Source organism: Alteromonas sp. R7, from assembly GCF_055755235.1.
This window is the reverse complement of record NZ_JBVTQX010000003.1, coordinates 1-57,671: the sequence shown is the minus strand read 5'-3', so window position 1 is coordinate 57,671 and position 57,671 is coordinate 1. Positions and strand designations below refer to the sequence as shown.

Below are 57,671 nucleotides of genomic sequence, written 5' to 3'. Positions count from 1 at the left end.
AGCTAACGGTCTTGTTGAAAAAGACGTTATTTTCCGCAGTAAAGCGGTACTTATTAAGCGCGCTGATGGCGAGCTTAGCGACGAGAAAGAAACACTGGTTAACCGACTAATGCCACGTGTTGATGGCGTATTATTAGCAAAAGAAAGCAAGTACATCATGCTACACGCACCAAAAGCGTATTTAGAGCAAGTGAAAAGCCTACTTCCAGGTGCTGAAAATCCTACGGTTCTACCACTTGCTGGAAATGAAGAACAAGTTGCTATCCACGTTGTTTCTACAGAGACCTTGTTCTGGGAAACCATGGAGAAACTTAAAGCCCTTGGTTGTAGCTCTATTCTTGTAATGCCAATCGAAAAAATGATGGGCTAAAAGGCAGGCAATTATGATTACTTGGTCATCTCTTTCGGTAAATGAGAAAAAACAGGCGCTAGCCCGCCCGGCTATGGCCAATAGCCAACAGTTAAAGCAGACCGTGGGCGACATTATCGCCCGCGTTGAAAAAGAAGGCGATGAGGCAGTACTTGATTACACACGTAAATTTGACTGCCCAGACTTAACTAGCCTTGTACTTTCACAAGAAAACATTGATGCTCTTGCTGCGAAGGTAACGCCAGAGGTAGCAAGTGCTATCGATACTGCGTTCAACAACATAAAAATGTTTCACGAAGCGCAAATGCCTAGTGATATCGCGCTAACCACAACGCCTGGTGTTAAATGCGAGCTGCGCTTCACCGCCCTTGATGCAGTGGGTCTTTATATTCCAGGCGGCAGCGCTCCACTTCCATCAACCGTATTGATGCTAGGCGTACCTGCATTGGTGGCGGGCTGCGAAAATAAGCTACTTTGTACTCCACCAAACAAAGAACAGCTTATCGCGCCTGAAATTGCGTATGCGGCCAGAAAATGCGGCATCGACAAGATCTTCTTGTGTGGTGGTGCCCAAGCAATCGCCGCTATGGCCTTGGGAACAGACAGCGTTCCTCAAGTAGATAAGATTTTTGGCCCGGGTAACAGCTTTGTGACTGAAGCTAAACAGCAAGTAAGCCAACGTGCTGATGGTGCAGCTATTGATATGCCGGCCGGCCCATCAGAAGTGTTGGTACTTGCTGATGAGTTCGCAAATCCTGAGTTTGTAGCGGCCGACCTGCTTTCCCAAGCCGAGCACGGTCCAGACTCGCAGGCTATTTTGGTGTCTAACAGCGCTACACTTATTGAAGAAGCAAAAGCCGCGGTTGAACGTCAATTAGCAACCCTATCTCGCGCTGAGATTGCCCGCCCTGCTATGGAAAATGCGCGTTATATTTTGGCTGATTCCATTGAGCAAGCCATTGAAGCAAGTAACGCCTACGCTGCTGAGCACTTAATTGTACAAATAGAGAATGCCCGTGATTATTTGCCAAAAATTAAATACGCAGGCTCTATATTCCTAGGCCCGTGGTCACCAGAATCTGCAGGTGATTACGCGTCGGGCACTAACCACGTACTGCCAACCTATGGCTATGCTAAGAATTACTCTAGCCTTGGATTATTAGACTTTATGCGTCGCTACACTATTCAAGAACTAAGCGCAGACGGCATGCGTAATTTAGGCCCTGCGATTATGGCACTTGCAGCTGCCGAGGGCTTGGATGCACACGAACAGGCCGTTGCACTTCGCATGCAGGCACTTAAGCAAGGAGACGCCTAATGTCGGCACTTATCGATAACCTAATTAACGAAAATTTAGTGCCGCTAAAGCCGTATGAATCGGCTCGTCGCTTGTTTTCAGGTGGTCAAGACTGGCTTAATGCCAACGAGTCACCTTATGCCAACGAATACAGCGTAGATAGCAGCAACTTTAACCGCTATCCGTCATGTCAGCCCGAAGCGGTAGTCAGTGGTTACGCAAACTACGCCGGGCTAGACAAATCGCAGCTTATTGTTACCCGCGGCGCAGATGAAGGCATTGAACTGCTTATTCGCACCTTCTGCACGCCGGGTAAAGACAGCATTCTGATATGCCCGCCTACCTACGGTATGTATGCAATCAGTGCTGAAACCTGTGATGTGGGCATTAAGAAAGTGCCGCTTAACGACGACTTTAGCCTTAACGTGAATGCTGTATGCGCTGAAGATGACGTTAACGTGATTTTCATCTGTGCGCCCAACAATCCAACCGGTACGCCAGTTGCTCGTGAAGACATTAAAACCGTGCTCAATCACTTTGCCGATAAAGCACTGGTTGTTGTAGATGAAGCGTATATTGAGTTCGATGCCGACAATACGTGGGCAAATGAAATAAACAACTATCCAAACTTGGTGGTACTTCGTACGCTGTCTAAAGCGTTTGCTCTTGCCGGTCTTCGCTGTGGTTTTACACTTGCTCAGGCACCCGTCATCCAAGCACTACTTAAAGTGATAGCGCCCTATCCCATTCCAGAGCCAGTAGCGCAGATTGCTGCACAAGCATTGTCGGCTGAATCGCTAACGTTACTTGAGCTTCAGGTGGCTACTATTAACCGGGAAAAAGAGGCCCTAGCCGAAGCGCTGGAATCTATCGAAGGCTTTGAATTAGTGGGTGATAGACGAGCAAACTTTATCTTATTCCGCTACGCAAAAGCGCAAGCCCTAATGCAGTACTTGGTAAGCCAAGGCATGCTTATTCGCGATCAATCAAAACAGCTTAACTTACAAAACTGTTTACGCGTAAGCATAGGCACTGAAGAGCAAAACCAGCGTTTGATGCAGCTAATTAACGAATTTAAAAATAATGAGGACGCGGCATGAGTCAGCAAGCCATTTTATTTATTGACCGCGACGGTACACTCGTAGAAGAGCCGCCAGTAGATAAGCAATTAGATAGTTTAGAGAAGCTTGTTTTCGAGCCAAACGTTATTCCTGTGCTACTTAAACTAAAGGCAGCTGGGTTTAAACTCGTGATGGTAAGTAACCAAGACGGCTTGGGTACAGACAGTTTCCCGCAAGAAGACTTCGACAAGCCACACAATGCCATGATGGCCATTTTCGAAAGCCAGGGTGTAGTGTTTGACGACGTGCTTATTTGCCCGCACTTCGATGCTGATAACTGCACATGCCGCAAACCAAAGCTTGGCTTAGTAAAAGAATACCTACAGCAAGGCAAAGTGGACTTCACTCGTTCGTTTGTTATTGGTGACAGAATTACCGATGTACAGCTTGCTGAAAACATGGGTATTCGCAGCTTTCAGTACAACCGTGAAAGCTTAAACTGGAACGATATTCAGAAAAGCTTGTTAGCGTCTTCACGTATTGCAGAGGTGGTACGTACCACCTCTGAAACCGACATTCGCGTGCGTGTAGATCTTGATTCGCAGGCTAAGTCGACAATTCAAACCGGCATGGGCTTTTTTGACCACATGCTTGACCAAATTGCGACCCACGGTGGCTTCGAGCTAAATCTTACTACCAATGGCGACTTGCATATTGACGATCACCACAGTGTAGAAGACACTGCGCTTGCCCTTGGTGAAGCGCTTAAAAAGGCACTAGGCGACAAACGCGGTATTGGTCGCTTTGGTTTCGCGTTGCCAATGGATGAATGTCGTGCGGAATGTATTATGGACATATCAAACCGTCCACACCTTAAGTTTGACGCTGAATTTAGCCGCGACCAGGTAGGTGAAATGGCCACCGAAATGGTACCGCACTTCTTCTATTCGCTTGCACAAAGCATGGGGCTATCGTTACACCTTTCCACCAGCGAAGGTAATGCTCACCACCAAGTAGAAAGCCTGTTTAAAGTATTTGGCCGTGCGCTACGTCAAGCCATTACGCGCCAAGGTGATGCACTACCAAGTAGTAAAGGAGCCCTGTAATGTCAGTGGTAAACCCCAGCCAGCGACAAAAAATAGTCATAGTAAATACCGGCTGCGCGAACATTTCATCAGTACGCTTTGCCCTTGAGCGCTTAGGCGTTGAAGTGGACGTATCTGACGATGTAAACGTGATAAAAAACGCTGATAAAGTGTTTTTACCCGGCGTAGGAACAGCGGCAGCAGCGATGGCAAGCATTAAGCAAAAAGCGCTAGTGGAAACCCTGCAGTCGCTTACCCAACCTGTGCTAGGCGTATGTTTAGGCATGCAACTTATGGTTGAAACCAGCGCTGAAGGTGGTTTTCAAGGTACAGGCAACATCGACTGTTTGAACCTAATGCCAGGTCATGTGGCTCGCATGGGATCAAAAGGCGTGCGCTTACCTCATATGGGTTGGAACACAGTCTCTCATAAAGAAGAAAGTTTATTTAAGGGCATCCCACAAGATACCTACTTTTACTTTGTGCACAGTTTTGCCGTTCCTGAATACGAGCACACGCTTGCAAGCTGCACTTATGGTAATACGTTTTCAGCAGCGATAAATAAAGACAACTTTTACGGGGTGCAATTTCACCCAGAACGTTCTGGCGAGGCCGGAGCACAATTACTGACTAACTTTGTGAACCTATAATGATTATTCCAGCGATTGATCTTATTGACGGACGCGTAGTACGCCTTTATCAAGGCGACTACGAGCAGAAAACCCAATACGAACTGGACCCAGTAGACGTGGTTCACGACTATGCCGACCAAGGTGCAACCTGGCTGCACATTGTTGACCTAACAGGCGCTAAAGACACCAGTAAACGTCAGCTTTCACTAATTAAATCTATGGTGGACACCAAGCGCATGCAGTTTCAAGCAGGCGGCGGTATCCGTAGTGAAGAAGAAGTGGCGCAATTACTAGAAACGGGCGTAAGCCGCGTAGTGATTGGTTCTTTGGCGGTAAAACAGCCCGAGCTTGTGAAGTCTTGGGTAGAAAAATACGGCCCAGAGCACATTGTATTGGCCCTTGATATCAATATTAGCGACAGCGGTGAAAAGCTTATTGCTACCCACGGTTGGCAAGAGAATTCTGGCGTAGCCCTTGAAGGCTTGCTTGAAGACTTCGCTACAGTAGGCGCAAAGCATGTGCTGTGTACCGACATTAGCCGCGACGGCACGCTACAAGGTGCGAACACTGAGCTGTATCAAGAAATGGCAGCCCGTTTCCCACACGTTAGCTGGCAAGCGTCTGGCGGTATTGGCAGCATCGCTGATATCGAAGCGCTAAAACCCACAAACGTTGGCGGCGTTATTCTTGGGCGCGCACTACTTGAAGGTAAGTTTACGGTGAAGGAGGCTATTGCATGCTGGCAAAGCGCATAATTCCCTGTTTGGATGTACGCGACGGCAAAGTCGTTAAAGGCGTTCAGTTTAGAAATCATGAAATTATTGGTGATATTGTGCCTCTTGCCGAGCAATACGCAAAAGCGGGGGCCGACGAGTTGGTATTTTACGATATCACAGCAAGTTCTGATGCCCGCGTGGTAGACAAAAGCTGGGTAAGCCGTATTGCACAGGTTATTGATATCCCTTTTTGTGTTGCTGGCGGCATTAAGAGTATTGAAGACGCTGGGCGCATTTTGGAAATGGGTGCAGATAAGATTTCGATTAACTCCCCTGCCCTTAATAATCCAGACCTTATTAACCAGCTGCACGACGTTTATGGACAACAGTGCGTAGTGATTGGTATCGACAGCTTTTATAACGAAGCAACCGACCAATACGAAGTGTACAAATTCACTGGTGATGAAGCGCGAACGCAAAAAAGCCAGTGGCAAACCATCGATTGGATTAAAGAAGTTCAGTCGCGCGGTGCTGGTGAAATTGTACTGAACTGCATGAACCAAGACGGCGTGCGCAAAGGCTACGATGTGAAGCAGCTGAAAGCCGTGCGCGATGTCTGTGAAGTGCCGCTAATTGCGTCGGGTGGTGCAGGTGAAATTGCCCATTTTACGGATGTGTTTCAACAGGCTGACGTAGATGGCGCGCTTGCAGCATCAGTATTTCACAAGGGCATCATCAATATTGATGAGTTGAAAGCAGAGTTGACCAGCAATGGCGTTGCCATGCGTAAGCGTCACGGATTAACGGCGCAAGCAGAAGGAGTAAACCCGTGATCATTACTAACGAAAACAGCAATAAACTGGCTTGGGACAAAATGGACAACCTACTACCCGCCATTGTGCAAGACGCACTGTCTGGCAAGGTATTAATGCAGGGCTACATGGACCAAGACGCATTGGCGAAAACCCTTGAAACGGGCAAAGTGACATTCTTCAGCCGTTCAAAACAGCGTCTTTGGACCAAGGGTGAAACATCTGGTAACACGCTAGATTTAGTGAGCGTTGCTTGTGACTGCGATCAAGATTCACTGTTGGTACTTGTCAACCCTAACGGCCCGACATGCCACACTGGTGTTGAAAGCTGTTGGTTCGACGGCAACACACCAGCCTTTACATTTCTTGCAGACTTAGAGCGAGTGTTGGCAGCCCGCAAAGATGCCGACCCCAAAAGCAGCTATACCGCTAGCCTTTACAACAAAGGCATTAAGCGCATAGCGCAGAAGGTGGGCGAAGAAGGTGTAGAAACCGCATTGGCGGCTACTGTGCACGACAAAGAAGAGCTTAAAAACGAAGCCGCTGACTTGTTGTACCACTTAACGGTACTGCTTCAAGCTAGCGATATGTCGCTAAACGATGCACTTGATGTGTTGCGTGAGCGTCATAAATAGTAATAGCAACAGCGATCTACGCAAAAGTTAACATCAAGGCCTCTAAACGTTCACGTATTAGAGGCCTTTGAACTCCTAAATACATCTCCCAACGCTCCTCAAAAAGCTAAACATCGCTCTAAAATTGTCCACTTTTTTTACAATGAGTTCGTATTCGCAGAAAAAATCTCATACTTTCAATGTGATTACCTGAAGGCATGGATAATGCTTACACTGTGATTGTTTAATTAACAATGTTCACTAACCACATAAGGATATGTAATGAAAAAAGTACTTTCATGCTTTTTGCTTTTAGGAAGCTTCTCGTCTTTTGCAACAGTCATTGAGTACAATGATTTCTCCGACACTACGGGGCTTACGCTAAACGGCAACACGCTGGTAGTAAATAACAACCTGCAGCTAACGAATAATATTGCGTGGCAAGGCGGTTCAGTTTTTACCACAAATGCAATCTCTCTCATCAACGACTCTTCATTTGCGACAAGCTTTTCTTTCAAAATAGACAATAACAGTTTAGGCGGTGATACTGACGGCTTAGGAGCAGACGGTCTTGCTTTTGTAATACAGACACAAAATGCAAACGTGGGCGGTGCTGGTGGTGGTTTAGGATATCAAGGTATAAATAATTCAGTTGCGGTTGAGTTTGATACCTTTAATAACACCAGTTGGGATAATAATAACGGCAACCACGTTGGCATAGGTATTAACGGCAACGTTAATACCTCTAATAACGTCAATGAACCATTCCGATTCAATGAAGGCGATGTTTGGAATGTTCTGATAACTTTCGACGGAATTAGCAAGCTTTTCGATGTTTCTTGGTCCATGGAAACCGATTCAACGAAAGGAGGTAGCATTTCACGAATTTTAGATGTGGCCTCTATTTTAGGTTCAACCGATGCATTCTTGGGATTCACATCCGGAACAGGCTCCTATGCAAGTACTCATGAAATACTTTCGGCCACGTTCACAAATACATCCTCAATACCAACAAACACTCCTGTAAACGCTCCAGCAACCTTTAGCTTAATGATGAGTGCTTTAGCTTTTTTAGTTTTTCGAAGAAAAAAGCAAATTTTGAGGTCTTAACTCTCAAAGTGCAGTAATGTTTCTACTTTCAACAACTCGGTAACTAGCGTACTGATTAAGGCGTTGATTTAAATTACATTCTTATATAAAAATGCCCTTCTCGTTTTCTACACGAAGGGCATTTTTGTATCGCAGAGCTTTGCACTTTATTGAAATTAACACTGCTTAGCCTGTCTAACAATCGAACAAAAAGTGAGCCCTCGGTTAAAGAAACGCGACTAGCGCGGCGTTCCCAATATCCAATCGATCCCTTGGATAGCAACGGTGGGAAACACGCTCGCATGTGACGCACCGCCGATAACATGCAATTGTAGTGTTATGTTTTGATCTGCCTTAGCGTTGATTTTACTTGCCAATGCTTTGCTCCCCGCAACCATATCTTGACCCTCGCCAAACTCAGGCGTTTCTAAGCTTCCCACACCAATGTAAACACGCTTGGGCGATTGAGTTTCAGCCATTTCTAAGGTTAGTAAGTAATCGTCATTAAACCACACTGAAGGGCTAACAAGCACATAGTTAGAAAAGGTTTCAGGAGATTGCATGAGCACGTAGCCGCCAAATAGCCCGCCTAATGAATGCCCAATAAAAGTCCGTCGATTGACGTCTACTCGATATGTAGACTCAATAAATGTTAATACATCTCGTCTAATAAATGACAGATACTCAGCAGCAAGACCGGTTTCCAGTTTCCAACTATTGGCTATGGCAGGAGTGTAGTCCCTTACTCTACTCTCTACGCCTTTTGATTCTAGGGAATAAGACAACCCCACTATGACCGCTTCTTCCATTTGGCCTACGTTTACTGGCATTCGCATAGAGCCTACGATAATAGGAAAACTGTAAGGCGCATCTGTTGTGTATATTACGAGGTAATCCTTGGAAGGAGATGTGTTATAGCTTTTTGGCAACTGTACAAATAACGTATATTTACGTGCAGTTTCCGTATCTTCTATTGTCACCATTTTGCTTCTAGGTAACGAAACAGACGCTTCAGAAATGATAGGTTTAATGATTGATTCAGCAAAAGCACATGAAAATGCACTTCCGACAAGAATTATTGTTGTTAGAAAGCGAAGCACCGTAACCCCTTAGTGGTTTAAACGGCATGTTATAACGCAGCTAATTTCAATTAACCACTGTTTGCACACCAAGGGGCACTTTTTGACTTCTCTATTTCTCGATTTCCCTTACCACTTGGCCATAAGCCAGCAGCGCGAACAGCCCCGTTCCGCCCACAATATTTCCTAGTAATGTTGCACCAATTAGTGAGAGTGTTGCAAGAACGCTTATTTTATTTTGCAGTGCTAACAAGAAAAGTTCTGTTGAGCCGGCTATCACGTGCGTAAAATTTCCTATAGCAATTAAATAAGTAAAAATAACTATCATCAATATTTGAGAATGCTTAACCGATGGCTTCATCCATACAATAGCGGCAATGATAAACCCTGACGTAATGCCGTATGAGAAGGCGTCTGACGGTGATAGCTTGGCATAATGTTCAGAAATAGCGGTCATCCCTTCAACCAGCTCTGGTGGAACAGATTGCAGCGAAAAGCTGAAAAATGCAGCCAAAAAGGTGCCGAACATATTGGCGGTGAAAACGATGAACCACAGGCGCGCAATGCAAAAGCCCATATTGAACGAAGGTTTACTCAACAAGGGTAGAATGACCGAAAGCGTATTTTCGGTAAACAATTGAAGTCGACCAACAATCACCAGCACGAAACCAACCGTATAGCCCAGGTTTTCGATAACAAACTGATTGGGAGAATTTGCAAAGAGGTGATGCAAAATTCCTTCAGCAAGAATTGAAATCGAGATGCCAATGCCTGCCGCCACACCAGACCACCACAATGACATCATAGGACGCTGAAGTTCTTCTAACCCTTCCCTGTGGACAATGGCATACAAAGAAACAGAATTTAAGCTCTGATTATCTCGTACATCTTTTTCTTCAGTATGACTAAGGGCAACGTCTTGCCCCCTATGCCCAGACTCCTTCACTTTTTCTGTCACTCATGTCTCCTGCAACTCTTTGCTTAACTAGGACGTTTGCCTCAATTACATAGTATTTGGTCTACGACACAGCTTTTTGACAGGCATCACCAGACCACCCTATTCGGTTACGTTGATTAGGCACGTTTTTGGTCACAATAATTTTGCCTATTTCAGATATAGCTCTCGTTTAATAAAAAAGCCCGCGTGAACGCTTTTCACACGGGCTTTGGTTTATTGACGAGCCTTATAATGCTCGCAAAACGTCAAATATGAATTAAGGGTTCAGCAAGGTTGGTTTCCCTAATCCAAGCGCATCTAAACGTTCGAACTGGGTATCTTTGTCCCCTACTATCAAATAAATCATTCTATCAGGATGTACATATTTACCGTAAAGGCGCTTTATCTCACCAACGGTTAACGCTTTTACCTCAGCTTCTTGCTGTAAAACGTAATCATTGGGCAAGCCAAAGTCGCTAATTTCGCTAACCATATTCAATTTAGCGCCTAACGTTTCAAACGCCCTAGCGCCAGATTTAAGTGTAAACCCTTTCGTAACGTCTAAATCTTCATCTGAATAGTTTGTGCCAAACGCTGCTAATATATCCATGATAGCTTGCGTTGCTTCTAAGGTAACGTTCGACCTTACGGCGCTTCGTATGGTGAATTCACCCGTATATTGATCGCTAGAAAACGATGAACGAATGCCATAGGTGTAGCCTTTGTTTTCACGTAGTTCCTGCATAAGCTGTGAGGCGAAACCGCCCCCGCCTAAACGATAATTCATCACACTGACTTTATAAGCATCATCATGAGTAACATTCGGGGCGGAATGGCCGAAATAAAGCACTGACTGTTTAGCCCCAGGAACGTCATAGAAAAAGAGTTGGGCGCTTTCTGGCAGCTTGGGCTCTGGTACCTTCGCAAAAGTAACATCTTTTGGTAACCATCGCGCATTAAGTGGCGCTAGGCTTTTTACAACGTCCTGTTGTTTGATGTCTCCCACAACATGGAACTTTGCCAATGACGGTGTGAAGTATTTCTCGTAATACTTCTTAACATCTTCGAGCGTTGTGTCATCTACAGTTTGCTTATCTCCAAGAACCGTTTGAGCAAACGGATGCGCCTCTCCGTAAAGCAGTGTTTTAAACTCAACCGATGCAATGGCATTAGGGTTCGCTTTTATTTGTTCAATCTGGTTGATTGTATCGTCTTTAGCTAATTCAAACTCTTGTTCATCAAAGCGAGGAGAAAGTATCACTTCAGTGACGAGCTGCATTAAGTCACTGTAGTGCTTAGACAATACCGTTCCGCTAATAGTAATGTCAGTTTCAGAAGCACTGGCCTCCAGAGAAGCGCCTAAAAGCTCAATTTCCTGTTCCAGCTGCTCGGGTGTTTTTTCCGCCGTACCTTTAAGCAAGGTTGCGGCAAGTAAATTGGCGGTTCCTGTTTTACCTTCTGAGTCTAGAAGCATGCCACCATCTAGCTTTAACTCAAACGCGACCAATGGCACTTCGTCATTAGCAATACCCGTTATTTTGATGACAGACGACAGTGTATTTTGCCAAACCTTAGGTGGTGTAATTTCTATTGATTCACCATAAGCAGGCTCTTTCGTGCGATCAAACGATGACGGAGTACGTTCGTATTCAGCCGCAACTGACGCATCAAAGCTCTCTTCCGCCCCCGCGACAATTTTCTCCTCCACTACATTAGCTTCAGTAGAGCCGCTTAACACCAACTCTTGCTGTCCCTTAGGTACAAAGCTAGAGGCGACAAACGGTTTATCCTTGATATAGGTGCTATAAACACGCATTACATCTTGTTGTGAAACGCCCAGAATTTTCTGAACATCTTGGCTGATAAATTCAGCCCCGCCCGCAAAGATTTCGTATTGCGCCAATTGAAAACCTTTACCTAAGACGCTTGAAAGTCCTTGATAAAATTCTGTTTCTTGACCTGCTTTTATGCGCGCCAAATCCTTGGAAGAAATCCCGTCTTTCTCAAAGCGGGCGAACGCTTCGTTAACTCCATCTGCAACAGTGTTTAAGTTGACGCCATTAAATGCCATAACCTGCAGCTGTAGCTGTCCAGCGATCTCAGCATCATAGCCATAAAGATAAACATCACTGGTGAGCTTCTTCTCGTCAACAAGCACCTTGTTCAGCGGAGCATTTTTGCCTTGGCTTAAATACTGAGAAAGTACTTGAAGTGGATAATAGTCATCGTGATATTCAGGTACGGTTGGCCACACCATAGTTAAAAGTGGCGCTTGTGCAAAATTATCTATATGGAATCGTTTTTTAGTCTCATTGAGCTTCGCAGGTTGAGGCGGTAATTTATTGATTTGCTCTCCCGCAGGAATTTCATCGAAATACTTTTTAACCCACGCTTTAGTTTGATTTACGTCAATATCACCCGCGATGGTAAGCACCACATTATTAGGTACATACCATTTTTTGAAAAACTCTTTCACGTCAGCAAGCGTTGCGTTTTGCAGATCATCTAACGACCCAATCACTTGCCAACTATAAGGATGCCCTTCAGGGTAAAGGTTTTTATCAATCACATATTGATTGTGACCATAAGGACGATTATCCACACTCTGGCGCTTTTCGTTTTTCACCACCTGCTTTTCTTTGGCGAGCACAGGGTCTGTTACGGTATTGATGAAAAATCCCAACTTATCGGCTTCAGCCCAGATCATTTTTTCTAAAGCATCAATGGGTACAGTTTGGAAGTAATTGGTACTATCACGACTCGTCGAGCCATTTGCACCTGAGCCGCCAATTTTCGCACTGAGTTTATCAAGACCGCCTTTTCCCAAGTTCTCTGATTCGAGAAAAAGTAAGTGTTCAAACAAGTGCGCAAAGCCTGTTCGCCCTTCTTTTTCTCTGGCTGAACCCACATGCGCAGTGAGGGCGACTGCAGCAACGGGATCAGACCTGTCAACGTGCAGTACAACGGTAAGCCCGTTATCCAGAGTAAAACGCTCGTAGTCTACGTTGAACTGTGACGTATTTTGGGAAGCAGTACTATTATCTGCATTAGCGGTTGTTTCGCTGGTTATATCGGAAGCAGTTCGTACATTTTGTGGATCATTGGTGTTATGCGTACACCCTATCGAAACTGCACTTAGTGTTATTACAGCAATTGCAGTGTACATTCTTGTTCGTTTGAATGTTTCAAGCATTATATATGTTCTTTGCCAGTCAAAAATGTAACAAGTACCACAAGTGCACCACCAGTGCCATGACATTCCTTTTTCAGACATTTTTAGCATGCCTAAAAAGGCGGCGTTCATCTTTTACAGAGTGCAATATAAACATATGATTCATATGAGTTTTATTGCTTTTTTTCAACGCTCAATACCCTGTAGCTAGAGCAACCTTAATTAGCTACCGACATAGTTCGTTACATTTTCCACACCTCAATTTTGAACAAATTAGGTAATTTACAATCTACATCTATTACACAAGCCATGTCGTGATAAAACTTTGATCTAACGAGCAATCTACGAAAAGTGAGAACCGAAGCCGTGTTAAATCTAAAACAGAGCGTTAAGAACAACCTGCCTTTCATTTTATTTATGGTTTTGCTTTTCTCGTTTCGAAGCAGTGTTGCTGATTGGTATTATGTCCCTACAGGCTCTATGGAGCCCACCATTCAAGTAGGCGACCGCGTAGTGGTTGATAAATCAGCCTACACGCTAGAACTGCCGTTCACAGACGTTGTTGTCGCGAAAACTGGTAACATCAATCGCGGTGACATTGTAATCATTGACAGTAATGCAGCTGATACCAGACTCATTAAACGTGTGGTTGCCATTGAAGGTGATAAGGTCAAATTAGAAAACAACGTTCTTTTTATCAATGGTGAAAAAGCAACGTTAAGCGTCAAAGGTCACAATCTTTATTCCGAGCAGATTTTAGGTCAAACACGAACCATAGCGCTTAACCCATTACCTAGCCCTGCGAAAAACTTTAATTTGATCACTGTGCCCAGAGATCACGTGCTGGCAATGGGGGATAATAGGAACAATAGCGTTGATTCTCGTTATTATGGCTTCATTCCAATTGAAGAAATTCAGGGCAAAGCCAACTCGGTTGCATTTTCACTAGATCCGGACGATATGTATTTACCGCGAAAAGACAGGCTTTTCACATCACTTCAGTAGGGCTGAACAATCCCCTTACTTGCAAAAAGGCCAAGCTAGACCTTTACTTGCGTTCAATTTTTCGGCAAAAAAAATCTGGTCAGATCTGATAAAGCGGTGATATTCACGTATATAAAGAAAAATGTAGGAGCAATTGCATATACGTAAATTCTTACTAATGAATTACAAATAGCGGCCTTGTTCCTTATCAAATTCCCACTTCCTCAACACCAATTAACTAAGCCGCAACCCTCTATTTTTACGCTGTTTTTAGTTTAACTTCACGGCCGCTTCATCCCGCTTCACATTTAAAAAAGTAATACATGGTTTACACACTTTGTAACCAAGTGTCACATCTTTCGTGTTTTCCCCTATTGCAACTTAAGTATTAGGAGTGCTATTCATAATTTTGCAACATCATCGTGTTGCAAAAACACACAACAAGTAAAATGGAAATAAGGAAATAACAATGAAACAAGGTCGTAAAGTAAGTGCAATTGCAGTGGGATTAGCACTTTCAGGATTAACCTCTCTATCTCCTGCGTATGCACAGCAAGCTGACGAAGAAGCAGCCAACCTTGAACGAATTGCAGTCACCGGTTCTCGTATCAAACGTACAGATATGGAAGGCCCTTCACCTATTCAATCAATAGATGCAACAATGATTGAAGGCATGGGCTATGAAAACCTTCAACAATTACTCGAGCGTATGCCGGCCACAGGTGCGGGTACCTTCTCGACACGTAATAACAGCCAAGATTCAACAGCCAATGGCGCGGCAGCGGTATCCCTCAGAGGTATGGGACCAGATGCAACGCTTGTTCTAATAAACGGACGTCGCGTGGCAATAAGTGCCTTTGCTGAAAGTATCACTAACTCATTTGTTGATATTAACTCTATTCCTGTATCCGCCATCGAACGAATCGATATATTAAAAGATGGCGCTTCTGCGATTTACGGCTCAGACGCTGTTGCTGGTGTAGTAAACGTAGTACTGAAGAAAGACTACGAAGGTCTAGAGATTAATGCAGGTTATGGTGGTACAACAGGCCCAAGCTATGATGAGACCACCGCCAGTATTCTATGGGGCTCTCAAAGCGATAAAAGCAGTGCTACAGTTATCATCGACTATTTCAACAACAGCACGCTTGGCGCTGACGAAATGGGTCGATTCGGAACAGCTAACCAATCACCTTATGGTGGTATGGACTTCCGTTCTTCACGAGGTTACCCAGGTTACTTCTATGTGGATGGTGTTAAAACTATCGACCCTGATTGTCCAGAAGATAGCGCAACGGCGTCTGGCAGCTGTCTGTTCGATTATGGCCCATTTGGTTTAACCATACCGGCTTCTGAGCGCGTAGGCTTTATTGGTCAGTTCGACTATAAAATTGGCGACGAAACCACAGCATTTATGGAAGTTGCAATGCAGCACAATACGTCTGAAGCAGGCGGTGCAGCAACACCTCTAGATGAAGATGCTGGTTTAACCGTTCCGGGTACTCATCCTGATAACCCGTTTGGACAAGACATTGAAATTGGTCGCTACCGCCCTGTTGACGCAGGTGCCCGTCGCTGGGATATCGAATCTGACACCCTTCGTTTAGTCGCTGGCCTTCGTGGCACGTTCAATGATTACGATTGGGAAGCATCTGTACAAAAAGGCCGCAGCCGTTCAGAACAAAGTGGTGATCAGTCACAAGGTTGGGTTCGCGTTGACTGGCTTCAGGAACAAATTAACCTTGGTAACTACAACCCGTTTGGTGGCGTTACTAACCCACAAAGTGTAATTGATGATATTACTACTAGCCTTGTGCGCCGTGGTGAATCTCGAATGACCAGCGTTGACGCTCACATTACCGGTGAAGCATTCAGCTTCGGCGACGATGTTGTCATGATGGCAGCAGGTGTTGAATATCGCGAAGAGCAAGTATCTGACGTTCCTGATGTTCAGTTCCAGCGCGGATTAATCTTCGGTACAGAATCGGTTTCTGCCTCTGCTGAACGCGACCAGTATGCTGCATACTTAGAGCTATCTATACCTTTAGCTGAACAGCTTGAGCTTCAACTAGCTGGCCGCTACGACCACTACAGTGACTTTGGTAGTACAACTAACCCTAAAATAGCATTACGTTGGGCGCCAAGTGATGAAGTAACCGTGCGCGGTTCATGGGCTCAGGGCTTTAGAGCACCGTCTCTTGCACAAGTTGGCCTTGGCCCATCACAGAAAAGTGTTTTCTTCGTAGACAAATATCGCTGTGATGCAACAGGTCAAGATTGTGAATCGTTGGATTACAATATCGAGTTTGCGGGTAACCCTAACTTGGATGCAGAAGAGTCAGAATCTTGGAACGTAGGTGTTATCTACGCACCTATTCAAGAATTAGGCCTGAGCATTGATGTATGGAGTATTACGCAGGATAACAAAATTGATGAGCAGCAATTCGGTTTAGTTTACGACGCGGAATGTAATAACCAAGACAGCACAATCTGTGTTCGCTTAGATCCGCAGCCAGGCGAATCATTAGGTGTAATTCAAAAGATTTTCAACACCTACCAAAACGTATCATCTCAAGAAGCGTCTGGTGTTGATTTCAGCGCTAACTACCGTATGGAGTTGCAAGAGTTCGGTAACGTACGCTTTAACCTTGATTGGTCTTACATGAACGAGTTCGAAAAAGACGGTCTTGAGTACACTGGCGAATATGGCTATCCAGAACACCGTTGGTTATTCGGCACAACCTGGTCTAAAGGTGCGTTCGATGCCAACTTGAACATTAGCTTTGTTGGTGAGTTTGAAGACACGCCTGACATTGATTTCGACGGTGTGTTGGACTTTGAAGAAAATACCTCGAGAACAGTTGATTCTCAAATGTTGGTGGACTTGCAGTTTGGTTACAACTACAGCGATAACCTTCGCCTTGTAATTGGTTCAAACAACCTGCTTGACGAAGAGCCTCCGTTTGCTATTGGTGATGGTGATGGCGACTTATACGGCTATGTAGGCGGCGTGCACAACCCGCGTGGCCGCTTCGTATACTCTAAACTAACTTACCGCTTCTAAAGCCTTTAAAACGAAAAAGCGCTCAACGGCATTGCTTCACAATGGCATGCCTTGAGCGCTTTTTATCTATACGTAGAATTTTTTGCAACGCTTACAATCCGAAATGAATGAGCACCAAATTACCTATTGCTGCACACAGCATAGCAAGGAAAGTCAAGATCATACCCGCGAAGCGCTGCCAGCTAACGCCTGAGTGACGACCTAAGCCATAGGCATGTAATACACGGCCAAATAAAAGTGCGCTCCCCAATGCGTGAACAGCCCACACTTGGCCAGTATTAGCTTCAAAACACGCTATCATAATAAGGGTGATGGGTACGTACTCGCTAAAGTTGCCGTGCGCTCTAGTCAAACGACTTAGATCTTCATGGCCACCATCGCCAATTCCCACTTGATGGCGACGTCTGGCGCCAATGACTAAAAACGACAAATACAGGTAGCAAATACCCAGTAAGCTGGCGTAAAACGCCGTGATTGGCAAAACCATGGTCTACTCCACATGTTCTAATTATATCGCGTTGTATTAATCAGCGCTTAATTCAACATTCATGGTTGTCATTAAACGTTATCCGCTAATAAGTTACAAGCAACAAAAAAGGCCGCCTAAGCGACCTTTTGTTGACGTTGTTGGCAATTAACCTAAACGTTCAGCAAGTTCAGCACTCACTTCTTCAACTGGGCGCGTACCGTCAAGCTTGTGGTACTCACAGTTTCCAGCTTCCGCTTCAGCGCTGTAGTAGTTCACAAGCGGCTTTGTTTGCTCATGGTAAATCGCAAGACGCTTGCGCACTGTTTCTTCTTTATCGTCATCACGAACGATAAGGTCATCGCCTGTTTCATTGTCTTTACCTTCCACCTTTGGTGGGTTGTAAACAACGTGGTAAACGCGACCTGATGCAGGGTGTACACGACGACCACCCATACGTTCTACGATTACATCATCAGGAACGTCAAACTCGATGCAATGATCAACAGTGACACCTGCTTCTTTCATTGCGTCAGCCTGAGGAATAGTGCGAGGGAAACCGTCTAACAAGAAACCGTCTTTACAGTCATCTTGTGCAATACGCTCTTTTACTAGGCCAATGATAATCTCATCAGATACTAGTTTGCCTTCATCCATTACACGCTTTGCTTCAAGGCCTAGCTCTGTACCTGCTTTAATTGCAGCACGAAGCATGTCGCCCGTTGAAATTTGTGGAATGCCATATTTGCCCATTAAAAACTGAGCTTGTGTGCCCTTACCCGCGCCAGGAGCGCCGAGAAGAATGATTCGCATGAGTGCGTTCTCCGCTTATGATTTTTAAACTTTTTACTTCGGGCACTTTACACATTCAACACTGGGGTGACAAGTGTAAGCAGTACCGTAAAGTTAATCTTAAGACTAATGGCGAATATATGTTCAGCTTATAGGCACTTTTGTAAATTTGCGCCTACACCCATTCAGTAACTCATCTTATTTAAGATGAATAAGCTAACTCTTAATATGATTAACTTGAAATTTTAGACCGCCAAAATATAGCACAATAAAATGGCTAAACTTACTTTTGTTAGTCGTAGAAATAAAAAAACGGGCATTACGCCCGTTTTTAAATGTAAACCTAATGGTTTATTGCTTTATTTAGCTAACTTCATTAGAAGCGTGTTCAAGTTCTGAACAAAACTAGATGGGTCTTTCAAGCTACCCTGTTCTGACAATGCAGCTTGATCAAACAATACGCCTACCCACTGATTAAACAGCTCTTCATCTTGGGTATCTGCCAGCAGCTTCACCAAGCTATGCTCAGGGTTAAGTTCAAAGTGATACTTCACGTCTGGCACGGTCTGCCCTGCTGCCTGCATAAGCTTCATCATTTGCGTAGTCATGCCATTGTCATCTGCTACGATGACTGCAGGTGAGTCTGTTAAGCGATGGGTAAATTTAACGTCTACGACCTTATCGCCAAGTGCTGTTTTAGCTCGCTCAAGAACACCTTCAACTTGCTTTTCTGCTTCTTCTTGCGCCTTCTTAGACTCTTCGTCTTCTAAGTCGCCTAAATCTAAGTTTCCTTTCGCAATTGAGACAAACTGCTTCTCGTTAAACTCAGTAAGGTGAGACATTAACCATTCGTCAATGCGCTCGCCCATCAATAGCACTTCAATTCCTTTCTTGCGGAAAATCTCAAGGTGAGGACTAGACTTGGCAGCTTGCAAGCTATCTGCTGTCACATAATAAATCTTATCCTGGCCTTCTTTCATTCGCTCAATATAGTCAGCTAATGATACGGTTTGTGCATCAGACTCACCATGTGTAGAAGAGAAGCGTAGCAAGCCAGCAATTTTCTCGCGGTTACTGAAATCTTCAGCCGGCCCTTCTTTTAACACGTTGCCGAATTCATTCCAGAACGACTGATATTTTTCATTGTCGTTCTTCGCCATTTTTTCAAGCATCTGTAATACGCGCTTAGTACAACCTTGGCGTAGCGCTTGCGTTATCTTGTTGTCCTGTAGAATTTCACGAGACACGTTAAGCGGAAGATCATTGCTGTCTAGCAAACCTTTAACAAAACGTAGATAAGTAGGCATGAACTGTTCGGCGTCGTCCATAATGAAAACACGTTGAACGTAAAGCTTAAGACCATGACTTTGGTCGCGATTCCACATATCAAACGGCGCTTTAGAAGGGATATACAATAAACTTGTATATTCTGTTTTACCCTCTACTTTGTTATGCGCCCATGCAAGCGGATCAGCAAAGTCATGAGAGATATGCTTGTAGAATTCGTTATACTCGTCATCAGTAATCTCAGACTTTTCACGAGTCCAAAGAGCGGTGGCTTTGTTTACAACTTCCCATTCACCAGGCTGGCCTTCAATTTTTTCGCCATCAGGGCCTTCACTTTCAGGCACTTCATCTTTCCACATCTGCACAGGAATACTGATGTGATCAGAATACTTACTTACGATAGAGCGTAAACGCCATGCATCAGCAAATTCTTTTTCGTCTTCGCGTAGGTGAAGCGTAATCTCGGTGCCGCGTGTAGGCTTGTTGATTTCAGCAATAGTGAATTCACCTTCACCGTCTGAAATCCACTCAACACCTTGCGATGCATCTGCACCAGCAGCACGAGTTCGCACCGTTACTTTGTCAGCTACGATGAACGCAGAGTAAAAGCCAACACCGAACTGGCCAATGAGTTGTGAGTCTTTAGCGCTATCGCCAGAAAGTTTGCTAAAGAAGTCTTTAGTGCCTGACTTAGCAATTGTACCCAAGTTCGCAATGACTTCATCGCGAGTCATACCAATACCGTTATCGGTAATGGTGACGGTATTTGCTTCTTTATCGACGCTAAGCTTTACGTTTAACTCGCCATCGTTTTCGTAAAGACTGTCATTTTCTAGCGCACGAAAGCGTAACTTATCCGCAGCATCTGCCGCGTTTGACACTAACTCACGTAGAAAAATTTCTTTGTTTGAATACAAAGAGTGAATCATCAGATGAAGAAGCTGTTTTACTTCTGTTTGAAAACCGTGGGTTTCTTTTTGGGCTGCTTCAGCCATAATCCAATATCTCCTCGTTGAATGGATCACGTTTGATGTTAAACAGGTAAGGTCGCTCAACGCACTTTTCAACGTTTAGAACGAAAATTTATTTTTTATAAGGAGATTTATCTTCAATAAAGTTTGATGTTGAGTATATTGTGGGCGAGCGATAAGAGAGAACGTGACGTAGGCCCGCCAGATGCAGACCCACGTTGAGTGTTTTAATTACTAAGAATGGGTATACCCCAATTTACAGTACTATAGTTTGCGGCGACCCGAAAATGCGTGGGTGAGAGTATTACCATCAATATACTCGAGCTCTCCCCCAACCGGCACGCCGTGGGCAATTCGAGACGCATCAACGTTATGGCTTGCACAAAGTTGAGCGATATAATGTGCCGTGGCCTCCCCCTCTACAGTCGGGTTTGTGGCGAGGATAACTTCATTTATCCCACCTGCGGCAAGACGAGCCTCAAGCTCAGTAAGACCAATTTCTTCTGGCCCAACGCCGTCAATAGGAGACAAATGACCCATAAGCACAAAATACTGCCCCTTGTAACTTAAGGTTTGTTCGATTGCTAGTACGTCTTGTGGGCTTTCAACAATACATAACAAGCCACTTGCTTCTCTTTCAGGGTGACGACAAATGTCACATAGCTCGTCTTCAGTAAATGTTCTGCAGCGCTTACAATGATGAATATGCTCCATGGCATTGTGTAATACGTTGCTTAAATCAATTGCCCCAGTGCGATTACGCTCTAATAGGTGGAATGCCATACGCTGAGCGCTCTTGTTGCCAACGCCGGGAAGACACGTTAGTGCCTGAATTAATTCTGAGAGTAGCGGACTGAACTTCATAGTATTTACTGCTTTGGTGCTTTTTCTTTTTGATTCGAGCTTTCGCGGTATTTAATCACGTTCCGCTTTGCTTGGTCGAGCTTAACTTCATAAATGTTGCCCCCAAATAACCCCTTGTACTCTTCATCGGTGAAAACCAGCGTGTTGTCGTCATAAAACGTCACTGCCTCTTTTTGTGTGACTACGCCTAAATCAATACGCGACACATCGCCACTGAAGAAGTTATCGCCTTCAAAATTTTCAAATAACCACAGGCTTGTTGAATCTAACAGCACCAGTTTAGTCCTATCAGGGCTTATTGCAGCCGATGTGATCCAGCATAACTTTTCAAGGGTGGTACAGGTTTTAAATTCGCCGATGAGCTGTGCGTCAAAGTTAGCGGCATGATCCCCCACCTTATACAACTTGGTGATGCCATCGAAGGGTTTTGTTCTATTTTTTGTAAACAGGTAGAGGTTACGCTTGTACTCTACAAACGCTTCCAAATCGTAGTTCTTGTCTTTCGGTTTTACTTTTCCTTTTCCCATTTCCGGGTAAGTAAACTTAATGATTTCTGCTTCTGTGGTATCGGTTTTTATGTCAATGGGGTTTTCAATTTTATAAATCGTTAACCAGCGTCGCTTGTTGTCATTGTTGCCGAAGTCTCCCAAAAAGAAATGACCGAAACTGTTTTGTGTCATGTCTTCCCAGTCGACGTTTTTGGCATTTGTAACTGTAACTTCCCTCTCAATAGTTCCATCTTTATTGAGCATATAAAGGATGGGTCCATCGCCACTGTCGTTAATGGCCCAAAGCCTTTTGTATTTATCGTATTCTATACCTGAAATTTCCTTAAGCTTCGGGTCGACCGTTACTGTTTTCATTTTAAACAGGTCGTGAATACTCATAAAAAACAACACAGTTGCGATGGGTAGTAAAATAACCGTGGTGATAACTAAGCCTTTCCTTAGCACTACTAAAACCTCTATTTTAACGAGTTAACTTTCGCGATTAGCGGTTAACTGAACACGTTGAGTTTTCTGAAAGATAAAAAACGCAATGATACAACGATCATTCAACTATTTGGGACACTTTTTCTACGGAACAACGGTTAAATGAGATTTTACTGTTAATGTCGATGAGTTGGGCATGCGCTCAATATTTGTAAGCTGTGTATCAGCCCATAATTATCAACGTATCATGCTGAAAACAAGCCTAACCTTTATCAGTAAGTAGACGTTGACGTTCATCTTTATTGAATACGGTTTCATCGTGCTTTATGAATTGTTCAATGATTGACTGCTCATGGTCAGTAAATGCAGTTTCAAAATTTTGATGGCCAACGCTCACTGTAGCTTTTTGCCCATTTGCTAACTTTTCGTTAGCCAGCGCTAACTGACTAATGAAATCATTTAACGATATCCGATTGTATGTAAAGATCCCGGGCTTACTCAATGATGCAGGTGTGAGTAAGTCATCATGTTCAAGCATAAAGGCGTGTTTGAAAATTGCTTGAGACTTTGTGAAGCAGGCAGTAGGGCTGCGCAGAGTAGCAGCTTCTGGAAGCGCTTTAATACGGATGCTCTGACCATTGTCTGCGGTTTGCCAAGTTACACCACACACACTAACACTAAATGCATCTACCTGATTAGCAGTTTCCTTTCGCGCTAGCGTTGAGACGGTATCCAATGCTTGAAGCTCAGCAAGAACTTGAGGTAAAGACGTCATTGAGAGCTTTTCAATTGTTATCTTTCCCGCGTTGGACTGATAAGTAAGCTTCAGCGTGTTCTCTAGATAGTAGACTTGGCCTGTGTCCTTCCAAAGGGATACAGCGGTATTATTGATAGACGGATTTTCGACGGCACAATCACGTTGGGCCTGAAAGCGTTTTAACATTTTTGCTAACACAGCGTCCTTCCTCATTTCGAACTGCCACATTCTATTATTTGTGTTCCTTTGCTATGCGCAAGCTAAATGACTGAATGTGACAGTGTTTTAATGTTACGGAAGAAAGGCCTGGTTGAACTATTGCTAAAAATACTTATTTAAAACTGATAGCACGTTAGATTTTACGTGCGTATACCGACACCACAAACGTTAATGATAACTATTATCATATTGTAAAGTGTGCGAGAATGGCAGCATGGCTTGATGACTAAGTAAGTAGGAAAACGAATGCGAAATCTTATAAACGCAACCGTAACCCAAGTTCACCATTGGAATGACACTCTGTTTAGTTTCAAAACAACGAGAGAATCATCTTTTCGTTTTGAAAGTGGTCAATTCGTTATGATTGGTCTTGAAGTAGATGGTAGGCCACTGATGAGGGCCTACAGCATCGCAAGCCCAAATTATGATGAGGAATTGGAATTTTTTAGTATTAAGGTGCCAGATGGTGCGCTTACTTCTCGCCTTCAAAATATAGAACCTGGTGACCAGGTAATGATTAATGTTAGGCCTACAGGTACGCTCGTGCCTGGTTTCTTGTTACCCGGAAAACATCTTTATTTGCTCAGCACTGGTACAGGTCTAGCACCATTTATGAGTATTATCAGAGATCCTTTCATTTATGAAAGCTTTGAAAAAATTATATTAGTTCACGGAACGCGGTGGCGCTCTGAACTTGCCTATCAAGACGAAATTGAGCACCAACTTCCTAACAACCCTTATTTCGGTGACGAAGTGCGTGAGAAACTCATTTACTATCCTACTGTTACGAGAGAAAGTTATGAGAAAAACGGTATCGCTCATGAAGGACGGATAACGAAGCTAATTGAAAGCGGAAAGTTGCTGGATGATATAGGTATGCCTGAATTAGACACTGAAAATGACAGATTCATGCTATGTGGCAACGACAACATGCTACAAGACCTTATGTCTATGCTAGACGGCAAGGGCTTCTCGAAAGCTAACTCGCGTCGTCAGGGGCATTATGTAATTGAACAAGCATTTATAGAAAAGTAATGCGCAACGCATTTGCCTGACCATCGGCAACATTTTAAGTTTTCAATAAAAATCGCCGGCGTGTTGCCGGCGACTTTCTATGATTTCACTCGCAAAATACTTGCAAGCTGTATCGCTTCTAGCTTTACATAATTATTTAAAACGGCATTTTGAAGCCAAATGGGGCTTCGTTGCTGATTTGTGCTGAGATGTTGTTTTTAGGGGGCTGTAGCGTTTTAGACATCATTTTCATCACTCTACATTACTCTTTATTACTTTACTTTTGGCCCCTATTTGGCCCCATGTAGTAGCGCCAAAATACCAGCTTAGAGAAACAAAAACACCTATTGTGCCATCATCTACAATTATAATACCGCGAATACCTTCATCTCTCCATGATGGATTGAGCAAAGTGTACTAATAACTAAAGAAGCTTCAATCAAGTCCTCTTTCCAGCTGGCTTAGCTTTCACTTCTTTATACTTTTTCACTTTTCTCTTGAATGCTGCAAGATCGATATCGGCCATATTGATTGATATCTGCCCAGTCCCATGAACATGAGAAATCAATCGGTCATACTGTTGCTTATAAGGCGCTTGGATTGTTGAGCCACCGAACTCTCCGATATTACAGATAACCACATGCTGGTACATATGCCATTGAAGGGCCGAGGCCATGTTATCAAAAGTCGTCACATCACGGTTATGTGCAGAAACCACGAATAGCTCAGTTTTGTCTCTAAGGTCGGCAGCTAAGTTTATGTCCGTAGCATCGTAGCAGATGGCCGCCGAAATATTGAATGGGCCTTCATTATGGCCTTTAATTTCTAATATATGTTGGCATGGACGGAAACTAGAAATCCCTAATGAGACCTCGTTAGCCGTCATATGTTGTTTACCTTGATCTCTTAGAATCCAATGCCGACCACTCTCTCGATAGTCAGGTATGAACCAACGACCAATGTTTACTAATTTTCCGTGATGGTCTTTGAAAACTAATCCAGCAAATACTATTGCTTTGGTTTTGTCAGCTAACCGCTTTATCAAGTCCTGGTCATCTATATGTACTGATACTTCTGGAAAAACAATCAGGTCTGCGCTGCAATCACTGTTTTCACTATCAGCAATTCGCTTAGCTTCAAGTGTACGAATAGTTAGTCTGCATATTGCTGCAAGATGCGCTCTATGTTTAGCCCGTATCTTGGGGTTATTTAACTCAACATCAGAGGCACTAAAATCCGTGGTTTTTGGCACGATTTGTTGAACCGTGACGATCCTAAAGCCCCTATCGTCATTTTGTGGGCGTTTGACTTCGGTAGGTATAGCTGGCAATGAAGATGTCTCGCAAATCAAACTGTTCAGTTTTGATAACCTGCCTTCCAGGCACTCTCTGAACGACTCTAAACTATCGATTCTATTTACATCGTTACTCTTTACAAAGGTTGACTCGAATCCAGGCCACTGAAGACAACGCATGAGGAGATCAGAAAACCAATCACTGACTGTAGAAAACTCTCCAACCAGCGCTTCAGGACTATGAATCATTCCCATACGTCTTTTATACCAATTACTCCTAAGTCCTTTATATGTATTCGTTTTACCCTCTTTCCACAGCGTTCCGGTATAGTCAGCCCCCCCTAATACAGCAGCTCTGAGTAAACAGCCTATCCAGTAAAGCACACCTTTATCGCTATCAGCTTCATTATCAATCCAGTCTGGGATTGCAAATCGTGGGTCTCTTTTGCATACCTTAGGCTTACAATCAACTCTATCTACATTTGTTTGCCAGATTTCGTTCCATTTGGCACCACCTATATCTACGCTTATACCAGATGGAGAACTTTCTATTATGTCTGGCTTATCGTCCACTAACTGAAGTAAACCTAGAGCTAACTTCAGGACACCGTGCTCGATTCTGAATCCATTCAGTTCTGAACTGATTACTTTTGATAAAATTTGCTTTCTGGGCTTTGGCAGCGAGCTTGACAGTGGCTCCGCCCATTTAAAAAAGTTTGTAATAGAAGTCTTCTTTTTCTTCTTTAATTGCCGCCAAATTGCTGACCAAAAAGGGCCTCCCCGCTTAGCAAAAACTTCTAACCTGTCCCTTGCGTCGTTAGCAGACTCACTGGTAATCGCTTCAAGCAAAAGTGCCGCATAAGTATCAAAGTTGCCCGTTATTTGGCCCGCGACCTCATACAAAGCAGCTCGCTTTGCAGAAAAATTTAAATTTGAATTAGCCAATATTTTGTGTAATTCGACTTGGATGGTATCTTCTTCAAAGTCTTTTAGTACAGGCTTATTGACAACCGCTAAGAGCATTAACGCTTGGCGAACCACAAAGTCATGATTTATAGAGTCCGCAGCAATAACCTTCTGAGCATACTTAACGAGCAGTTCTATTACAGAAAATGGCTTTAAGAATGATGGGTAGTCAACGACTTGAAAATATCCATTAAAATCACTCGCACACCTGAAGAGATCTGCTAATAAATAGTCCATCATCCAAGCGGTCACTAAATCAGATTTGCCTGACTCTATTGAGAAACTACTTCGAGCGAACACCGCTTCAATAACAGGCTCAAATAAATCTTCATCAGGAAAAATTTCCAACGCTTTTCGTAATACAAGCCCTAAAGAAGGGTCTTTCATCCACGCATAAATGAGTTTTTTAGCTAATAACTCATTCTCTGCCTCGCTTTTTCTAAACTCTAGCTCATCACCTTCATAGGTCATTTTCCGTTTACTTTTGACAATGCTCTCTAATCGATTCGCAGCAAAACGTTTTAAAGTATCTGGACGCACGTCATGGTCAAAATTAGCAATCGCCAACAAAGGTGAGTCAGGAATATCGTCGTTCAGAAAGCCGAGAGTTTCTGGCTCTACTGAAAGTAAGTTTTCAAGAATTCCAGAGATTGACTCAATAGAATCCCTGTCGCTCGGGCCACTTAAGTCACTTTGAATGAGCTTAACCCTATTAGACATACTTCTATCATTATCTAAGTCTGAACGAACATTTATCTTGGTCTTCTCAAAATTAAGCTCAAGTTTCTTCCCACCAAAACTTTTGAGTTTATCGTCGATGAACTTATTGACCGTTTCTTTAACAACGCTAACAGCATCACTTTCGGCTGAGACGACAAGTCTTATATCATCCACGTAGCGACAATAGTCATGTAACACGATATTGCTTTTAGCATTTAACGCGTCACCTAAGCGCCTTCCTATCTCTTTATCAAACTCGTTTAAGTAAGCATTAGCAAAGAAGCCTGAGGAAACTAATCCCTGAGGCAAACCGAGCGCAATATCTTTTTGCTTGAAGCCTATTTCTTTGGCTCTGCTTTCGTCCTCTTCTCGCCACTTCCAACCGAATACAGCACGAACTCTGTTCCAAAACTGCGATTCAGGCTTCTCTGAATTGTGAAACTGATTTGATATCTTAATCAATCGCTCTATAAGTAGTTCAATATCGATGGTGTTGTAAAACTTAGATAAGTCCAAATTAACGATGAAGACTTCTTCGTTGCCAGCAGTTACGTTCGCAACTTCTCTTCCTAACACCAATGGCCGCTTAAGAAAGTTCTGATAGTCAGTAAAGAATTTTCGATAAACCTCACTGTTACCCCAACGAAACCAAGCTTTGCCATCTTTATTCCAATCACATAAAAGTCGATTTCCGTAACTATAAATTCCCTTTGAACGTGCTTTTTCGAAGTTTGGCTCGGAACAATCTCCTTGAGCTGTTTCTACAGCATCAGCGAGGCACATCATCACTGCTGTAGCCCAAGTTTGATCTCTTACTTGAATATGAGCCAGTGGTCTCAATGGGATTTTCTTTCCCCGCGCATCTAAGGGTTGCCAGCCTCTTTTGCTGATCGTCCAGTGCTCGCTCTTGGCGGCGGGTACTAACTCCAACTCAGATATTGATTTATTATCTTCTAGTTCTTGTGCCCAAATTTTTGCATTTTCTTCGATACAAAGAGCAGAGGTATCAAGCTCTAGCGTGTCTGCATACCAGTTAAAAGAGCGAATATAACTATGTGTTTTCTTCCATGCTTGAGCGATTACAACTTCATCGGTTAGATAATCAACAGTTGGTTTTAGCGCTCTATACTTTTCGTTTATTAATCTCATCAAAATCCCTTATTCACTCTCAGTCATCATCCATTCATTGCATCAGCTATCTTTACCTGAGTAGATCTCGCGCTAGCCAGTTTAGACTTCAAGCTGTCACAGATACTCAGCATCTCATTTGCTTTTCTCACGATTTCTAATTGCTCATTTTCAGGAATTAGAGGAAACAGTGTCATTTCTAATTGCTTAGTTGAGATGTGAGGAACACCGTTACTTCGGCCAGGATTAATTGAGCTAATAAACGTATCTGTCTCCAGCCATTTTGAAAGGAAAGATGTTGATACTCTGTCACCTATACTATGAAATTTAGCGACACGTTGAAGCAGTAAACATGGCAGGTCTGATTGATTAACTATCGCATATTTCAAACCTGTATTTATGATTGGACGGTCAAGCGAGATAACTATATCCCCCTCGGCTAGTTCAAAATTATCAAACTCATCTCGCATTTCAAAAGGAATACAGACTTTTTCAATCCAGCGAGTCTCTCCGTGGCCTATATTGATATTTCGCAGAAGCTTGATACCGTTGTTACAAAACCAGTGACTTTTAAAAGCGAATCCATTCAAGAAAGAATAGATGTCCCCTAATCTAGTCCAACACCATGAATTCGGTATTCCAAAAGGTTTTTCACTTTCAGAAATTGACGGCAATGGCTTTAGTTTTTTAATTTTCTTTTCTTTAATTAGCTGTTCTTTTTCTGCGGCGATGCGTTCGAGGAGTATTGATGCGGGTTCGTCGTTGGGGTCTTGTTTTACCAATTTGCCCATTACTGCGAGTTGCAGAATGGTTTGTTTTAGCTGGTCGATGCTGTCTTCTGTGGTGAACAGCACGTCAAAATGTGCGCTGATGCGTTGCCAGCTTTCGTTTAGCTCGTCTGCATCTTTTGCGTTAGTGAGCGTTTCTAGTAGTGATTTAACGAGTGTTTGATGCGCTTCGATATTTGATTCAGTTTGTGATTCAAGCTGATCGCAAAGCAGCATCAACTCATTGACCTTAGCAACGATTCGGTTTTGCTCTTCAAAACTTAACAGTGGTATTAATTTGGGTGCAATATCATTTTTATTAAATCCGTCCTGAGCGGAACGAGAAACCCCGCCAAAAAATGATTGTCCTAACGGGCTACTTAACAACAAAAATATGAATGATGGAGTGTAAGCTTTAAAGTCATTGTGAATTTTTACTAAAGCTACATTATAAGCTCCTTCTTTACCCCAAAATACCTTACCAACAGATGCTCCATATCTTCCCACCATAATATCGTCTTTAGAACAAAATTTAGATGCTTTTTCTTTCGGAATGTAAACAGGCTGTGGATTCGGGCCAAGGTCTCGTATTTGAATTAGCTGCACGTACCCCTCAAGCATCGTTTCACTAAAGAAAGATTTTGGAGGTTGACCGCCACCGCTAAAGTCTAATAACTCAGAGAACCTACACCATTGCCAGCTGGGAGGCAATTGGAAAGGTATTTCATCACTCGATATAGGAGGGAGTGATTTGGCTTTTTTAACCTTTTTGTCTTTTATCAGTTGAAACTTTCTTTCTTCGACCTTTTTTAAAATTTCACTTGCAGCCTCATCATCACTATTTTGCGAGACAAGCTTTCCTCGAATTGCTAACTCTAAAATTAGCTCTCTAAGCTTTTTAATCCCATAAAGCTCAAACTTGTTAGAACTACCCCGTCCTGAAGTCGATTTGGTTTTAATTGCCGATGTCCAAATATCCATGTTTTCAGTAATGATACTTTCTACTGACATTACGCTTTACCCTCAGAGCCTGATGACAGAGCTTCTGCCAGTATGCCTTTAAGCTGGTCACGTAATGCCTGAATTTCTTGCTGCTGTGCTTCGTATTGCTGTAGCAGTTCGTCTGGATCGTGGCTTTCTACTTCACCTACATGCGGGTTTTTAATATCCAGGTTGAAGTTACGTTCGATAACATCTTCAATTGAAACTTTCCAGGCCTGCTCATTTTCTACACGGCTGGCAAAGCCATCTGTTTCTGTACCCCACCATTCTTGTTCGGTTTGAAATTCTTCAAACTTCATTGGCTTGGTTTTGGAGTAGTTTTTTACGCCTTCTGGGTAAGGATGTTCGTAGAACCAAATCTCTTTGGTTGGCTTCCCTTTGGTGAAAAAAAGCAGGTTGGTTTTAATACCTGTGTAGGGGTTAAATACGCCATTAGGTAGTCTTACTATGGTGTGCAGATTACATTCTTCTGTCAGCAGCTTTTTGATTTTGGTTTTAACACCTTCACCAAAAAGCGTGCCGTCTGGCAATACCACTGCGGCGCGTCCGCCGTCTTTCAATACTTCGATGATGAGCTGTAAGAACAGATCGGCAGTTTCACGCGTTTGCATATCTGAGGGGAAGTTCTTTTCGATACCGTCTTCTTCGGTTCCACCAAATGGTGGGTTGGTGACGATAACATCGAACTCACTGTCCCAGTTTGAAAGTGGGCGGTTAAGCGTGTTGTCGTGCCGAATTTGCACGGGTACTTCAATACCGTGCAGCATCATATTTGTAGTGGCTAACAGGTGTGGTAATTGTTTTTTCTCTACGCCGTGAATTTGGCTTTGCAGGGTTTTATGGTCGGCTACAGTTTTTACGTATTTGGATTTTACGTGATCAACGGAACAGGCCAGAAACCCGCCCGTGCCGCAGGCGGGATCGAAGACTTTATCACCCAGCTTTGGGTCTACCCTGTCTACAATAAAACGGGTTACCGCACGGGGCGTATAGAACTCCCCTGCGTTACCTGCACTTTGCAGATCACGTAAAATTTGCTCGTAGATGTCACCGAATAAATGGCGCTCTTTTGAGTCGGTAAAATCGATTTCGTTTAGCTTATTGATTACCTGGCGTAACAGCGTACCGTTCTTCATGTAGTTGAAAGCATCGGAGAATGCTTCGCGCACGATAAAACCTCGCGGATTCTTATCGATTGGCGCTGTTAAGTTTTTAAGCGCTGGGAATAGGTCATCGTTCACAAACTCCATTAACTCATCGCCCGTGATCCCTTCATCATCGGCTGCCCAATTGCGCCATAGGTATTTAGGTGGAATTGGCTCACGGTAGTCATCCATTTCGAATTCCAGCTCTTCTTCCTGCGCATCGAATATTTTTAGGAAGAGTAACCATGACATCTGGCCTAAACGCTGGGCATCACCATCAACGCCAGCGTCTTTTCTCATAATGTCCTGAATGGATTTAATAACGGTACTGATCGACATACTTTTTTTATTTCTCTGATTCTTTATTTTGCGGCCTTAGCGGTGCTCAGGCTGATTTATTTGGTGTGGTGCTGTAGATGGCTTTTTCCAGTTCAGCTATGGCTGCTTCATATTCTTTTTTGCCACCAAAGCCTTTTTTAGCAATTTCGATAGGACGGCCAAACTCTACAACTTTACCTGTTTTAAGGGCGTCCTTGCTTTCCAAGGCTTCTACGCCCTCATCGCTGTATTTATTCAATAGCTCATTCAAAACGGCCTGCGCCATTTCGCTATACTTGGTGAAGTAGTTGCGTTTTTTAACATTGTTTGCGCGTTCTTTGCGCGTTAGCGGAGGCTGGTCGAAAACAACGTGACATATCATATCAAATGGGTCTAATTCTTTCCCAATTTCTGCTTCCAATACTTCCCAAATAACACCTTCTGATGCTAATTCATCTATGATGACTTGTTTGCGCTCTGCGCTGTTCCAGCGCTTGATGAAGTCATCAAGGGATGCAAAAGATTTAGTGAGGGTCTTTTTGGTGTAGTCTTTAAATGATTCGGTAACGAGTTTGCCGTCTTCATCATAATACTGAACACGCTCCCCTACTTTCTTCACTGCTACACCATTGATGTGGTATTTGGTGACGGTGGTTTCTTCATCTTCGTCCCAACCTGTTTGTGGTGAATCTCCACCTTCAGAGAAATCAAAGTCATCATCGCTGCTAAGACTATCGGGGCTATCTATAGTGCCTTCGGGTTCACCCTCTGTGTCGTGCCCGTCTAGAATATCGTTAAAATCAGAATCTTCATCATTGATATCACTGGGCTTAGTGTTGATAACTTTTTCAGGAATACCGTCGAAACGCTCATCTGCAAAAAGCTCTGTGGCCTTTTTGAAATCGAGGATGGTGAACCAGAGCTTGCCAAATTTATCATCGATACGGGTGCCTCTGCCGATGATCTGTTTGAACTTGGTCATACTCTGAATGTTCTGATCGAGCACAACCAGCTTGCAGGTTTTGGCATCAACACCCGTTGTCATAAGTTCTGATGTAGTTGCGATAACAGGATAATTGCGTTTGGGGTTAATGAAGTTATCCAGCTGGCCTTTACCAATGGCATCATCACCTGTGATCTTCATGACGTACTTATCATTTTTGGCATACTGTTCTGGGTTACAGTTAATTAGCGCCCTGCGCATTCGTTCGGCATGGTCGATGTCGTTACAGAACACAATTGTTTTTGCTAAGGGATCGGTACGTTTCAGGTAATTAGTAATTGTCTCTGCTACAAGTTGAGTGCGCTCATCGATGACCAAAGTACGGTCAAAGTCTTTCTGGTTGTAAATTCGGTCTTCTACTTCATTACCATGCTTATCAACCTGCCCTTTGGTTGGTCGCCAACCTTGCAAGTCGATATCCAAATCCACACGCACTACCTTGTAAGGGGCAAGAAAGCCGTCTTCAATGCCTTCCTTTAATGAGTACATATAAACTGGCTCACCAAAGTAGTCAATGTTAGACACTTCATCGGTTTCTTTGGGTGTAGCAGTTAATCCAATTTGAGTAGCAGAGCTAAAGTATTCAAGAATTTCGCGCCACGCACTCTCTTCTGATGCACTGCCTCTATGGCACTCATCAATCACGATCAGGTCAAAGAAATCGGGATCGACTTGCTTATAAGCCTTCTGGCTTTCGTCGGGGCCAGTTAATGCCTGATATAGTGCCAAGTGAACTTCGTAAGCGGGATCGACTTTTCTGCCTGTGATTTTAGTCATTGCCTGACCGAATGGCTGAAAGTCATTAATACGAGTTTGATCGACTAAAACATTTCGGTCTGCCAGAAATAAAACACGCTTCTTCGCTTTGGCTTTCCACAAGCGCCAAATGATTTGAAAGGCGGTATAGGTTTTACCTGTGCCTGTTGCCATTACCAGCAAAATCCTGTCTTTGCCTGAGGATACTGCTTCTACGGTTTTATTAATTGCTTGTAACTGGTAGTAACGCGGAGACTTACCAGAACCATCGTCGTAGTAGTCTTGCGTGATAATAGGTAACTGTGATTCTTTATAACCTTTATACGCACAGTATTTTGCCCACAACTGTGAAGGCGTTGGGAAGTCTTCTAGACCAATTTCGGTTTCAAGTTGCTGCGGATTCGTTTTGTCGTGAAAGATAAAGCCATCGCCATTACTGGCGAAGATGAAAGGGACATCGAGTAACTTGGCGTAATCCAACCCTTGCTGCATTCCTTTGCCGATTTCATGCTTATTGGCTTTGGCTTCTATAACGGCCAAGGGCATTGAGGGTTTATGATAAAGCACGATATCAGCAGATTTTACCTTTTTACGGGCAGCGACCATACCGCGAACGACAACTTTACCATCACGCAGTTTTACTTCCTGCCGGATTTGGGTCATATCATCCCAACCAGCCTGCTTTATAGCAGGTATGACGTACTTAGATATGATATCGGTTTCTGATAGCGCTTTTTTATTCACTGAACTCATACGTACTCCGTATACAGTTCACGTGAAGGGCCAAAGACAATTCTCTAATTGAGAACTGAGTTGATTCCCTTCAGCGTGACGAGATAGTCCTTTTGTGCGATGCTTGCGTGCATTCGTCTCTTATTAGACAAAAGTATCAGAACACCGCCTTATTGTCACTCATACGTACTGTAATCGGTTGTGCGACGATATAGTCTATTTTAAATAAATAGCTGAGGGTATATAGCCCCCTTTACTCGCGACGGCATACTTAATGTTCTTCATAGTAATTTGATGCTCTACACCAAAGTGCTTAAATATATCAACGAGGTTTTCAAAGACTTTATTCTTTTCTTCAATCTCAATCAGCATCGTTCGGTGAGGGTAACTGTAATCCTCCAGATAAAAACTTATTTCTACTAAGTATTTGTATTGCTCCGTGTAGAACAGCCTTAAAGAGACAAAATTAGAGGTCGCAGGTAGCAGGGATTCATTGGTGACACTTTTTTTGATTGACTGAGCATCAAATTTAAGCAGACTTTTTTCATTAAAAGGCTTCTCTAAACGGAACAGATCGTTGCCTTCCCATACGCATTTCCCGATAACCACATACTCTTGATTAGGTAGTTTTTTGCGATTCAGCGTTAGCTTTCTACCAAATTTAAATCCATCGTTAACCTCAAAAATATGCGCAAATGAGTTAGACTGGCAAATTCTACTCAATTTAAATAACGCAATTAGTTCGAAGGTGTGCTGAGTTGGGTTGTAATAGTCCAAGTTCAAAGTGAAGCTAGGCTCAATTTGTTTACAGATACCGCGTAGAGTAATGAAATCCGAATTTGGAAAATCCCATCTGACTTCGCTACCTATTGCAATAGGCATAGTCACATCTTTTTGGTAATAAAGGTTTTCATAGAACTCTCTATTTTTGATTACCTTTTCGTCACTCAGCAAACGAAGGGCAGTATCGCACCAATGTTGAAAATAGGTGTGTGAAAGGAGTCGATTAAGTAGCTTAATTTTATGCTCTTTCACCAGTCGATTATTTTTTTGTTCAGTTCCAGAAGTATTTTCTCCCCTTTCTACCATCGGAATATGCACATAGCCTTTAACTAGCCTTTCATCAACGTTTATGACATTTAATACGCTAGTTATAAAGCCCTCAGAATTTACCAGCGCAACAACACTCGCTAATTGATTGAGTAAACCGTTATCAATAAATGCTTTATTCACATTGCTAAGGCCTACTAACTCTGCCTCTACCCAGTGACCGTCCGAGGTCGAAGGTAAGCCATATAATTCTTGTATCACCTCCGACTCTTTTTCCGACAGCCGACGTCTACCAGACTTAATTTCACTAACTCGTGAAGGCTCTAAGTTCAAATCTTTGGCGACTTGACCACTACTGGATATCGAGCACGCGTGTTCAATATAGTGTTTTGATATCTGCTTATTTAGTTTTGTTTCAGTTTCTTTCACAGCTTTCTCCTCGTTTTCGTCACCATACAATTGCAAACAATGAGTTACGTTAAAAGCGTAATTTATGTGTAATTTTTACACTTAAACAAAAAATCAAGTAAAACACTAAATCAATCCGAGAAACCGCTGACGCGCTATTCATCGACTTTTACATACAGATAAGCTCACGAAGATAGCCGTTAACGAAAAAGTTCTCCCTGTTTGACCCTTTTTAAGGCTGAAGACATAAAAGGAGAAATACATGAAATGTAATCGGCAATTTTTTATTGCATTGTTTGACGTACTTAGCTCACAACTAATCACGATTGGAGACATTCTATTTGTGATTTTTGTTGTCCAGCTAATAACTCAATTCGAAGTGGCAGAGAGTTATCCGTTTACCGGAATGAAAGGCTATTTGCTAATTTTGCTTATCTATTTATTATCGCTTGCTTGTCACTTACAAAGTGCAAGGCTGCGAAAAAAATAGAACGTTCTTGGAGCACCCGCTGGGTGCTCTTTTTTCGTCTAATTATTTGTCCATTACCACCCGCAACTTGCTTTTCGCTCTCATCGAAGATGCAAACAACGTAATCGGTACGATTATGTAAAAAAGCTTGAGCAAAGCTCAATAACGACTGCGCAGATAATAGTTTTGTGAAACAGAACAATTATCGGAGCCGGAGGCAGCATCGCAGATTTAGCCAGATTTCATTTTGCTTATGCAAAATTGCTTGTAATTACGGAGTAATTGCAAGCAACTGAAACACCAACGGTGTGAACTCTGCGATGGGGTATTCAAAGCGCAGCTTTCCCTGAGTAGAGCTTGGTGGAATGTGGCTAAATCAGCGGTAGCTGACTCCGAGCAACGCTTCTGTCGAATTCGCGTAGCAATGAGTGCCTGAGCAGCGACGAGTCGCGTCCGCTCAGGCTTGCAGAAGTGTTGCTACAACGAAGTTGTTTGTGTTTTTCGTCAGAAAATCACTATTGCTAAGCACACTGCTTAGCGTTGCGAAGCTTGGGCATAGTGCAAAGCATTGTGCCCCACCCTGCCTATTTATCCTCGTGTGAATCTATTTACTTTCGACGTAAAAATACAGGAGAAAATATGAACTACGTTGAAAGAGCAATTGAAAAATCACTGGCGCATATCATTATAGCGGGAGCTTCAGATCCAGGTACTTTGGGTATGCAAAGAGAGAATGCCGTTCTGGCAATTCTCGGGGCTTTTCGAATTTCCAGTAAGAGCGTATTACAGCGTCACTTGGGACTTAGTCGAGAGGCAGTGAACAAACTCGTAAATCGCATGAAGAAAAAGCAGCTGATTACTTTGCACAGTTCTTTTGCAAACACTGATAAGGGATTTATTTTACTCACCTCACAAGGCATCAGAGAAGCTGAGTTTCTGTTGAATAGAGAGCTGCACCTTCGTTCTGATGCGAGCAGAATCAATGAGCGAAATTTAATACATGATCTCTCAGTTCAAATAGTAATTTTGGATTTAACGAAGCGTCAAAAGATCACTGGATTCGCATCAGAAAAAGACCTCGCGATACTGCTTGAAAATCGAGGCAATGACCAGCGATTGGTCGATGGTTTAGTTGTAGATGCCGACACAGGGTGTACTGTCGCAATTGAAATGGAGACATCTAATGCAAAGAATAAGGGGAACGGCAAGCTCCGAGAGGGTATCCTCACTAAATATCTACAAGAGCTTGAAGACACTAATGGCTTATATGAGTTCGTTTACATGTACAGCCACAGACAGCGTTTTTTGACTCAGATCGAAAAGGCCCATTCGAAGTTGTTTTCAGCTAATCGCTCACAGTTCTCTCGTGAGCAACAAACTTTACTGGCGAGCCGCATTAAGTTTAAAGCTCAAGAATGTAATGTTATTTACGAACTCATGTTCAATAGTAAACGTCAGTTAGGCGACGACAAGTTAGAGTTAGTTCGGAAAGATTCATATCTACAACAGTTAGAAGAACTCGAAAAGTTAGCTCACACAACAGGAGACAGAGTTATTCAAATCCGCCGTGACGGATTCATAGAAGCAGGAAAGTTAATGGGGTTGATTGAATAACAAAAACTCAGTTTGACCTATAGGGAGCCTGATGGCTCCCATCTTTTGTCCTCTATTGCTTCGACAACAAACGCAAATCGCGATGATTATTGCTCATCATCTACAGCCAGCACCTCTAGGCTGGCTGCGAACCGTGACAAAAGCGCAGCCGAGGTTTACCGCACTTTCAATATTATTCCCATATGACTGAAGAATATGGCTAAAGAAAGTAAGACTGTGGTTCTGCATACATAAATATGTAGTCACCGTCCTGGATAAATTTCTGTTTACAGCGCTTTGTGTATCCCTATCTGTCAAAATTTTTCAAAATTCATCACAAACGAGGTAATCATGTCGATTACGGACATCAAAAAAACGAAAGCTCCAAACCTTGGGACTACTTACTTCCGTCTTGAACGTCTAGAACGTACGCTTCACATTGCAATACGCTGTAAATACAAGACTTATAATTCAGAAATCATTCGCCAAGAAATAATTTCAAACCATGATATTGACTGGGAGGAAAGAAGCAAAATTGTAAAACAAGCTGAAGAGCTAGCCGAAAAGTTATGGGACATAAAACTGTCAGCAACAGCCGCATTAGAACCATACATACCACATGATATGCGCTGTGACTTTGAGAATGATGCAGCAGAGGGACTAAATGAATGTCTAGCAGAAATCCGAGCTACTAAGGAGTCTATAGCAGCACGTTACGAGAGTTGGTAGGTAGACGAATAATTCGCTTACAAAGCCCCTAGTTAGTTAAAGGACTAACTAGGAGTAAAACAAATGAGAATATACTATGAAAGCCTTTTCAACGCGTGCCTGAAACTAAGCGGGAAGTGGATGTCGCTGAGCAATGCAATAATTGCTATTGCGACAGTCAATACACTCTGGAACGTTGCATTTTTGCTGCTGGATTATCCAGAGTTCATTGTATACCAATCCCTTTCGAATAGACTGTACCTAATCGCTTTCGGGTGTCTTGGGGTCGGTATAGCTCTAGCGTTAATTGCGTTTTTTGCTATGCGAAAATTGGAAGGCGAATAATATTGAGCACCCGTGAGGGTGCTTTTTTAGTTCAACGCGTAAATGCCACAAGGCTTTTAGGTATTTAGCTATAGTAACTCATATCTGATCTCACAGTTTCGATGAAAAAGTTTAGACGCCATCTGACAGGCTGCTGGGAGCGTTAAGCGGACATTGGTCATACCTACTTCGTTGATCAGTTTTAGACAAAGTGCGGACAGTCAACGCCCGCATAATGGGCTAATACTTGTAGAGTCCCGCCTCTTTTCGAATCTACTCAAACCACTGGAGTTGATGACTACACCATCCAACGAGATTTTAACTTTGCGGCATAAGTGTTAAATCAAAAGAGAGCTTGAACATGCAATATGTTGAGGCAAAAGCCTCTGTAAATCTGATTTCAAATTTTAGCACTAAAGATAAGGTTGCCTGCTTATCTTAAAGATTACGCAATGCGCGCTATTTTCAGAACAACCATTCGATATAGGTAAAAGCCCGACTCAAATACAGCTGTCACTATTTCTTATCTATAGCGTTTATACTTCTTATACTCAAACACACCCAACTTCTAATAGATAAGGTTCTTGAGGCCAAAAGCTGTAATTCAAGAACTTGCGCAAGCAAGTCTGCATCATAGAGTTGCCAGTTATTGGTGACTTACGTTGGTAAATCGTTTTCTTCTGAGCTTAATGAAGTTATGATTAATCCGGTCAAGTGGGCCATTGACATTTAAGGGAATTAATTTGACAGGTTCATCTCATACAGAAAAAACTTCGGCTGCTGGGACAATCGCAGGATTCGATTTTCAGTACTATTTCTTTCTTTACAAGCTACTGAATTTGAAAAAGAATGAATCTATTGGTTTTGAAGCTCTAGATGATGTGCATACTAAGCTAGATACTGAGCATCAAGTATTAATCCAAGTAAAACACACTGTACAAAAGAAGGCTAACAATGATGCAGCCAACCTAACCGAATTAGATATTGACCTCTGGAAGACTTTGAACAACTGGGTATCCGTCATTTCCGATAAAAATGACGGCAGACAAGATATAGATGCTCAAAAACACTTTGTCGAAAAAACCTTCTTTGTGCTGGCAAGCAATAAATCATTCACATCTACGAACGAGTTTCTACAAAAACTTCATCAGCTTCAAAGTAACACGATTTCAAATGAAGAGTTTGTAACATACCTATCTGATTTAGCAGCATCAACTAAATCTGAGGACATAAAAAGATATATTAACAAGACTGTAAATTTAAATGTCGATATTCTTATAAGTTTTTTAATGCGCATTAAAACTGAGTTAAATATTAAAGATATTATTTTAAATTGCAAAACAGCCCTTGAAGAAAAGCACGTAAACCCCTCTGAAATTGAAACTCTATTCAACCAATTAGACTCAGTTGTTAGGCAAGATATTTTTAAACACTTCTCAAGCGGCCAGAAACTGATTTATTCGTTTGATAAAGTCAGCCTCATTTTTCGACGACACTTTGATATTGCAAGAAATCCTGAGCTTAAGATACGCAAATTTGAAGGCGGACTTCCCGATAATATAGAAGAGCAAACCTTCATAAAACAGCTTCTAGCGATACAAGATATAGCCCCCGAAGAGAGGGAGCGGATTGAACGGTTTACTCGTTTCAGATTGCTACTTGAAAGTAATATTTCTAAATGGGTTGATGAAGGTCAACTTACTTCAGAAGAAGTAGAAACATTCGAAAACGATATGATTCTAAAGTGGGATGACGAGTTTAGAGCGGCTTATAGAGGAAAATCCGATCCGAGGGAATACATCGACATATCAAATAAGATATTGAAATCAATGCGTGATAAAAACCTTGAAATTTCAGGCCAAAAGTTATTGAGCGATATGGTGCATGGTGGGTTTTACAGCTTATCAGATAGACCTCTTATAGGTTGGCTAAAGGATTGGGAAAAGAGATATAAATGAGAACGGAAACGTTAAACAACGTGGCATTCGCTTCGCTTGCTATTGCTATCGTTGCAGAAAAGGTTGAAAAAATGGAACTGACAAAAGCCCTGCTTATAATGCCAATTCTCGCAAATAAGGAACTAACGTCTTATCTAGCCAATGGCAGAACCAAGATTAAAAGTCTTGATAAACTCATTATTGACAAGCTTCACTGTTTCTCCAACTTCAATAAGCGTTATTACGACAATCTTTCGACTTCAATTAATGCTATTCAACTCTTGTCTGAAACGAATGTTATATCAGTCGAAAATTCAATCATCAGCACTAAAGAAAAGATTGATTACGCTAGTTCCATGGGAACGAGACTCAAATTGACATATAAAGCTTCAGAAAATATCGCTAAATTATTGAGCCAAGAGACATCGAACCTGTATTTAAACTTAAGGATTGAGTTATGAAATTTGCTATTAAAAAACTTATTTTGTGGATGAATGATGAAGCTGGCTACATAAGAGAACTAGAATTCGAAGAAAACAAAATAAATGTTATTAGTGGTGAGTCAAATACAGGCAAAACAGCAATTCTCCATATAGTCGACTACTGTCTGTTTTCTTCTAAGCATAAGATTGCTGAGAGTAAAATTAATGAGAATGTTGCTTGGTATGGCTTGAATTTTCTAATTAATGACAAACATTACACTATTGCCAGAAAAGCCCCACACAGAGCTACTGTATCCGATGAATATTACTTCTCTTCTGTCGGCGAACTCCCAAAAAAACTATCCTCGAATATGACTGAGAGCGCTCTTAAAGAGTTGTTAGAAACTGAATTCAATATTGATAAAAATGTTACCATTCCCTTTGGAGGTAAAGCACTCAAGGCAAACAGCAAAATATCACTTCGATATTTTATGCTTTTTTGCACTATTTCAGGAGACATAGTTCAACACAGTGAAGTCTTTTTTGATAAGCAGAGTGACAACAGATATAGAGAGGCATTGCCAAGAGTTTTCGATTTAGCCGTAGGTATCGAAACTGTCGACAACATAATCAAAAGAGATAAGCTTGCTTCTTTGCAGGCCAAGCTTGCACAAATAAAAAGAAAAAATGAAAAAATTTCCGCAAAAAAATCTGCGTTTCATGAAGAATTGCAAGATATTGCAATGGAAGCGAAGGAATATGGTCTGATTGAAGAAGGTGGCGATACCCCTGATTCTATTAGCGCTCTTCAATCCGTTATTGATGATGGAATAAGTAATGTTTACAAAGAACAGGCTAATAGGCGCGATCAAATTGAATCAGAAAAAAGCCTGTTAGAAAGACGAATTAGAAACTTGGAGAGGTTTCAATCCACTTATAGTGAGTACAAGTCAAGTCTTGGCAAGATAGAGGACAGCCTAAAGCCTGTTGAATACTGGCAGAGCAAGAAAGAGATTGTTAAGACTTCCATATTTGAGCTTTTAATTGACTCTCTCGAAGATGACCTATTGCGAATTAAGCAATTAAATAAAAACAGAACCCCGATTGATGGCAAGACATCTGATGAGATTGCCCGATGCAAGGTTGAGATTGAAAAGCTTGAAGAAGAAGCTCGAAAGATTCCTAGAGAAGCCAAGAGCTTCAAGGACGAGCGGGATAAGCTCCTTTTCCTAGGGCAAACAAAGAACAAACTTGATATTTACGCTCCTGAGGAAAACGAGCGCACTGTAATTCCAACCTCTGAAATTGAAAAACAGATAAATTCAATACAAGTTAATGACACTTCTGAAAACCGTGAACTGACGATTAAGGTATTGGAAGAAATCATTCAAGGCTATATGGTATTAGTTAAAACATCGCTGGAAAACTACGGAGACTACCTACCCGTATTCAATTACAAAGACAAAAAACTCGATTTTAGAAAACCAAAATCAACTTTTATCGAAGCAGCGGGCAGTAGTTCCAATGATATGTTCAAACATTTATTTATGTTCTTAGGTCTACATGAATTAATCCTTGAAAATGGAGGGATGCATGTTCCGTCACTTCTACTAATTGACCAGCCGAGCAGACCTTACTATGGCGAAGAAAACAACTTACCCGAGACAAGGCTAGAACATTCAGATAGAGCAAAAATAAAAGATGCACTCAGGTTGCTAGATAGCTTCATGGAGAATGTGTTAACTGAGATGGATTTGCCTTTTCAAATGATTGTTTTTGAGCACATCCCCACAGATTATTTTGAAGGGTTGGAGCACTTTAATCTATTAAAGGAATTTAGAAACGGCAATGCTCTTGTACCCCAAAAGTATTTTGATAGTTTAAACTATTCGAAGTTCTAATTTTGGAGATGGTGCTTGTATTTCTTCGCCTTGAATACTTGGGGGCTATTTCGTTATTGTTCCCAAGTTATTTCGCACAACCACACCAAAAATTGGATTGATTCATCTACTAGAATTATTAAGCATTTAAGTGATAGATAATTCTTTTAGCTAATCCACTAATGTCTTCTTCGTAAACGTCCGATAATCCCTCCTAGCGTTTCCCAACTTCAGGAGGAGGTCGCCACCCATTGCTACGGAGTAAGACTCAACCTTCGTGACTTCACGCTTCACCTGAACAAACTTGCTGCTTGTTCGTTGAAGCCGAATATCACGACGTCCGGTATAGTAAGTTTGAACGTTAATCTGCTGATGACGACAAAACTCTACCGCAGTGAAACCGCTCTGTTTTTGTTGCTTAAATAGATTGAGCCAGTCTTGTACTTCTCTTCGTTGATGTTGCTGCATGGTCACTCTCCTTTGCAAAGCGAACACCATGCCGTAGCTAACTTGTGAATTGAATGTGGTAATTACCAGACGGCCACTCTCAACAAGTTGATACAGTAGAGTTGTTTCGGGCCGGTGGCGTTTGTATTGCGATGCTTGCTGTAATGCCCGCAAAATAGTTAATACTTGAACGCTTGGGTCATTGTTGCAGTGTGGCAAAAATAGGTAAGGTGGTCGACTGGACTCTCGAAAGTATATAGTCCAGTAATTATAAGTATGTCGAATCAGTCAGGTTGAATGCCGGCATTCGATCAGCCCAATAGAGGATTCGAGCGGAGGTTATGCGCTCATATTTACATGTCAGAGAAAAACCTGAACGTCGATTATCGCAGTAAACCAGTAATAGTCGTGAAAGTAGTCGACTGTCTCCGGATCACTCACAGCAGAAATAAGTGTAAAAAAACTGACTGTCAGATTTGATTGATACCTATTATTCGAATCTGACAGTTCAAGTTGAGACTGATTCAGTTTTAGCGACTCTTTCTTCTTGCGAAGAAAAATCCTGAAGCTAATGCGAAAATGCCAATTGTAGTAGGCTCTGGAACGCTTACAACATCACTATTATTTTCGGCTGACGTACCTTCTCCTTTAACGTTGACAGACTCCCCGCCTTCGCCTCCAATGTCTTGTTCGCCACCTTCGAAAGAATAGTTACCATCTCGGTAGCTTAAATCTAAATCGCCTCGAACGAGCGCTACACCATATTTGCGATATGCAAAAGATCTAGCGAATGTATCCTTGTTAATATACGCATTTCCGGTGTTTTGATTACCATTGAATACAGTAAAATCATCGTACATTCCTGCGAGGCCGTACCTACCATTCCCGTTATCATCGCTACCGAAAATAGCTTCCGTCTTTTCTAACCTATCACCATCCAGATAGTCCGAAGCTGATCCGACAGTGGTATAACCGAATAAAGTTTGAAACTGTACATCTAATTCTGAAACCGGAGATAGCTCATCAGTCCAACCAGTTGACCCCTGCTGAGAGACGGATTCGGATTCAACCCAGCTTAATGCTGGAATAAAATAATTAAAGAGTTCTGTTACCTCTGCTACTGATGCGACCCGCCAGCCGTCGTGACTAAAAGCAGCGAGCGCCGAGTTTATAGACATTCCTTTAGTCGATGTCCATTGCATCCAATCCATTCCCAAGCCCGTTACTATTTCAGAGTGTTCTCCTTTTGAAAACTCACCATAGCTAATTATTCCAGCATTGGCAGTTAATGGCAGTGAGGCCAACAATGATGCGCCAAAAATTTTTACTAACGTTTTCATTTCATCCCTTAGTCTTATTTTTATAATTAACGATGCTTGCCTAACTCACATACATAAACAGACACGGCCTTTGTAGTCCGCTACTATCAAAACGTGTTTTCGGAGCAATCATGAATTTTTTCTTTTTTGAAATTAGAGCGGGAAGGATTTCAAGAGGAAGACTACAGAGCGCTTTCATCAAGCACCGATAACGACGATTTGCAACAACTGTTGCAAATCAAGTGAACTAGCCTTGCCTTCCTCCTTGATATTGAGCCTTTCCTTTATCTAGCTACTCAACAAAGCAGACCTACCCTAATAAAGTAAAACATATTTTTAAACCATTTTGTTACTAACAACACCCAAACGACTCAATATTGTTATTTATTCAGCTTTTTTAACAACTTGAAGTTCAATTGCTCCAGCCTTTTTATACTCCTAAGCAATTTTAACTTTTGCGAACCTTTATCCGAAAATTTATAGCTTGTGTATGCCGCGAGTAATCCCAGCTACTAGATTTGATAGACGAATCCAAAGGAGGATTCTAATAAAGTTGAAGTATATTTTTCACCCGCACGCTCAGAAATTGTCATCGCCCTTGCATAAAAAAAGGGCTGCAAAGCAGCCCTAAAGTAGTTCGATCTGTTCAGTCCATTCATCAATAGCTTCAGTAGAAAAATACCGATTTTTTGAGACTCCAAACGTATTCTCAAATTCGTCAGAGTCAACAACGTCAGAGTTGATGAAATTGACGATTTGAATCTCGAATAGCAAAAACAATAAACATCGCTCATGAGGTTCAAAATACTTCTTTTTAAACCCCTCTGGCAGTTGATTTGCTAGAGCATCTGATAGAACAAATCCATTAGTAACGAAAGATTCGTCTTTATGCTCGTATATATAATCGAGGGTATTTGGGTCAAAGAACCAGCACAGGCGGAATTTATCCGGCCACTCTGTTCGTGTTGAACGCTTGAATTGATGAATAAACTTGATATTCAGATCTTGTGTATCTGTTTTATTGCTCATTTTTAAGTCCTGATAGTAAACCTCAGAACTAACTAGTCCCTCCTCTGGGAGATTTTATGGAGAGATGACTCCTGACAAAGAATTAAGCATCAAAAATTGAATATTTAGAGGGTGAGGCGGATCTACTTAGCAATCACATTGCTGCTGAGCTATCGCAGTCAATGAAATTGAAAATAGCAGATTTTTCCGTAAATTTCTAGTGGTGGAAATACGATTTAACCGAGGAATATATGACGCTGCTTTCAAAAACACTTTTCGACCATTGCGACGTTGAAGTTAGCCTATCGCCAGAGACAGAAGACAATGACACACAAGATTTTACGACAGTAAACCCTGCAACAGGCCTGCCCATGTTGAAAGGCTCGATGATAGATGTAGCGGGCAATCCGCTCGGTACTGATTTTACAGAAGAACAGACCTCCTCATACAGCTTTCAAAACATCGAGAATCACATGACTGACTCTTTTAGTTGCGATTTGATTCATGCACATTCAGAAAACATATTTGAATGCGACACTTCGAGCGATCTTATATCAGACAGTTTTGACAGCAACTGGGACAATGGTTTTGATGAATATTGAAAGCAGAGGTTAAGTGCGGAAATTCGGTCTAAGACTCACAGAAAATTTTAAAGCCAGTTATGCCATTTTATTATTTATATATACCTAAAAGGCATACACAAAAGCACGTAATTTTTCTGAAAATTTTTTTTGTTTTGTAACCTGATATCAGTTTTATAAACAAAGAGAAAAAGCCTTGACCAACCTAACTAGTGTAAATATCGCCGAGGTAATGGACAACCCTGAAAAAATCGAATGGATTCTGAATAAGATCGCTTTCCTAGAGAGTGAACTTGCGAAGCTCAAAAAGCCACAAAATCAGTGGCTAACTTTGGAAGAAGCCGCAGCTGAACTAGGTAAAAGCGTAAGTGCAGTTCGCCAGCGAGTGAAGAACAAGGATAAGCCTATGCCCGAAGGCAAGGTGTGGAAGCAGGCTGATAAAGGTCACGCGATATCTGTAAACGTAGCAAATTTTAGGAAGTATATGTAATGTCTCAAGCCCAAACTAACGAGAATGACCCGATTAAAGTGGCACTAGACGCAGCCAAAGGGGTTTCAATCCACAATGGCAGCCTACGATTGCAATTTAAGCTTCCAGGCCAACTTCGACATACTCGAAAGTCGCTTGGCTACCCGCCAACCTTGGGAAATATTGAGATAGCAAAAACCACACTAGGAAACATAAAAAAGGACATTACAAACGGCCTCTTTAAATATGATGAGGAAGAGTTTTGGTCTAAGCACTTCCCTACTAATGCACGTAACCCAGGCTCGCCAATCACTGCTGAAGCTTGCTTCAAAAACTATGTTGAAGAAAATGATTCGGTACTCTCCGACTCAATTACAGAGAAACTTAATACAGCTCTTAATTGGCTCTCGCACTACAGACTCGCCTCGAAGCCACTTGGACATCTTACTAAGACCGTCCTGAAAGAACTAAGAAAAAAGAGCGTACAAGGCAATAGCAAAACCAAGTTTGCTGGTTGCACGGTAACGACGGTCAACGAGTATAGCAGTACGCTACGTAGAGTGCTGGATTATGCTGTTGAAGAAGGGCACTTGAAAGAAAATCCCATGAGATTAGTACCTCAGTTGAAAAAGGACGACCTTAATTTAGAGTATTATGATCGTTACGTTAAGCCTTTCACAGTGGATGAACTAGACTGCCTTCTTGCCACAATCCATGTTCCATCAGTGAAACAGATGGTTAAATTCCTAGCCTGGACGGGTCTTCGGCACGGTGAACTGAAGGCGCTGGCATGGGAAGACGTCGATCTGGAAAACAAGAAAATTATTGTTAAATACAATCTCACGAGAAAAGGTAAGCTAAAACCACCAAAAACCAAAAGCGGCTACCGCGTGGTAGAGCTTCTTCCAGCAGCATTAGCGGTGCTAGAAGAAATGAAGGATGAGTCCGCAGCTCTTCCGCCTGTAACTGATAAAATTCATTACAAATACGGTAAATTTGATATCGTCGAAAGACGAAGAGTCTTCTTAGGAAGAGCTAATCAACCTTACAAAAGACCAGAACTTACAACAGCCCCAAAGCAATGGGAAAGGTGGCTGAGAGAAGCAGGTGTCTCTTATCGCGCTGCGTATCAACTTCGACATACGTATGCGAGTAGGATGCTTACGGCAGGATGTAACGAAGCTTGGCTAGCAAGTCAAATGGGCCATGCGAATACAAATATGATAGCGACGATATATGGGAAATGGATACCTGAAGACAACCCTAACTATATAGCGCTGTTGGCAAAAAAGTTAGGGCAAGACTACTCACAATAATAAATATAGGGGCTGTGCAGCTATGTCAGCCCCTAAATTTAGATAAGTAGGAAAGTAAATATAGTTATTCTTATTGCCGCCAAATTAATTACCTAACTCACTTATTTCGCACAAGATTCAATTCTCTAAATCCCCCCTACTCCGCGCTACATGCTTTTGGTAGACTTCAGATTAAACTTTTAATTAATGAAATTTTAGAACTAAGGAAAGTTTCAAATGTCACTGCGACTTATCCGCACTTCAGCAGTTGCGATTTGCCTATCAATCTCCTCGCTATCAAATCATGCCTTTGGTCAAGATTCAGAAAAACAAGAAAGTCATTTCTATTACAATAAAAATGACGAAGCTGGTTTGGAATGGTTCATTCGGAGATACAAAGATAACGATCCTGCCGGACTAGTGAATGAAGCTGAACAGCTCTTGGCTGAGCTAAAAAAAGCGAAGATGAAGCTAGCGGAAGAGCAAAACGCTAAAGCTGTAGAAAAAAGTTTCTTATCGATATCTTCTTCGAAAGAAGCTAAGGAATTCTTGAGCGACCCGAGAAATTCCGCCCGAAAAGATCTTCTTGCTAAAGCGCGAGGGCTTTTGAGTAAACTAAAACTTGAAGAAGCGAATAACGAACTCCAGCAGCTCAACTCTATTACTGACTATCAAAGTTTTATTACCAATCACTCATCGAATGAGTTTAAAGAACTGAGAGCTATTGCTCAGCACAAGATATTCTCGATAAAAACTCAGGCGCAAATGGCTGAGTATGAATCGCTCGAAACGATCTCTGACTATATGTCCTTCATAAGGAAGTATGAGCAGTCTGACCATAATGGTTTCATCGCTCAAACTAAAGCTAAGGTTGCAGCGCTTCAGAATCAGACAGTTCGATTCAGAGAACAACTCGAAGAGGGAGACGATAGCCACTGTGGACTTGTAGTCCTAGTGAAAGACAAGGTAGTGCAGATTGAAACAATGGTAGGACTCAAATATATCAAACGCGAACAAGTGTTTCCGCGTGGCTTTGAAGAGTGTAAGTTCGTCAACAATATTTATCAGAGTCCAGCCGCTTAAAGACTATCACTCGAATCTTGAATCAAAAAAAGCTCTGGAGGAACCAGAGCTTTTTCATAAGTATCACTTGCCCCCTGCTTGACCCCATCACATTTTAAACTGCTAGAGACCAATAAAAACGCGGGCTAAGCCTTAAAACGGCATTTTGAAGCCAGGAGGTAATGGCATTCCGCCAGTTACATCACCCATCTTCTCTTTGCTAGTTTCTTGAACTCGACGTACCGCGTCGTTAAATGCTGCAGCAACCAAATCTTCAACCATATCTTTGTCGTCGTCCATCAATGACTCATCAATGTCTACACGACGCACGTTGTGGTTGCACGTCATGGTTACTTTAACCATGCCTGCACCCGCTTCACCTGTTACTTCAATTTTGGCTAGGTCGTCTTGTGCTTTTTGCATGCGCTCTTGCATTTGCTGCGCCTGCTTCATGATATTGCCCATTCCACCTTTAAACATAATTTTTGTCTCGCTTCGTTTTGGTGTTAATAATTCTGCTATCGCGCTTTAACCGAATCGGTTAGCACTGACGCATCGAAAGTCGATAGCAATGCTTGAATTGTATCGTCGGTTTTAATCACCGAGTGTGCATGCGCATAGCGCATGGCATGAATCTCTTGTTGTAACGCAAAAGGTGTAGATGCTGGTTCACCTAACGTGATATTTACTTCAACGTTTTCACCCAACCCATGATGGATTGCATCAACCAATTGCTTTTTCGCACTATCATTTAATAAATGCGTCTGACTATGGTCAATTTCAAGGGACACTTGATTGCCCGCTCGAGAAAATGATGCGTGCAGCACCAATTGTTTGAGTAGACCAGCAACTGGCATTTGCTCAACTAGATTGCTCCATTCGTCAATTTGGCTAGCGTGAGTTAATTTGCTTCCGTCATTTAAGTACGCTTTTAACTGCCCGTCATAGGTACTGCTAAGCGGCGTATCAAAATTTAGAGCATCCCGTGCAAAAGACCGATCTCCCGCACTTTCCATTTGCTCTGGGGAATTGCCGTAATTGGAGCTGCTATCTGAGGGAGCTTTAACATAGTCAGCACCTTCAACGTGTTGAGATGGTTGATTATCGTAATCAGTAGCCCAAGGTGGCATATCCTCAACCGGTGTTTCCGAGTTTGATTGCGCCTCAGATTCGTCATTTGAAAAAGGCATATCCTCTTCAAATTCATCAAGCGAGAAATCGCTCGTGTGGTTTGAGCTAGAATGATTCTTTTCTGACTCGCTAGTATGCATAGCGTCAGAAGAATGCGCGAAAGTATTACCTAAGGACGAGCCTGAATTTGTACTTTCCAGTTGAGGAGTGTCACCGCGCGCAACACTATTATCTTTATGTTCTGAGCCGTTATCTATACGCTCCGGGCTGTTCTCTCTACGCTCTGGGCTATTATTTAGCGGCTCAGGGCTATGGTCTTGCAGCTCACGGCTGTTTTCATGCCCAACGGGGTTTAAATCGCCCCTCTTGATTTCGTTATCAGCGCTAGCCTGCCCTGCACTATTATCGCTACCCTTGTTAACTCCATGTGCAGTTTGTGAAGTACTCAAAGCCTCGGCTTTACTTCTGGTAAAGCGCGCTTGAATATCACTTGCACTTTCGGTCTTAGCATTTGCTGCGCTGGTACTTTTTGCCTCTGCGTCTTGTGCTTTTCTTTGCTTTAACTTTTGACGAAGTGCCAACATATCAGCCGTAGAAGTCAGCTGCTCTTCGGCGGTTAACGAGGACGGTTCGTTCTCGTGTGCCAACGACTCGCTGTTTTTGTCAGAGCCTTTGGCGTTATGAGAGCCCTCAGCGTCATAAGAGTCCTCAGCGTTATGAAAACCTTCAGCGCTTTGAAAACCTTCAAAACCTAAGGAGCCATCATCTTCTGACGAAGGTGGCATATCGTCCATGTACGCATCTAACGGAGGTCCATCGAAATGTTGCGCGGCTTCGTTATGGGGCGCACTGACTTCATTTGGCGTTGGTTCAAGCTCTGCAACAACGCTTTCTGTTTGTACCGCTTGTACCGCGGTGTTTTCTACGTGTAGTTCTTCAATAGACGAAGTTGGAGCTGGCTTTACGGATTCATCATCATGTGAAGCATCACGCTCAAGTGCTGTTGTTTGAGTCGTCGTTGCACCTGACTCTGCATGAGGTAGCGCCGACAGAGTATCACTTCCACTCAACTCGCTTTCATCAGCGGCTGCGTGTTTCTGCTCTTGCTGTGATTCAAATGGAGACGTCGATTGTTCTTGCTGCTCTTTTTCAATTATTGATGTCGCAAGTGAATCAGGGGTAGATGGCGCACTTTCTAACGACTGAGCAGAGGTAGATTCAACCGATAGATGTGAAGGCCTCTCCTCCTGCACATTGGTTGCAGAAGTTTCGCTTAACGGCGCTTCCTCCTGCTTACCGACGTTTCCCGGGCCACCACTGGAAGAAGCATGATCTACAGGTAAACTATGCTCACTCCTCCCGTTTTCAATCTCGCTTGCGGTGTCGTTGATAGGGGTATTTGGAGCAAACGACATCATTCGCATCAATGTCATTTCAAACGCACTTTTTCCATCCGCAGCAAACGGTAAGTCTTTTCTTCCTTGCAGTGCAATCTGATAAAGCAGCTGCACTTGCTCAGCTGGAATAGTTTTCGCTAATTGAAATATCGCTTTAGCCGACGTGGTTTCTAGCTTACATGCTTCAGGCACCCATTGCGTTAACGCTATTTGGTGCAGCAGGCTAGCCAATTCGCTGTGTACGTTGTCATAATCGGGGGCTTGCTCTGCGATGTCATTGACCAACTGCAAGACATCAGCAGGGCTTTTACTTACCACAGCATGAACCACTTTAAGCAACTGGTTCTTGTCCATCAGCCCCAGCATATCGGTTACCACCGATGCCAACACTTGATTTCCACCCTGTGCAATCGCTTGGTCAGTTAAACTCAGCGCATCACGCATACTGCCCTGGGCGGCTCTTGCCAAAAGCGCTAGCGCTTGTGGCTCAAACGGCAGCTGTTCATGCTCTAAAATATGCTGCAGCTGTCCAACAATCTGCTCCCGAGACATGGCTTTCAAGTTAAACTGCAAGCAACGGGATAAGATGGTTATCGGAAGCTTTTGAGGATCGGTGGTCGCCAGTAAGAACTTAACATGTGGAGGTGGCTCTTCCAGCGTTTTTAACAGCGCATTAAAGCTGTGTTTTGAAAGCATGTGTACCTCATCGATAAGGTACACTTTGTAACGCCCGCGAGTGGGTTTGTATTGCACGTTATCAAGAAGCTCGCGAGTATCCTCAACTTTGGTTCTTGATGCAGCGTCAATCTCTAACAAATCAACGTAGTTCCCCTGCTCTATCTCTTTACAGGTGTTACATTGACCGCAAGGATTTGCCCCTTGTCCTTCTTCGCAATTAAGGCTTTTCGAAAAAATACGTGCAATGGTAGTTTTACCTACGCCTCGCGTACCTGTAAACAGATAAGCGTGGTGTAGACGATCGTTATCCAAAGCATTTGAAATGGCAGAGACAACATGTTCCTGACCCACAAGTTCACTGAACTTGCCCGGTCGCCACTTCCTTGCTAGTACCTGATAACTCATTATTACGTATTTCGCCTTTTGCTAGTTATGCTTTATAGCGATTATTCGCCTTCAAACTCACAAATAGAGTAGCTTTCTATATCAAGCGTACTCAATTTCTTCTCGCCACCTAGGTCCGGTAAGTTAATAACAAAACCTGCATGGTTTACTTCACCGCCTAGTGAACGAATTAGTTTCGCAGAAGCGGCTATCGTCCCACCAGTTGCAAGTAAATCGTCAATAAGAAGGACTTTATCACCTGGCTCAATGGCATCTTTATGGATTTCTAATGTATCCATGCCATATTCAAGCTCGTAGCTCTCGCTAACTACTTCACGAGGAAGTTTGTTGGGTTTTCTCACTGGAACAAAACCAATGCCCATTTCGATGGCCAATGGCGCACCAAAAAGGAACCCGCGTGCTTCAGTACCTGCTATCTTGGTAAATCCCATACCTTGATACTTTTCTACAAGTAACGAGATACAGCTACTAAATGCTTTGTGATCTTCTAAAACGCTGGTCACATCTCTAAATAAAATACCTGGCTTTGGATAGTCAGGTACGGTTTTCACTACTGATTTAATATATTCTGCAGTCACAATTATGCCTTGAATGTCTGCGTTATAACCAGAAGGTGAACCAGCCGGCGATGATATGCATCAACGGGAACGCGATTAGAGTTACTAGCGATGCTAGAAAGTACCACTTGTTATAGACTTCTTTGAAATCTGAATTGTCAGCCATTTGCACTACCTAAACAATTTTGTGAACAAAAAAATGGTGCTAAATGTTAATCGAAAGCAAGCCCGATTGACAGCGCTAATATGATCGATCGCTCACTTTCAGACCAGATCCTGGCGAAAGTTTAATATAAAGCAGGTAAATAGTAATAGTTACCTAAGATACTGGAAGCAGTATTCCTTTTTGTAACATGTCAGTGAGGGTCTGGTTCATACCATTTATAAGCACGTTTGAAGGAATTTGGGGAAGTTGTTGACACAACGACTCAGCTAATTGTTCTATTTCCATTCCCAGTTCATTTTGTTCCAGCGTGTTGACTAAAATAGCCGTCACCGGATTAACATGAGCAAATTGAACGTCAAACTCACGGTCTCTGTAAACAACGTAGAACTGCTGTTCTTGGGCAGGTTGCTCTGGGATATAATCCTCACCAATTAAATGGACTTCAAACTGATATGCCGCCAACGAGGCATACGGTGACACTCTAATGGCGGAAACATTGTTTTCTTGCTGATAGAACTCAACATTATCTTCATTTTTTCTGATACTAACGTCAAGCTCAAGCCACTCATAGTGAGCAAGCTCCGCAGCAAAGTCAGGCAGAGTAATATCGAAGTTTTGCTCTGTTGAAAGGTACTCAACGAACTCTTTACTTATTTCAGCAAAATAAGGAGAGCGGCATTCGTGCTCAATAAAAAACTGACGCACAATGCTCTCCCACCCTTTCTCACCATACTGTTTTACTATGATGGATTTTAGAACCGGAAACCCGGTGCTGACGAAGTTGTCGATGTTATTAAAAAATAATGATTGATAGATTTTCATCCGACGAGCGTGATCGGCGTTGGTACCGCAATATGTTTGGGGATCTTTGATCGCATCAACGAACGTTTTTTGAGTGGTTTGAAATGACTGAGTCACGCGACACTTCCTTTAACCTTTGACGCTTGAACAGCTTCGCATTTTGCTTGAATTTGCTTAATTTTCTTCACTTCCGCTAATAATTCGCTTAACGGGGGAATATTAAAATCACGCTCTAGCAAAGTCGGAAATACGCCGTGAGTAAGGTAAGCATGCTCCAACAGCGCCCAAACTGGCTCAATGACATCAGCCCCGTGAGTATCAACTTTCAAATCCTCTGCTTCATCATAATGACCAGCAATATGGCCATACACAATTTTGTCTGAGGGCAAGCCGTTAATGAACGCTTTCGCATCGTATTTATGGTTGATACTGTTAACGTAAACATTGTTTACGTCGAGAAGCATTTTGCAACCCGATTCATTTAGTATGCTCTTGGTAAATTCAAGTTCATCCATCTCTTGGCCTGGCGCAATGTAATAAGAGACATTTTCTAAGACCAGCGGTCGTTCGATGATATCTTGAACTTGAACAATTCGAGATACTACGTGCTTAATCGCGTCTTCAGTAAAAGGAATTGGCATCAGATCGTACATATGCCCGTTGCCAGAACAAAAGCTTAAGTGCTCGCTATACAATGCAATATTGTTTGCATCTAAAAATCGCTTAACGGTTTTTACAAACTCGACATCTAGTTTGTCACTACTTCCGATAGACAAAGATAAACCATGAGTTGTAAAGGGAGCTTGCGAAGACGCTTGCTGAAATTGTTCTTGGTACTTCCCACCAAGAGGGATCCAATTTTCAGGGGCTACTTCCCAAAAATCGACTTCAGATGGCAATGTAGGTAAAAGCGCTTTTAGCATTTCCCGACGAAACCCAAGACCTGCGCCACAGATGTTTTTCATATCTTCCCCTTTACCGCATGGGATTGCACAATTGTAACGTACGTTACTAGACAAAAAAGGCCATCATTCGACAGCCATTTTTTTGCTAAGCGTAACTCGTGTAGCCTTCATCATTCTTTTTCAAGCTACACGATGATTTTTGAATGGCGGTTACATGCTACCGCATTTGCCTTCGCCGCACTTGCCTTCTTTACCAGCTTTCTTGTCGCCGCCACATTTACCTTCGCCGCACTTGCCTTCTTTGTCAGCTTTCTTGTCGCCGCCACATTTGCCTTCGCCGCACTTGCCTTCTTTGTCAGCTTTCTTGTCTCCGCCGCACTTACCTTCGCCACACTTGCCTTCTTTTTCAGCTTTCTTGTCGCCGCCACACTTACCTTCGCCGCACTTGCCTTCTTTCTCTGCTTTGTCGCCGCCACATTTACCTTCGCCACACTTGCCTTCCGCAGCGAATTGGCTGTAACCAGATTCTAATGCTTGCATACCAAATGGATTTACATCTGCTACTGCAACAGTTGACGCCAAAGAGCCAATTACAACTGCACCCAACGCTGTCGCTACTGATGATTTTTTGATTTGTTTCATTGATGTACCCTCAATAATATTAGTCATGTTTGACGTACAGTAAGCACGTGTACTTTAAAAGACCCTGTGGGCTTAAAGGATATTTCACAAAAATTAATTTTTTTACAATTAATTTTTATGACATTGATATTAAAAGGTTTTATATTAACAAAAGTGTATCTGTATACTTTTACAATAAGTTAACAGGAAAAGTTAAGTACAGTACCTACAAAAAGTACAGGGTAAACGCGGTGAAGCAACAATTTTATCTAGGTCAATGGCAAGTCGATGTAACCAGCAATACTCTATCTCTCGGCAAGCTTAAGAGGACTATAGAGCCGAAAACCATGGATGTTCTGCTGCTGTTGTGTCAGCAAAAAGGAGAAGTAGTATCCTCTGACGAGATCGTCGCTCAGTGCTGGCCTAAACATATTTGTTCACTACCTCGAAATTTAGCTTTATATAAAAGCGTATCAGCCGCTTGCAACAAAGAAGTTATGTTCTCATAACAAAGATTTTCATTCGCTGCCACTCCCATATTAACTGTGAGCTTTTTATTTGACACGAGTATGAAGTGCCTGACACTGAGTGGGGCACGGAGCCGCCCGATTCGTATAGGCAACAGTTGTGCAGCTTGGTAAGGAAAGAGTTATTTATTCGCACTTCGATAGGATTCTAATATTGTAGAGTCACTTATATATGTAGTAACCAGATTCAAACTATCAACAAGTTCATCTTTGTACCTGCTGTGATTTGAAACTGCCAAATAGGAAGGTACGGTCAATTTGTCTGAAATACTTACCTCAACCAATCGACTACCTAAGGACTCTGTATAAAATTGGTAGGGTTGTTTGTAGCTAATTAGATAAGACGTTCTTCCAACATCAAAAAGGTGAATCGCGTCGCTACTTGTCGGCATATCAAAAAATTCAAAACCTTCTTGCTGAAGTGCCTGTCGAATACCTAAATAGTCATAGCCGCGAATTGCCGAAATTGACTTATCATCCGCAAGTTGTCCGTTATGTAGAAGTACAATAGATAAGTAAACAAATGGAGCGTCTATAAATGTAGCGTTCTGATCTAACGCTGAAGTACCTCTGACATTAATTGTGAGATCGACCTTCCCGGTCTTCACACGTTCAAACAAACGAGCCGGAGGCATGCATTCAACTAACACGTAATAATTCATTTTAGTCAATATGGCTACAGTTGCATCTATCGCTACACCATGACAACGCGAAGAGTCGGGTTCTTTAATCACTAATGGCGGAAACTCAACGACACCAAGCGTAATAGACTTTTTTGTTTTTAAATTTTCTTCAGAGCTTGCGCAATACGCCCAAGAAATAAGAATTAAGCAATAACCTAAAAGAACCTTACGTTTCACATTTTTACCGATTTATTCATTGATAAATTACTTATATAGGATTTTGCGAATAAATAATAGGAAGGAGATGTTATTACTAGATCTCTCCCAGTCAAAATATGCTTACAGCACAAGCACACAAGAAATGGGGTCAGAGTACATTTCTCTGATTTAGCGGCACTGGGGGGTAAGGGAATGACTATGTTCTGATGTTTAAAGTAATAAAGTACTCTGACCCCAATTTAAGGTTTTGCTGAGGGAATGGGGATTAATGTACTCTGACCCCATTATTTTTCTTTCTTCCAAACGCAAAAAACCCGCCGTTAGGCGGGTTTCTTTAATTGGGACCTGGCAGTGTCCTACTCTCACATGGGGAAGCCCCACACTACCATCGGCGCTAATACGTTTCACTTCTGAGTTCGGAATGGAGTCAGGTGGTACCGTATCGCTATGGCTGCCAGGAAAAACTGGTAACAATCTAGAAAACTGGATATCAATTCAATCAGTGAGTAACTACTTTTCACTCTACTTGCTGCTCATTTTTCAGAGCTTAGCTTGTCTACAACACTCAGAAGTCTAAAGCTTCTTGGGCGTTGTATGGTTAAGCCTCTCGGGCAATTAGTACAG

49 protein-coding genes and 1 rRNA gene (1 of these 50 running past the window's edge) are annotated in these 57,671 nt (G+C 42.5%); 23 read left to right on the top strand and 27 right to left on the bottom strand.

Annotation, left to right across the window (positions count from 1 at the left end):
• The 9 genes from hisG to AC0J2X_RS05890 all read left to right on the top strand — a co-directional run.
• Positions 1–370 carry the final stretch of an ATP phosphoribosyltransferase gene (gene hisG / locus AC0J2X_RS05930; protein WP_014950027.1) on the top strand. It extends 533 nt beyond the left edge of the window, so the window shows 370 of its 903 coding nt (coding positions 534–903); its start codon lies off the left edge, out of view; it ends in the stop codon at positions 368–370.
• A gap of 13 nt (positions 371–383) precedes the next feature.
• On the top strand, positions 384–1,688 hold the full coding sequence (hisD, locus tag AC0J2X_RS05925) for a histidinol dehydrogenase (protein WP_014950028.1): 1,305 nt from the start codon (positions 384–386) through the stop codon (positions 1,686–1,688).
• A complete protein-coding gene (hisC, locus tag AC0J2X_RS05920; RefSeq protein ID WP_061486115.1) occupies positions 1,688–2,767 on the top strand; it encodes a histidinol-phosphate transaminase in 1,080 nt (359 codons plus the stop codon). The genes hisD and hisC overlap by 1 nt, the downstream gene beginning before the upstream one ends.
• Complete coding sequence (hisB, locus tag AC0J2X_RS05915) at positions 2,764–3,834, top strand: bifunctional histidinol-phosphatase/imidazoleglycerol-phosphate dehydratase HisB (RefSeq protein ID WP_061486116.1); 1,071 nt, start codon at positions 2,764–2,766, stop codon at positions 3,832–3,834. Before hisC ends, hisB begins: the two co-directional genes overlap by 4 nt.
• Positions 3,834–4,463: an imidazole glycerol phosphate synthase subunit HisH gene (gene hisH, locus AC0J2X_RS05910; protein ID WP_061486117.1), complete on the top strand. Its 630-nt coding sequence runs from the start codon at positions 3,834–3,836 to the stop codon at positions 4,461–4,463. Before hisB ends, hisH begins: the two co-directional genes overlap by 1 nt.
• Positions 4,463–5,200 (top strand): 1-(5-phosphoribosyl)-5-[(5-phosphoribosylamino)methylideneamino]imidazole-4-carboxamide isomerase, encoded by a 738-nt coding sequence (gene hisA, locus AC0J2X_RS05905; protein ID WP_039222817.1) that lies wholly within the window; start codon positions 4,463–4,465, stop codon positions 5,198–5,200. The genes hisH and hisA overlap by 1 nt, the downstream gene beginning before the upstream one ends.
• A complete protein-coding gene (gene hisF, locus AC0J2X_RS05900; RefSeq protein WP_014950033.1) occupies positions 5,182–5,994 on the top strand; it encodes an imidazole glycerol phosphate synthase subunit HisF in 813 nt (270 codons plus the stop codon). Before hisA ends, hisF begins: the two co-directional genes overlap by 19 nt.
• Positions 5,991–6,608 carry a bifunctional phosphoribosyl-AMP cyclohydrolase/phosphoribosyl-ATP diphosphatase HisIE gene (hisIE, locus tag AC0J2X_RS05895; RefSeq protein ID WP_061486118.1) on the top strand — a complete coding sequence of 206 codons (618 nt, stop codon included), beginning with the start codon at positions 5,991–5,993 and terminating at the stop codon, positions 6,606–6,608. The genes hisF and hisIE overlap by 4 nt, the downstream gene beginning before the upstream one ends.
• Before the next feature lie 261 nt (positions 6,609–6,869).
• The gene (locus tag AC0J2X_RS05890; RefSeq protein ID WP_061486119.1) at positions 6,870–7,697 is read left to right on the top strand and encodes a lectin-like domain-containing protein; all 828 of its coding nucleotides are present in this window, start codon (positions 6,870–6,872) and stop codon (positions 7,695–7,697) included.
• 218 nt (positions 7,698–7,915) lie between these two features.
• Here AC0J2X_RS05890 and AC0J2X_RS05885 read toward each other — a convergent pair whose 3' ends face one another.
• From AC0J2X_RS05885 to AC0J2X_RS05875, 3 genes are all read right to left on the bottom strand, one after another.
• Positions 7,916–8,776: an alpha/beta hydrolase gene (locus tag AC0J2X_RS05885; protein ID WP_061486120.1), complete on the bottom strand. Its 861-nt coding sequence runs from the start codon at positions 8,774–8,776 to the stop codon at positions 7,916–7,918.
• Positions 8,777–8,867: 91 nt separating this feature from the next.
• Positions 8,868–9,713: a formate/nitrite transporter family protein gene (locus tag AC0J2X_RS05880; RefSeq protein ID WP_061486121.1), complete on the bottom strand. Its 846-nt coding sequence runs from the start codon at positions 9,711–9,713 to the stop codon at positions 8,868–8,870.
• 256 nt (positions 9,714–9,969) lie between these two features.
• Positions 9,970–12,885 (bottom strand): M16 family metallopeptidase, encoded by a 2,916-nt coding sequence (locus AC0J2X_RS05875; RefSeq protein ID WP_061486122.1) that lies wholly within the window; start codon positions 12,883–12,885, stop codon positions 9,970–9,972.
• 330 nt (positions 12,886–13,215) lie between these two features.
• Here AC0J2X_RS05875 and lepB point away from each other — a divergent pair, with 330 nt between their 5' ends.
• Positions 13,216–13,869, top strand: coding sequence for a signal peptidase I (gene lepB, locus AC0J2X_RS05870; protein WP_061486123.1), 654 nt, complete (start codon positions 13,216–13,218; stop codon positions 13,867–13,869).
• A 448-nt stretch (positions 13,870–14,317) separates the two neighbouring features.
• Positions 14,318–16,912: a TonB-dependent receptor gene (locus AC0J2X_RS05865; RefSeq protein ID WP_014950040.1), complete on the top strand. Its 2,595-nt coding sequence runs from the start codon at positions 14,318–14,320 to the stop codon at positions 16,910–16,912.
• A gap of 91 nt (positions 16,913–17,003) precedes the next feature.
• On the opposite strand, the gene AC0J2X_RS05860 is transcribed toward AC0J2X_RS05865, so the two are convergent.
• The 6 genes from AC0J2X_RS05860 to AC0J2X_RS05835 all read right to left on the bottom strand — a co-directional run bounded on the left by AC0J2X_RS05860 (position 17,004) and on the right by AC0J2X_RS05835 (position 23,209).
• Positions 17,004–17,399, bottom strand: a complete 396-nt coding sequence (locus AC0J2X_RS05860) for an MAPEG family protein (protein ID WP_014976958.1) — start codon at positions 17,397–17,399, stop codon at positions 17,004–17,006.
• 147 nt (positions 17,400–17,546) lie between these two features.
• Positions 17,547–18,191, bottom strand: a complete 645-nt coding sequence (gene adk / locus AC0J2X_RS05855) for an adenylate kinase (RefSeq protein ID WP_014950043.1) — start codon at positions 18,189–18,191, stop codon at positions 17,547–17,549.
• Between the two features lie 338 nt (positions 18,192–18,529).
• Entirely contained in the window at positions 18,530–20,452 is a 1,923-nt protein-coding gene (gene htpG / locus AC0J2X_RS05850) for a molecular chaperone HtpG (RefSeq protein ID WP_039236292.1), read from the bottom strand.
• Between the two features lie 240 nt (positions 20,453–20,692).
• Complete coding sequence (gene recR / locus AC0J2X_RS05845) at positions 20,693–21,292, bottom strand: recombination mediator RecR (RefSeq protein ID WP_014950045.1); 600 nt, start codon at positions 21,290–21,292, stop codon at positions 20,693–20,695.
• Positions 21,293–21,297: 5 nt separating this feature from the next.
• On the bottom strand, positions 21,298–22,245 hold the full coding sequence (locus tag AC0J2X_RS05840) for a hypothetical protein (protein ID WP_014950046.1): 948 nt from the start codon (positions 22,243–22,245) through the stop codon (positions 21,298–21,300).
• 241 nt (positions 22,246–22,486) lie between these two features.
• Positions 22,487–23,209: a hypothetical protein gene (locus AC0J2X_RS05835; protein ID WP_039222834.1), complete on the bottom strand. Its 723-nt coding sequence runs from the start codon at positions 23,207–23,209 to the stop codon at positions 22,487–22,489.
• A gap of 237 nt (positions 23,210–23,446) precedes the next feature.
• Between AC0J2X_RS05835 and AC0J2X_RS05830 the strand changes: the two genes are divergently transcribed.
• On the top strand, positions 23,447–24,235 hold the full coding sequence (locus AC0J2X_RS05830) for a ferredoxin--NADP reductase (protein WP_061486124.1): 789 nt from the start codon (positions 23,447–23,449) through the stop codon (positions 24,233–24,235).
• Between the two features lie 418 nt (positions 24,236–24,653).
• On the opposite strand, the gene AC0J2X_RS05825 is transcribed toward AC0J2X_RS05830, so the two are convergent.
• The 5 genes from AC0J2X_RS05825 to AC0J2X_RS05805 form a co-directional block, all read right to left on the bottom strand.
• Positions 24,654–28,343 carry a reverse transcriptase domain-containing protein gene (locus AC0J2X_RS05825; RefSeq protein ID WP_472995865.1) on the bottom strand — a complete coding sequence of 1,230 codons (3,690 nt, stop codon included), beginning with the start codon at positions 28,341–28,343 and terminating at the stop codon, positions 24,654–24,656.
• Positions 28,344–28,369: 26 nt separating this feature from the next.
• A complete protein-coding gene (locus AC0J2X_RS05820) occupies positions 28,370–30,100 on the bottom strand; it encodes a restriction endonuclease subunit S (RefSeq protein ID WP_472995864.1) in 1,731 nt (576 codons plus the stop codon).
• Positions 30,100–31,575, bottom strand: coding sequence for a type I restriction-modification system subunit M (locus tag AC0J2X_RS05815; RefSeq protein WP_472995863.1), 1,476 nt, complete (start codon positions 31,573–31,575; stop codon positions 30,100–30,102). The genes AC0J2X_RS05820 and AC0J2X_RS05815 overlap by 1 nt, the downstream gene beginning before the upstream one ends.
• A 46-nt stretch (positions 31,576–31,621) precedes the next feature.
• Positions 31,622–34,066, bottom strand: a complete 2,445-nt coding sequence (gene hsdR, locus AC0J2X_RS05810; protein WP_472995862.1) for an EcoAI/FtnUII family type I restriction enzme subunit R — start codon at positions 34,064–34,066, stop codon at positions 31,622–31,624.
• Positions 34,067–34,261: 195 nt separating this feature from the next.
• Entirely contained in the window at positions 34,262–35,524 is a 1,263-nt protein-coding gene (locus AC0J2X_RS05805; protein WP_472995861.1) for a hypothetical protein, read from the bottom strand.
• A gap of 241 nt (positions 35,525–35,765) precedes the next feature.
• Here AC0J2X_RS05805 and AC0J2X_RS05800 point away from each other — a divergent pair, with 241 nt between their 5' ends.
• The 7 genes from AC0J2X_RS05800 (at position 35,766) to AC0J2X_RS05770 (ending at position 42,857) form a co-directional block, all read left to right on the top strand.
• Positions 35,766–35,993, top strand: coding sequence for a hypothetical protein (locus AC0J2X_RS05800; protein WP_226433424.1), 228 nt, complete (start codon positions 35,766–35,768; stop codon positions 35,991–35,993).
• A 618-nt stretch (positions 35,994–36,611) separates the two neighbouring features.
• Positions 36,612–37,586 (top strand): helix-turn-helix domain-containing protein, encoded by a 975-nt coding sequence (locus AC0J2X_RS05795; protein WP_472995860.1) that lies wholly within the window; start codon positions 36,612–36,614, stop codon positions 37,584–37,586.
• Positions 37,587–37,916: 330 nt separating this feature from the next.
• Complete coding sequence (locus tag AC0J2X_RS05790) at positions 37,917–38,294, top strand: hypothetical protein (RefSeq protein WP_472995859.1); 378 nt, start codon at positions 37,917–37,919, stop codon at positions 38,292–38,294.
• A gap of 63 nt (positions 38,295–38,357) precedes the next feature.
• Positions 38,358–38,618, top strand: a complete 261-nt coding sequence (locus AC0J2X_RS05785) for a hypothetical protein (protein ID WP_472995858.1) — start codon at positions 38,358–38,360, stop codon at positions 38,616–38,618.
• A gap of 722 nt (positions 38,619–39,340) precedes the next feature.
• Positions 39,341–40,555, top strand: coding sequence for an ABC-three component system protein (locus AC0J2X_RS05780; protein ID WP_472995857.1), 1,215 nt, complete (start codon positions 39,341–39,343; stop codon positions 40,553–40,555).
• Entirely contained in the window at positions 40,552–40,995 is a 444-nt protein-coding gene (locus AC0J2X_RS05775; protein ID WP_472995856.1) for a three component ABC system middle component, read from the top strand. The genes AC0J2X_RS05780 and AC0J2X_RS05775 overlap by 4 nt, the downstream gene beginning before the upstream one ends.
• Positions 40,992–42,857: a DUF3732 domain-containing protein gene (locus AC0J2X_RS05770; protein ID WP_472995855.1), complete on the top strand. Its 1,866-nt coding sequence runs from the start codon at positions 40,992–40,994 to the stop codon at positions 42,855–42,857. Before AC0J2X_RS05775 ends, AC0J2X_RS05770 begins: the two co-directional genes overlap by 4 nt.
• Before the next feature lie 150 nt (positions 42,858–43,007).
• On the opposite strand, the gene tnpA is transcribed toward AC0J2X_RS05770, so the two are convergent.
• From tnpA to AC0J2X_RS05755, 3 genes are all read right to left on the bottom strand, one after another.
• Positions 43,008–43,457: an IS66 family insertion sequence element accessory protein TnpA gene (tnpA, locus tag AC0J2X_RS05765; RefSeq protein ID WP_472995854.1), complete on the bottom strand. Its 450-nt coding sequence runs from the start codon at positions 43,455–43,457 to the stop codon at positions 43,008–43,010.
• Between the two features lie 356 nt (positions 43,458–43,813).
• On the bottom strand, positions 43,814–44,623 hold the full coding sequence (locus AC0J2X_RS05760; protein ID WP_472995853.1) for a PEP-CTERM sorting domain-containing protein: 810 nt from the start codon (positions 44,621–44,623) through the stop codon (positions 43,814–43,816).
• Between the two features lie 606 nt (positions 44,624–45,229).
• Positions 45,230–45,631, bottom strand: a complete 402-nt coding sequence (locus AC0J2X_RS05755) for a hypothetical protein (protein WP_472995852.1) — start codon at positions 45,629–45,631, stop codon at positions 45,230–45,232.
• 230 nt (positions 45,632–45,861) lie between these two features.
• On the opposite strand from AC0J2X_RS05755, the gene AC0J2X_RS05750 reads away from it, so the two are divergent.
• The 4 genes from AC0J2X_RS05750 to AC0J2X_RS05735 all read left to right on the top strand — a co-directional run bounded on the left by AC0J2X_RS05750 (position 45,862) and on the right by AC0J2X_RS05735 (position 49,038).
• Entirely contained in the window at positions 45,862–46,212 is a 351-nt protein-coding gene (locus AC0J2X_RS05750) for a hypothetical protein (RefSeq protein ID WP_472995851.1), read from the top strand.
• Between the two features lie 175 nt (positions 46,213–46,387).
• Entirely contained in the window at positions 46,388–46,681 is a 294-nt protein-coding gene (locus AC0J2X_RS05745) for a sigma-70 RNA polymerase sigma factor region 4 domain-containing protein (protein ID WP_472995850.1), read from the top strand.
• Positions 46,681–47,976, top strand: coding sequence for a tyrosine-type recombinase/integrase (locus AC0J2X_RS05740; protein ID WP_472995849.1), 1,296 nt, complete (start codon positions 46,681–46,683; stop codon positions 47,974–47,976). The genes AC0J2X_RS05745 and AC0J2X_RS05740 overlap by 1 nt, the downstream gene beginning before the upstream one ends.
• Before the next feature lie 216 nt (positions 47,977–48,192).
• Positions 48,193–49,038: a hypothetical protein gene (locus AC0J2X_RS05735; protein ID WP_472995848.1), complete on the top strand. Its 846-nt coding sequence runs from the start codon at positions 48,193–48,195 to the stop codon at positions 49,036–49,038.
• 132 nt (positions 49,039–49,170) lie between these two features.
• Here AC0J2X_RS05735 and AC0J2X_RS05730 read toward each other — a convergent pair whose 3' ends face one another.
• The 10 genes from AC0J2X_RS05730 to rrf form a co-directional block, all read right to left on the bottom strand.
• Positions 49,171–49,497, bottom strand: a complete 327-nt coding sequence (locus AC0J2X_RS05730) for a YbaB/EbfC family nucleoid-associated protein (RefSeq protein ID WP_014950049.1) — start codon at positions 49,495–49,497, stop codon at positions 49,171–49,173.
• A gap of 38 nt (positions 49,498–49,535) precedes the next feature.
• Positions 49,536–52,628, bottom strand: coding sequence for a DNA polymerase III subunit gamma/tau (gene dnaX / locus AC0J2X_RS05725; RefSeq protein WP_069944601.1), 3,093 nt, complete (start codon positions 52,626–52,628; stop codon positions 49,536–49,538).
• A 41-nt stretch (positions 52,629–52,669) separates the two neighbouring features.
• Positions 52,670–53,206, bottom strand: a complete 537-nt coding sequence (gene apt, locus AC0J2X_RS05720; protein WP_014950051.1) for an adenine phosphoribosyltransferase — start codon at positions 53,204–53,206, stop codon at positions 52,670–52,672.
• 22 nt (positions 53,207–53,228) lie between these two features.
• A complete protein-coding gene (locus AC0J2X_RS05715; RefSeq protein ID WP_256253717.1) occupies positions 53,229–53,351 on the bottom strand; it encodes a hypothetical protein in 123 nt (40 codons plus the stop codon).
• Between the two features lie 153 nt (positions 53,352–53,504).
• Complete coding sequence (locus AC0J2X_RS05710; RefSeq protein WP_061486126.1) at positions 53,505–54,269, bottom strand: HvfC family RiPP maturation protein; 765 nt, start codon at positions 54,267–54,269, stop codon at positions 53,505–53,507.
• Positions 54,266–55,117, bottom strand: a complete 852-nt coding sequence (locus tag AC0J2X_RS05705; protein WP_061486127.1) for an HvfB family MNIO-type RiPP peptide maturase — start codon at positions 55,115–55,117, stop codon at positions 54,266–54,268. Before AC0J2X_RS05705 ends, AC0J2X_RS05710 begins: the two co-directional genes overlap by 4 nt.
• Before the next feature lie 150 nt (positions 55,118–55,267).
• Positions 55,268–55,699, bottom strand: coding sequence for an HvfA family oxazolone/thioamide-modified RiPP metallophore (locus tag AC0J2X_RS05700; RefSeq protein WP_014976963.1), 432 nt, complete (start codon positions 55,697–55,699; stop codon positions 55,268–55,270).
• 391 nt (positions 55,700–56,090) lie between these two features.
• Positions 56,091–56,300: a diguanylate cyclase domain-containing protein gene (locus AC0J2X_RS05695; RefSeq protein ID WP_232375942.1), complete on the bottom strand. Its 210-nt coding sequence runs from the start codon at positions 56,298–56,300 to the stop codon at positions 56,091–56,093.
• 27 nt (positions 56,301–56,327) lie between these two features.
• The gene (locus tag AC0J2X_RS05690) at positions 56,328–57,065 is read right to left on the bottom strand and encodes a type 2 periplasmic-binding domain-containing protein (RefSeq protein ID WP_061486129.1); all 738 of its coding nucleotides are present in this window, start codon (positions 57,063–57,065) and stop codon (positions 56,328–56,330) included.
• 325 nt (positions 57,066–57,390) lie between these two features.
• A 5S ribosomal RNA gene (gene rrf / locus AC0J2X_RS05685) occupies positions 57,391–57,506 on the bottom strand.
• Positions 57,507–57,671 lie beyond the last annotated feature (165 nt).

Excerpts from the sequence above, each read along its gene's own strand:
- AC0J2X_RS05890 (WP_061486119.1), top strand. The coding sequence starts at position 6,870 with ATGAAAAAAGTACTTTCATGCTTTTTGCTTTTAGGAAGCTTCTCGTCT.
- hisD (WP_014950028.1), top strand. The coding sequence starts at position 384 with ATGATTACTTGGTCATCTCTTTCGGTAAATGAGAAAAAACAGGCGCTA.
- AC0J2X_RS05860 (WP_014976958.1), bottom strand. The coding sequence starts at position 17,399 with ATGGTTTTGCCAATCACGGCGTTTTACGCCAGCTTACTGGGTATTTGC.
- hsdR (WP_472995862.1), bottom strand. The coding sequence starts at position 34,066 with ATGAGTTCAGTGAATAAAAAAGCGCTATCAGAAACCGATATCATATCT.
- AC0J2X_RS05705 (WP_061486127.1), bottom strand. The coding sequence starts at position 55,117 with ATGAAAAACATCTGTGGCGCAGGTCTTGGGTTTCGTCGGGAAATGCTA.
- AC0J2X_RS05800 (WP_226433424.1), top strand. The coding sequence starts at position 35,766 with ATGAAATGTAATCGGCAATTTTTTATTGCATTGTTTGACGTACTTAGC.
- hisB (WP_061486116.1), top strand. The coding sequence starts at position 2,764 with ATGAGTCAGCAAGCCATTTTATTTATTGACCGCGACGGTACACTCGTA.
- hisH (WP_061486117.1), top strand. The coding sequence starts at position 3,834 with ATGTCAGTGGTAAACCCCAGCCAGCGACAAAAAATAGTCATAGTAAAT.
- AC0J2X_RS05760 (WP_472995853.1), bottom strand. The coding sequence starts at position 44,623 with ATGAAAACGTTAGTAAAAATTTTTGGCGCATCATTGTTGGCCTCACTG.
- AC0J2X_RS05700 (WP_014976963.1), bottom strand. The coding sequence starts at position 55,699 with ATGAAACAAATCAAAAAATCATCAGTAGCGACAGCGTTGGGTGCAGTT.
- AC0J2X_RS05820 (WP_472995864.1), bottom strand. The coding sequence starts at position 30,100 with ATGTCAGTAGAAAGTATCATTACTGAAAACATGGATATTTGGACATCG.
- AC0J2X_RS05755 (WP_472995852.1), bottom strand. The coding sequence starts at position 45,631 with ATGAGCAATAAAACAGATACACAAGATCTGAATATCAAGTTTATTCAT.
- AC0J2X_RS05815 (WP_472995863.1), bottom strand. The coding sequence starts at position 31,575 with ATGTCGATCAGTACCGTTATTAAATCCATTCAGGACATTATGAGAAAA.
- AC0J2X_RS05750 (WP_472995851.1), top strand. The coding sequence starts at position 45,862 with ATGACGCTGCTTTCAAAAACACTTTTCGACCATTGCGACGTTGAAGTT.
- htpG (WP_039236292.1), bottom strand. The coding sequence starts at position 20,452 with ATGGCTGAAGCAGCCCAAAAAGAAACCCACGGTTTTCAAACAGAAGTA.
- AC0J2X_RS05770 (WP_472995855.1), top strand. The coding sequence starts at position 40,992 with ATGAAATTTGCTATTAAAAAACTTATTTTGTGGATGAATGATGAAGCT.
- AC0J2X_RS05825 (WP_472995865.1), bottom strand. The coding sequence starts at position 28,343 with ATGAGATTAATAAACGAAAAGTATAGAGCGCTAAAACCAACTGTTGAT.
- AC0J2X_RS05795 (WP_472995860.1), top strand. The coding sequence starts at position 36,612 with ATGAACTACGTTGAAAGAGCAATTGAAAAATCACTGGCGCATATCATT.
- AC0J2X_RS05790 (WP_472995859.1), top strand. The coding sequence starts at position 37,917 with ATGTCGATTACGGACATCAAAAAAACGAAAGCTCCAAACCTTGGGACT.
- AC0J2X_RS05865 (WP_014950040.1), top strand. The coding sequence starts at position 14,318 with ATGAAACAAGGTCGTAAAGTAAGTGCAATTGCAGTGGGATTAGCACTT.
- hisF (WP_014950033.1), top strand. The coding sequence starts at position 5,182 with ATGCTGGCAAAGCGCATAATTCCCTGTTTGGATGTACGCGACGGCAAA.
- AC0J2X_RS05740 (WP_472995849.1), top strand. The coding sequence starts at position 46,681 with ATGTCTCAAGCCCAAACTAACGAGAATGACCCGATTAAAGTGGCACTA.
- adk (WP_014950043.1), bottom strand. The coding sequence starts at position 18,191 with ATGCGAATCATTCTTCTCGGCGCTCCTGGCGCGGGTAAGGGCACACAA.
- recR (WP_014950045.1), bottom strand. The coding sequence starts at position 21,292 with ATGAAGTTCAGTCCGCTACTCTCAGAATTAATTCAGGCACTAACGTGT.
- AC0J2X_RS05835 (WP_039222834.1), bottom strand. The coding sequence starts at position 23,209 with ATGTGGCAGTTCGAAATGAGGAAGGACGCTGTGTTAGCAAAAATGTTA.
- AC0J2X_RS05735 (WP_472995848.1), top strand. The coding sequence starts at position 48,193 with ATGTCACTGCGACTTATCCGCACTTCAGCAGTTGCGATTTGCCTATCA.
- AC0J2X_RS05830 (WP_061486124.1), top strand. The coding sequence starts at position 23,447 with ATGCGAAATCTTATAAACGCAACCGTAACCCAAGTTCACCATTGGAAT.
- dnaX (WP_069944601.1), bottom strand. The coding sequence starts at position 52,628 with ATGAGTTATCAGGTACTAGCAAGGAAGTGGCGACCGGGCAAGTTCAGT.
- AC0J2X_RS05875 (WP_061486122.1), bottom strand. The coding sequence starts at position 12,885 with ATGCTTGAAACATTCAAACGAACAAGAATGTACACTGCAATTGCTGTA.
- AC0J2X_RS05715 (WP_256253717.1), bottom strand. The coding sequence starts at position 53,351 with ATGGCTGACAATTCAGATTTCAAAGAAGTCTATAACAAGTGGTACTTT.
- hisA (WP_039222817.1), top strand. The coding sequence starts at position 4,463 with ATGATTATTCCAGCGATTGATCTTATTGACGGACGCGTAGTACGCCTT.
- AC0J2X_RS05785 (WP_472995858.1), top strand. The coding sequence starts at position 38,358 with ATGAGAATATACTATGAAAGCCTTTTCAACGCGTGCCTGAAACTAAGC.
- AC0J2X_RS05775 (WP_472995856.1), top strand. The coding sequence starts at position 40,552 with ATGAGAACGGAAACGTTAAACAACGTGGCATTCGCTTCGCTTGCTATT.
- hisC (WP_061486115.1), top strand. The coding sequence starts at position 1,688 with ATGTCGGCACTTATCGATAACCTAATTAACGAAAATTTAGTGCCGCTA.
- AC0J2X_RS05730 (WP_014950049.1), bottom strand. The coding sequence starts at position 49,497 with ATGTTTAAAGGTGGAATGGGCAATATCATGAAGCAGGCGCAGCAAATG.